Source organism: Legionella tunisiensis, assembly GCF_000308315.1.
Lineage (GTDB): Bacteria > Pseudomonadota > Gammaproteobacteria > Legionellales > Legionellaceae > Tatlockia > Tatlockia tunisiensis.
The window spans coordinates 1-42,229 of record NZ_CALJ01000325.1 but is presented as its reverse complement, the minus strand read 5'-3'; the positions used below and the strand labels follow the sequence as shown (position 1 = coordinate 42,229).

Here is a 42,229-nt window from a genome sequence, read left to right as displayed (position 1 = left end):
CCCATCCATGAGACTATTGTTTAGATAACTACTTGTAAATTTTTTGCATGATTATTTGAATATGATTTTTCAATTAAGTAGAGATACTTATCCAAGTTCATAAAAATTCATTCCCTTATAAATTAAAATCAAAAAAATGACGAATCACACAGTAACATATTCTTATCGATCGTGAGCAGTCAAAATTATTAAAGGTGAATACCGATTATTAAGTAAACGTGAACAAAATTTTTTAACCGGCAAAGATAATTGTCGTTGACCGGCAAAAGTAATTGACGTCAAATAGAATTAATGTTCACTGAAAATCCTACTGGGAGTATCGTGAAACAACTGCATAACTTATCCTCATTGCGGTTGTTGAAAAGATTCTATACGGTTAGCAAGGGCAATTACCTCGGCACGCAATTGCTGACTGTATGTTGTATTGGCACATTCCAACTCGCGGCTGAAAACAGGATCATACCATTCGACTTTATAGACAAAACCTGTTTTCTCGTTACCCCTGACGAGAATGACGGTTGGTTTGTCATGCACATCATAGGTTACCAGTTCTTTGATAAGCTCCACACCCGTTCGAGCCAGTTTTCTATTGTGCTCTGTGAATGCACAGGAGCCGATACCGTTTTTTACAAAAAACTGGACAGCACCGTCCCAGCCATCGGCCTCATCGCCATTTTTTACCTCTTTATAAGCACCATAAGGAGCCACTCCAATGTTGACGTTCATCTCTTCTTTCGGCACACCTGCAAAAGTATACGCTAACTTTAACTCTTCACTGCTTGCTCGCAGGTGAGTACTTTTAAAGGAAAAAACATGTTTATACTTTTTCTTATGGTATAAAGAGGTTTTCTCCATCTCTAACAATTCTTTGGCGCGGGGTTCACTGCTCTTCACAAAACCATTCTTTTGTTGCTCCCTGTTCATTGCCAGATAATCCCTTATCTCCTTTGCTGCATCGTCATTGCTTTGGTTGATTCGTGAGTTATTCTTAAACAGGAACTGATTGGCAGAAACAATCCTTATTTCAGTGGAGTCAGGGACAGATAATCCTGCCTTTGCAAGTAACTCTTTATTAAGCCTGTCAATGTCCTCTCTTGATAATACAGCCTGAGACTCTGCCACTGCATGAGCAGCAAACAGAATAAGCAATGCGGTTGGTAACAATTTTCTCATCTTTATCCTTATCGATTTAAAACAGATCATACTTCGGTTATTAAATCCCTCTATACTAAAAGCCTGAAACTGTTGAATTAGTGATCCCACCACCCATTGTAAATACTGCAATCGCCAACAGTCGTTGTATCAAAGGGGACTTTCCCATGACCATAGCTTTTCAAATAATGGTACCCAGTCACTACCCATCGATGATCACCCAAAGGTGCCTCACCCCAATGAACAGCAGCCTGTCTCCAGGTATAGGCATACCCCGTATCCATCAGGTGGCCGCCGCCGTAAATATTTGTATGCGTGCTGACAACACGCCAATCATAAGGATGGCCAAGCCACCACGTTATGGATTCGTTATTAGAGCAATTGGCGCGGCTATGTACCGTCGTAGACACTAAACCGGCAGTGACTTCTGATGAGCTAATCAGAAGCAAAAAATGGGTAAAATTTTTCTTATCATAAAGGTTCAATTTTCTTTGAAGAGTTAACGACAATAAAGTGATACAGCAAATAAAAACCAATGCCAAAAAAATACACCCCTGCCGCTAAAAGTCCTAAATAGGGATCCATCAGACCACCTAAAAAATCAAGCCCGCAAAACCGGACTGGACTACGACCGCCCAAAAAAGCGCCTTAATTCTGGTGATTACCTTCTGAGAGAGTAACGTTGATTTCTTTGGATTCTCAGTGCCCCTGATTTGCATTTTCATAGCCCATGATGTCCATTAAAATTATTATTGTCGTCTTGATTAAGCAGTAGAATCTTACTGAAAACGTCAATAGAATTCTATCGTTATAGATTTCTTTTAGAAAATATCTCAATAGAACTTACAGCCAGTGCTGTTTCGATTGCCTGCAGGAATGCTTGTTTCCAGACTGACGCACCAGATAACTAGGTTAAATCCGGATCGCAATCCTGCTCCTTCGCGCTAAACAGCCTTTCTGGCATTCGACTGACAGGATTACTCCCTGAAACATCGATGGATTGTTCAACCAGTTTTTCTTTCAGGAAATCAGTGCGGCTTTTTTCCTGAGGAAAGGATTTCGCGTAATCCAGCAATAATTTAGCGGCCTGAATATCCTTATCCTGTCGTTTAGACTCCTCGGTGTTAATGTAATTATCATACAGTTTTTTAGCACTGTCGTAGAATTGACTGCGCACAAACTGATGGCGCTTTAGACGTGAATCGGCACTTAAATCATTCGATGAAAAAGACGATTCAATCTCCGTTTTTACCCGCGCTACAAAGCGTTTGTCTACCTCCGGTAAATGCTGCCTTTTTTGGCGCATCTGTACCAGTTCTGATTTACTTGATTTACCAGAAAGTCCTCGTTCAAATCGACGGCTTGAGGCGAGCATAATGCCATTATCTCGGCATGTTTCGGCAAAGCGCTTTCTCATGGCATGCAGGTATTTTTTTCTGGGGTCAAGCTTTTTTCCCTGAATGGAGCGCATGCACACCACAGCATGGATATGCGGGTGCTCGGTATCATCATGTTCCACAAACAAATAGTCGTGTTCTCCTTCATATTCTTCGCTTAAAAACTCACGGGTAACCGTCTTAAATTGCCCTCGTTCTGTGCCTGGTGGCGCACTGAATACGTAATGAACCGTATCACGGGAATTACTGCGACTGTCAAAGCAGGACGCCTGCCATGAGGCGAGTAATTCCATTGATTCTTCACGGGTTAAAAGAAGCGTTTTATCCTGCGTTTCCAGCGGCAAATCAAACGCCCTGCTGATGTATTCCAGATGGCTAAACACCTTCTCAAATCCTTTGCCATAACTGGTGATTTTAATAACCGCCTGCTGGAAGCCTGAGGCAATTCGAATCTGTTCTGATATGGATAAACGCTGATAGGATAAAGCCTCCCTGTTTCGATTATAGTATTTAAAATCCGCATGAATTCCTGCTGATTTTTTCCTTATTCTTTCTTTGTTTTTCGTTCCTTTTCCTCCTCAGTAAGTGAAGGGGATACAAAACGCCTTGTCTGCCATGAATCATCAAGAAAATCACGCTCGTCATTGTTACTGTTCCCCATGATTTACCACCTCCTGATAGCGGTTGATGGTTTGCGAAACATAACCTTTTAACTGCTCATTGACTTCACGGACAAGAGAAGATAATCGCCTAATATAGTCAGGGGATAACTGCGAAACCTGCTTGTTATCGCTGTTAATTCTTGCGGTAATCTGATTAAGATTTCTGGCCATGCCTGTTAACTGTTTTATCGCTTCACGAAAGGCTGTGATTTCCTTATCTGTTAAATCAGGTCCCATACCAATATAATCGCGTAAAAGTTTACGCATTAAGCGGCTTTTATTGGGTGTTCCAAATAACGCAGTGCTTGCTGAATCAGCGCTATTCCATTCCTCTTCGGTTAAGCGGATTCGCATGGATTTTGTTTTAACCATTTTTTATTCCATTTCTTCTTATTTTTTATTCCGCAGGCCGTCAGGTTGAGGAGGATGGGTGATTTTCAACCAGCGGGGAAGTGGTCATTTTTTATAAAATGTCCCACGCTTCCCCTATCCCGCCAACCTTAACTAACCCCTTCGATTGTGCTACAATCATACCATCTGAGGACTGGTCTTAACAGGCTGATTCTTTTCTAAAATTTTTTCTTGATACAGGGAGGGTTTTTTATGAATTCCAGCGAACATTCCGAGTTTGAACGAATCTATGGAACCTCCCTTATTCCTCGTCAGGGAACAGGCTCTTATCCTGTCGAATCCTCTCCTTTTGGGACGAACTACAAAGCACCTTCTCTGCTTGATAAAGCCTTCTTTCATGTTAAGGAAAAACTGGCCATTGATTCGGTTGTTAAAGAACTTTCCTTTGCCTTTGTAGCCCTTGCAACCTACGTTTTTATGCAGAATACAGGGCGTATTGTCTCCCTTAAAGGCTTTGGTTCGCTCATTGGCATAGTGCTCCTTTGTGCGCTCGCCTATAACCTCTTTAAAGCCTCGTTTAAATCACTTGCCCCAGGTGTTGTTTGTTTGGTTGGCGGATTGGTTTTATTAGCCACGAATCTTCATCAGCAGTTTTTTACCTTTCTGACTAAAGATTCCATCGAATATATCATCGGGGCGGGGGCTTTTTTATTGCGATGGCGTTGTTTGAATCAAACAACTATCGGGGGTAAACAGGGTGTTTTATGCAGAGAATGTCAGGTTGGTTATCCGTGCTGGATTAACTTCTGTTAAGTCCAGTGCTTAGTCCTTGTAAATTCAATTAAATTTTCTTTAAAGCTACTTGGATTGGTGATTTAAATCGGTTCGCATTGCACCTGTCTTTTTATCATGGAGTCGATTATGCCTTTAATTAACAATAAATGTTCACAGAGAAAAGAAAAATTAAAGTTGAGATAAATACCGAAACACTGGCGCAAATCAATGCCTACTGTCAGTGGGCTTCTATCGATGATATCGGCTTTTTTATTGAAGAAGCAGCACATTTTATCTTTGCAAAAGACAAAGACTTTAAATCCCATCAGAAGGCAATGAAAAAGCAGGCCAGAAAAAATGAGACAATTGACGGTTAACGCGATTCATTAACAGGTTTTTTCATGAAAAATCCGTCATTCATGCGACTCATGACCAAGTAAAGTGCTTGGGTATTTGCTGGCCGAAACCCCTACTGGTAATTGCCAATGCCTGCATCAAGCAGGCAACTGGCAAAGTACACAATAAAAATAGCAAATAAATACCTCTTACATTCAAATTAATTCCCAATCCCCGAAGTACCCATCCTTGGTTTTAATTAAATCCTCATAAACGTGCATTTCTAAACCATCCGCAACTTCATCCCATCCCGTCAAATCTTTAGCTATCTTTAAGGCACTATCATTAACAAAGTAGACTCGCGGCACTCCATAAGTCCATATAATCCCATCAACGCCGTTAAGTGTTGCTCCCTCGAAACCCCAATCATCCATTTCTTGCTCTGGGGTATTGCGCCCGTGATATAATCTTAATTTCATCATGTGCCCTCTATTTTCTATTGTTAGCCCATTACTTGCTCTAGGAGTGAAGCAAAGGGATGTCCCTTTGCTTATCAATTCCCAATTACCTCTTTATTTCCATCATTTTTTCAGTCAACGTCCACAAGGCACGATTTAGTTTCACATTTTGATCAATGGCTTTTACTTCCCTCGTTTTTGTTCGAGTGGTATAACCGTATTTATTTAAACGCTGACCGCGAATCCCGCCTTTAATTAAATTTTCTTGCAGAACATTAAACACCGTAAACAGATCATTATCTTTTTGATCCACATATCGTCTTGGCTGCAATAAACTTTTAGGTGCAACAATCATCCCCGCTTCATCATCAGAGAACTTTAGTGAATGGGCAGCTTCGGCAAAAAGCATTTTTTCATCCTCATTTAAATGAATTGAAGCCATCTCGTCTGAGACATCAAGCATTGTGTTCGCGGTTTCAATCACTTTATAAGTGCCTTCAATAACATTGCCAATCACATCGCCTTGATGTTTAATTCTAATTTCGTCATACGATTGCCCCGCAATCATTCCATTACTGCATACGACCCGAAAAAGACCCGCCATTAAGCGATAAGAAGACAAGCCATCATGAGAATTGATAAGGACAAGTTCAGGATAAAGCCCCTGATTATTCTGCGTAGCATCATGGCGTTGAAAACGGAGCATGTGTTTTGCAAATGCTTTTGATTCTTGCCTCAAACTTTTGGTCTGAGTTGCCCAGGTTGGAAAAAACCTTCCGATATTAATTTTTCAATGATTTGCTCTGTAGAGATGGATGAGTACTTAGTGCTTGTTTTATGGGAACTGTCTTGTGTAAATATAGAGGGGGCTAATTTAAATAGTTTTCTTTTGATAAAATCGGTAACATGATGTGTTCTCCTATGTTTTTACTATTGTTCTCAAGGAACAAATACAGTATCGCAAAAAAGAGTACTTTTGTCAACTAATTTGATAAAATCATTTTATAAATTTAGTTTATAATAAACATTGATGTTTTTTGCCGTCCTTGTTATACTGTTCTTGTCTTAGTGACACATAGTAAAAACATAGGAGAACACAATGACTATTCCAGAAATTATCCAGCAGCAATTGCTGCACACCAATAAAGCCATCGTTTGGTCTTGGGGCGTGTCTAAATGGTATAAACTATCCGACAATGCGCTTGCACTAAGAGTTCATGCGCGATACTTAGATGGGTTTGTCTGCATCGAGCTGGATGAGGCGCACGACTTATACGACATTTCTTTTTACCTGAATAAAGACTTTTCAGACATGCTGGTGTGGCCAGTAATACCCTATAAACCGATGAAAGGCGTGTATTGTGATCAACTAGTCGAATTCATTGATAATAGAATAGAAAAAATACCCGATTATAAATATTGATTAGCACCCTACTCCCATTATAGGGAGTAGGCTATCAACAGGAGTAGACCCATGAAAAAATTATCGTTTGCCGTTAAGGCAAACATGAATAAGCCACCTAGAGTTCATGTGCAATCAGCCGATAAAAAACAACCTATGGCTCATTTCAAGCAAATAACTGCGATGAATTTAATGGCTGGGATAAATTAAGCCAGGAAGAAACCATTGAATTAAACCACTACATGAACAATCTCAAAGCGATTGAGCATTATTTCTCAACAAAAGCGCTGTCCGAACAAAAGGATTTTAGAATCCGATTGCCCAGTAGTTTCATGGAGGTTCTTAATCAATTAAGCACGCTATGCTTTGAAGAACACCTCGATTTGAATGTTTATGATGCCATGATACGTGCGGCTATTGGACAGCTTAAAATTAAAACAGCAAGCCTTCCTGATGACAAAAAACAGCAAGCACTGACAATCCTTAATCAAATCGGACTGTCCGAAAATATAAAAACGGATGTCTCCTTGAAAATACAGGCAGTATTCTCTGAGCTATTATCCATTCACAATAAATCTGAAAAGCTTCACCAAAAAGCGATAGCACTTTTTAATAAAGATAAAAGCATTGCGCCAAAAACCATAGAAGAAATTTCAAAGGGCGAGTTATCAACTGCTCGGTGGTTAGTGGCCTGTGCTATAGAACTTTTACTGGAAGAAAAACCAGATATTGTGCAAAAAATATTGTCTGATGACGACATTTTGTTTTTATGGGCTAATCCTTTGCTAAAAAACCATCGGACAATACAGGAGTTACTCGATACATTACAATCATTGAATAATTCAGAAGTATTAACCAGCAAATTACGCGCCATGAATAATTTTGGTTAATTTACTTCAAAACAGCGCACCGGCTATTAGCAAGGAGCCTAGTTTGAATAACGTGATATGACATATATAGAGAGCGCATTTTAATTCATTTAATTATTGGAAATAGGTATTTAATCATGAAAATTAAAACATTTATTAGAAAACTAATTTATATATTTTATAATTTTGAAAATAAGTATTCATCACCATAATGTCTAAAGAAAAGTTCTGACAAACGTTCAATAGGATTTTTTCGGTGGCAAAAAAATATGGCCAAAAAATTGGTTTTAAAATTAGATATCGTTTCAAATCTGGTCTTATGGACAGCAGATTAATGTTTTGATAGTTGACTAGCTGTCTTATATTAAGAAGACTCTTGATACAAAGGCCAAGTGTAATTAATCCACCAGCTAAATAACCAACGATTAAAAGAGTTGCTAAGCTTACATCCATTCTTGATTACCCCCACTACTGCAAAATAAAGATAAAGCCATTAATCGCACTCCGGATGAATTATTCCCTTGGTTAGGATTGAACGAAATCATCAGTTTTATCAGCAAGCCTATAACTAGTGCTCCGACCTCCTCCATGATTCTGGATAAAAATACTTCGTCCTCTCAAATCCTGAATATCCCTTAAAGCGGTATCATTCGAGCACTTGGCAAGCTTCGCATATTTGGATGTATTCATAAATCCTTTAAAGTCATCTTCCAGCATTCGATTGATGATAAGACGCTGACGTTCATTAACAGGCTTCTGATTGATCTTATCCCAAAGCTGTGCTTTAAACAGCACTTTTCCAAGCGTATCTTCTGCACTTGAAATGGCACGACCAAGGCAATCAAGGAACCAGGTTAGCCATCTAGTTATTTCTGGTGAGCTTCTTTGTTGTTTTTCCAAGTGGGAGTAATAATCTTTCCGCTCAGCCTCGATCTGTGTGGATAAGCTATAAAAACGATCCGGTACGCCGTCAGCGCGTGCAAGCGCCATATCGCCAATCGCCCTGGCGATACGCCCGTTTCCATCTTCAAAGGGGTGAATAGTTACAAACCAAAGATGAGCAATTCCCGCCTTGAGCACAGGATCAATAGAATTATTATTGTCAAACCATGTAAGGAATGCTTCCATTTCCTTTTCCAGCCTGTCTGCACTCGGCGCTTCAAAGTGCACTTTCTCACGACCTATAGAACCCGAAACAACCTGCATTGGTCCTGCGCCCATCCCTCGCCAATGACCAACTGTAATAAAGTGCATTCCACTACGCCCAGTTGGAAATAATGCGGAATGCCAATCAAACAATCGTTCTTTTGTGAGTGGCTTTGAAAATTGTTGTGTTGCATCCAGCATCATTTCAACAATGCCTTCTACCACTCGACTGGACGATATCAAACCAGGGCGCTCTATCCCTAAACGACGAGCAATAGATGATCGAACTTCATCTTGATTAAGTTTCTCACCCTCAATAGCTGACGATTTCACCACATCATTAGTCAATGTATTAAGACTGGCTTCTTGTTTTAAGGTAAATCCAAGGCCTTTCATTCGACCGAGCAAATGGCCTTGTCGATGCCTTATCTCAGCTAGCTTGAAAACCAGCGCTTCAGCATTCCATGTGAAATTTGGCCAGTTCCGATATTCATGTATCCACATAGTAATCACCGCAATTTTTAATGTGATTATAAAGTTTATTCACCGCACTCTCAAGATAATTCGCCGCTTAATTAGCGGTAAATAATTAACTACGCACCTGCTTGCATATTAACTTCAAAACCTTTAACGATTTTGATCAAACTCTTAGTTATGATTCTATAAATAACTCACCATGATTTTTAAAAAGTATTTTATGAAAGCCATTTAGTATCACAGGGGTTCACCCTTGTGATAATTTTACCATCTTTCTAAAAAACCTTATTTTTTCTATCAATAGGATTTGAATTTTATTTGTGGTAACTTAATATCACTATATTTAGATTCTAATGATGGTAAAATAAAATGGCTCTTGTTGGTTATGCCCGTGTATCCACGATTGACCAAAATTTGGATATTCAGCTCGATGCTTTGAAAAACGCAGGATGCAAAAAAATCTTTTCCGAGAAAAAAAGTGGTACCTCAAAAAAAGACCGTACTGCATTGGATGAATGTATGGATTACATTCGCGAAGGTGATACTTTAGTGGTTACTCGAATTGACCGCCTTACCCGCAGCATTCTTGATTTACAAAATCTCCTTCACTATTTAAAAGAAAAAGAGATTCATTTAAAAGCACTCGAACAACCCGTCGATACCTCCAACGCATCAGGTAAATTTTTTTGGATATGCTCGGTGTCTTTGCTGAGTTTGAAACCAATCTTCGTCGTGAACGGCAACTGGAAGGTATCCAACGGGCAAAGCAGGAAGGCAAGTACAAAGGACGAAAGCCTACAGCTCGTTCCAAATCTTCTGAGGTGATGGAATTAATCAATCAGGGATTCACTCGAACTGCCATTGCAAAAAAGCTCAACATGGGAATTGCCAGCGTCTACCGCATTATTAAAACCCACCGCCAAAATAATCCCGACCAAACCATCCTTGGCAGCCAAGCCACTAAAAAATAGCGGTCGTTGAAATCTGGTTACGGGTAGAAAACAACAATAAGTTTGTACGGGGAAAGAACGAATCCAGACGACAAATAGAAAATGACTGCTTCTCACCCTTTGATATGGTTAAAAAAGACAAGGATGGCTGGGAGTACATTTTAAAAATCCCTTACACGAATGAAAAAGAGCTGGATGAAACCATTTATGATTTAATGCATGAAGCAGAATCCATCGCCGATTCCCGAAATGGGTTTACTGAGATGAGTGCCATTGAAACTATAACGGGTAAATCCTGGTAATGGCTCCCTGGTTTATCGCCCAACCCTGGCTTCATTGTCTTAATTTTAAATTAACAGAATCTTATCACGCTATCCGTTTTGAAAAGGCAACACGCTATTACGTCATTCGTCTGGAAAAGGATTTATTAGGTGACTGGACACTTTGCGTCACCAATGGGCGCATCAAATCTAAACTGGGACAAAGCCGACTTATTGCTTTTGAATGCTTTTCTGATGCTTATGAGCACTTTTGTCTCATGGCAAAAGAACGAAACCAACGTGATTACCATCTGGTATCCTATCACACCGAGGACGTTCTATTTCAGACAATTCTGCTTTGGGAATGTTCTATAGAAATTCCGGTAGTAATGCAAAAAAGAAAGACCAGAACAGGGCAAAAGAAAGCTGTCTTGCCTCAAAAACCAACGCCAGCAAATCACTTTCAATTACAGAATAGTCAACAAATGTCACTAAATTGGAGCTAGTCTTTTTGCTTATGCTATGATAAATCGAAAGTTTACTAATGAGGATATTTAGCAATGGCAATAATTAATGGTAATCGCAGCACTAAGAAAGAAAAATTAAAGCTGAAATTAGCAGCGAAACCCTTCAAACCATTCAACAGTACTGTGCTTGGGCGAATATTGATGAAATCGGCTTTTTCATCGAGGAGGCTGCTCACTTTATCTTTGCAAAAGATAAAGAATGGAAGCAATACCAAAAAGCGCTAAGGAAATCGACACAAAACGCTTAAATTGGAGGCGCTAACAAAGGCGCCTTTACTATAGTTTATAAATTTTTACAAACGACATGCCTCCATTCCTGTAACAAACTATTTATTTGAGATCTGGGTTAGAAAAAATATTTTTAACAATGTAATAGGTAATAAATAATCTTATCTATCCCAATCTATTAGACCCCCGGCCTGGATCCTGGTAAAAAAGGGTCACGGCCGGGGGTCGTTATGGGTATGGGAAGTATTTATCCCTTAGAGACTATCTCCGCAAACGTGGATTGGATGAAAAGAAATAGAATTGGGTGACCCTGATAAAATTTATGAATTTTGCAACAAAAATAATGTCTTTATTTACATGAGGTTATAGAAAAATTGATGAGCAATGAAAAAATCGATTTATTGGCTTTAGCCTAGACTGGTAAAGGGTTGTAGCGGGTCAGTGGGAAATTTCGTACCTTCCTGCAAGGAACCCCTTATTGCTGGCTCATTTGCAAAATAATTCAAGCACAGCCAAATCTGTTTTCAAGTCCTAACAAATATCGATTAGGATCTTTAGTTCCTACTCGCCCCATTCTGGGAACTAAGCAGCATTAATTGATAAAATTAAAAGCGAAATAACCAAATGGAGAAATGGAAAATGGAGGACAAATATGTTGCTGTAGAATTAGGCATGTCATTCAACTAATCCAAGCTTTTATTGCGCTAAAAAACATGTTATTTTTCAGTGCAATAAAGAAAAAGGAATTTCTATGCGATTAATTTTAGCAATTTTTTCCCTTTCATAGTATTTTTCACAATTAGAAAACCCATTCAAGGATTGGTTTGTTTATTACTACAAGTAACCATGATTGGCTGGATACCGGCAGCGTTATGGGCGGTGTATGCGCTCTCCCAGTACAAGACGGATAAAAAATTAAGGACTTCCAACTTTCAAATGAAACGAAATTCTAGTGGTTAGCGCTAATGCACTCAAAATAATCTGTTATAACGGCAGCTTCGCTGCCCCCAGAAACTTATGAGTTACGTGCCGAAGAGGTATAGTAGGTTCGCGAGTTCCAAAAGGACTTTGTGTAATAAAGAATACAGGCAGGCAAAGTTTAATCGGCAACGCTAATAAAGAGGTAGTCTTATGCCGCCATTGCCTGCGAGTCGCCTTATAGTAAGAGGCGCTATTTAATCAACAGACTAGCCAACGCTTAACCACCCTGCTTTTATTTTACTGCAGCGTTCAACTTTATTTTAATCCGTTGATTGACAGGTCGATTGTCGGTGCTAAGATGGCGCGCATTACAGAAATTTAAGTTTATCTGCCAGGTAAACCATTTATTACAAAAGCAGCCAGGAACAGGGACGTTGAGGGCAAAATAATTTATTTGCTAAGACGGAGTTTGTTCATGCTCGACTTAATCAATAGTCATTGGTTAGCCAATTCCACTCGAACTAAAAGCCCATTTTTAAGGCATCCGTCTGTTATTTATTTCATTTTCACTAACAAAAGGAACAGAGATGCCATTAGTATTTGTAGCGGGACTAGCGGTTGGGGCGAAAGCATTTGGCCTGGGAAGTGCGGCCTACGGAGGTTATCAGGCGACTTCGTATGTTTATAACGGAGTACGTGACTGGATAGACCCAAGTCGTGTAGAGAAACGTAAGAATGATTTATTGATTAATTTAACGAAAGAAAAACAGGAACAGGAGTCAAAGCGGATGCAGCATTTAGATGAAGTAATCACAGGGATTCAGCAGCGAAAAGACGAACTGGATACTGACGTGGTTCAGCAACAGACTGAGATTCAACGCCTTGTTCAGGGCGTCGGTGATGACAGTACAGAGCTTCAAAGGCAGGTTGAAGAAATAACACCGCTCTCGGAAGAGCTTGAAAAAACTGCTCGTGCGCAACAGGAACTCATTACCCGTTTGCAGCACGAATTGAATGAAAAAATGGTCGCCTTGGATGAGGCACAGCGACAATTACTTTTGTCAAATACGCGCCTTGAGGAAACATCAAAGGAATTAGTGGAGACAAAAGTCCGTGTAAGTTCTTCTGAAATCAAACAACAGAAGACCTCTCAAGAAATAGAAGCAATGAAAGAACAAATAGCACTTCTGGTTTCGCAAAATCATCAAAAAACCTTGCAATTGAGTCTCTTGAGCTAAAAATTAAACAACAATCTCAATCTTTTACTACTGAGTTAACCGAATACAACCTTAAAATTGATGAATTAACAAAGGAAGTAGCGTCTGGAAACCAATTAATAGAAACCCTCACCGAGCAACTGGAAGCGGCGCAGGAAAACAAACGCGGCCGTTCCCCCTCACCCTCATTTTTTAAATAAGGAAATTCGCCATGTATAGTAAAGCGCAAGAAGTGAGTATTCCCCTGGTAGAGGAAGTTGTAATTTCTGATGGTACACAATCTGAATTAGACCTGATAAAGAAAAAACGAAGAGTCAGTTGGAGTTATTAAAGAAACAGACTGAGCGTTTAAAACTATTTGACGCGAATATTGATATTGATTTTGCGATAAAGTGGTATGAGATAAAGAGCAGTCAGTTTTCAAAGCTGGCGTATTTTTATGGGCAGAAAGGCTGGTTTGATCGCCAGGTCTTGCATGGTGAAGTAGTCGCTGGCGCCATTGTTTTGGGATTGGCTGTTCATGCCTTAGCCTTTTTCGCGGTCGTTGGCGCTTATTATAAGTTGAGTGAAATACTATCAGACCATTATCAGGTAGAAGAAGCCAATAAGGAATCGATAAGAAAAAGCCTTAATGGTCTTAGGGATGAGTTAAAGCAATCGATAGAAACGTTTAATGAAATGGAACGAAAGCTTGATGAGGCCTTTACTGCGCTGGAAGAGCAAACCGTCAATTTATCCACAACGATAGCACAATTAGGCATTGAAGCGGGTAAGCTGCATAGTCAGGTCATTCGACTTGAGGGGATGTTAAAACAACTTCAGGAACAGCAACAAAAGATGCTGGCAACAACAGGTAACCTGAGCGATGCCGGTGAGCAACTTAACCAGGAGATAGAATCACTTTCTGGAATTCTTATAGAAAAGAAAGCGGCGATGGATTTGGTTTCACAGGCAATTGTTTCTGTTGTACAAAACTCTTTAATAGTAGAAAAAGAAGCTTCGGAGAGCGAGCAAATTGTTACCGAATTATCTACAGTGCTTAAAAAACAAGTTGTGTTATCGACAAGTCAGGTGGGAAAATTTGATTCGTTGGATAGTGAAGTTGAAGCCAGCCTGTTTGAGACCCCACGCTCGGCTTTAAAAGAAAGCATTAGTAAAGCCGACAACATTTTACATGACAGTCGATCTATTAAAGAACGTGCTCTTCGAGCAATTGCTTTAAAACAAAAGGCCAGCCCTAAACAAGAAGAATCTCAAGAAGAGCGACCTTTGACCTTTATTCCTGATTAGATATCCTCACTAAATCACAATGTTATCCACTGAATCTGTGGATAACATTGATTTTAATTACCACATTGTTTAATATTTATCCACCTGCCTTTGATTTCCGAGCTTGTTGCTTTCAAAATAGAAAATGAGCGAAGCGAATTCCTTATGTGTTATCTTAGCAAAAGCGAAGTGTCAAAGAGATAAATCTCTGCCTCGTCATTCGTCGCTTAGTCGCGGTTATAGTGATTAACGGAGTGACGGCGGTTTGCAAGGGGGAAAGCGTAGCGAACCTTGCAAATTGCTGTCACGTAGTTATTTTTCATAGCGACTAAGGGATGAGTGATGAGGTGATGTTATTGTATGGCGCATTGCGTTATCAAAAGGGAGATTGACCGAAGGTCAATTCCTTTTAGAGAAGGTTATCAACAGATACCTTCTGGATATAATAAATAGGACTATTAGTAAGAGAAGACACTTAAGTCCTATTTATAGAGACACTTAAGTCATACTATGATTTCTGTTATCCACAACGACAAGAAACCGACCCTGAAAAAAATCATACGGAAGTCATTTAGTTGACGATTAGGTTTGTTTTTGCACTACAAAATGAATTGCTTAAGTGCGTTGGCTGTTCCACTGCTCCCTATAGGCGACAAGGAACGCTTCGTTACGAGGAATGACAATCATTGAACAAAAAGGCACGCTTAGGTTTCTTCGAAAGGCGCCTCGCCTGCGGCTATCAGGGAATGGAGACGTTTCCTCTCCTGTTCGCGCTGCTCACGCTGTTTGCGCTCTTCCTCTTTAAGATGGGTTAGTAAACTGCCAAGGTGGGCTTTGGCGTTCTTTTTATCGCCGACAATGGCTGCCAATTCAATGACCGGCGCTTTAACGGCCTCCCTTTCAAGCTGCTTCTTCTTTTTGTCAAGACGCTTTCTCGCCAGGCAGCGCTGCGCTGCAAGCGCCTGCAGCTTAATCCCGCAGGCTTTAAAAAAGAAGGCGTTAAACTTTTAACCGCCGCAAGACCAATGTAACGCTTCTCTTCCTCAATACCCCCCTCCTTCGTATCAAAACGCTCTATCAGCTTTAAATACCCTCCGCGCTTTAATACGGCGATGGCTCGCTGCGCACGCTTAAGCCCAATACCGGCTTTTTTGGCAATAAAAGCTATCGTTAATGAACGAAAGCCCTCTGTGGCATGCGGGACACCAACGCGAAGGCTCGCCAACTCCGTATAGTGAAGAAGAACCTGCGCCACACTTGCTACTGCCTCACGCGCTTCGCTGCGCTGGCGACGCTTGGATGGACGGGTTAAACGTAATTCAGGAAAAAAGAAGACGGTTTGGTATAAAATCGTCGCAACGACTCCATTGCCCACGTCAAAATCTTAGGTCTTGGTTTATGAGATTCGGGCTCTTTGAAAAAACGGGGAAGGTCAGGACAGTGACCACACCAGTTGCCCGTGCGATTAAGACCTGAACGTCGTTCCACATAGCTTTTAATCGGCGCAGAAACACCCACGCCCTCCAACAGCATACTTTCTTGCATGCGCAAGCATTCCTTAGCTTTTTTGCCAAAAGTTGACACAGCCACGCTATAGGATTTAATATGATATTGGATTATATATGCGCCTTATAGCGTGTATCGCTTAGATAAGCCCGTACGTCAATACGGGCTTTTTCTTTAAATTCAATTCACTTTTCATACCCTCAAATCAATTACACCCAGACTCTAACATAACAAATTTTGAAAAAAACCATCACATTAGTGTTTTTAAATGACATCAAAACGACATCTAATTAATGTTGTATTGACATCAAAACAACATTAAATAAACGTCATTTAAACATTGCTCTGATATTACATTAACGTTACAAATCATCTTCTAGATCTTTTAACATTTTTCTATTATTAGCTTGAATTGCCATTAAACAAAGAGCATTTAAGCTCAGACCTGTTTGCTGAGATACAAATTTTAATTGCTGCATATCCTTTTTAGGAATCCTAAAACTAAATGTCGTAATGTCTTTTTTACTGAGACATCTCGCCATGTTTTGATCTCACTTGTAGCTGAACCTCTAATTACTTCTTCTTTCAAAGTAAAGGTTGCGGGTCGATCTGCTTTGGATAGAAAATCCTTGGCCAAATCTTCTTTACCTTCTACTTGTCTATCACCAATCTCTGGCTTTTTTTAAATTTCATCCAAATATCTCCTCATAAAGAGAATTTATTTCTAAGGATGCTTTCTGATCATTTGGGGTTATTTCGCTAACCGAACGTCCTTCTGCTGCTGCCTTATGAAAGGCAATACGATCTCTTACGATAGTAGAATATAAATCCATATTACCAAATTCTTTTATATACTCTTTGGCTTCCTCGTGCTCCTTTACAGCAGGATTTGTATTAGCCGCATTTAGTAAAAGTCCAACCTGAAGAAATTCATTAATGATTCTGACCTCAGCTAAAATTTTGCTAAACCTAGACAATGTCCAAAGATCAAACTGAGTCGACCTCATTGGAATTATGGCCTTATCTGCCGCTAACAATGCTGCTCTAAACTCGATACTATCTCTTCCCCCACAATCAACAATAATATTGTTGAATTTATTTTTTAGTTCATTAATTTCCTGCCTTACAGTCTCTCCAAATTTTAAGATACAAGGGATCCGAGGTCGAATCTCCTCTTCTTCCCTGACAAAACACCAAGAGCTAGAGCTTTCTTGTCTGTCAGTATCTATCAATAATACTTCTTTCCCTCTCAAAGCAAGCTCTGCCGCAATATTTGTAGCCAAGGTTGTTTTTCCTGTTCCGCCCTTCTCTCCACCAAATACAATAATCATAAATATCTCCTTCACAATAAATTGTGATATCAATATAACGTCATTTCAATGTCAAATCAATTAACTTTTTAAACAACCCCAACAATGAAAAGCCGCCTGACGAATAACATCTAAACGACGTTAAAATAACATCAATATAATTACATTATGATATCGAAATAACGTCATTACAACATTGAATTAATATCGATCGCGAGTGTTGTGAATCGGTATCTTAATTTCCCCTCCTAATCGCAGGTAAAAAGGAGGGGGGTTCTAACTCCAAGTACAACATCATTTAGATGTCGTATTGATATCTAAATGATGTTATTTTAGGATGGACTAAGAGTGCCGAAAAACATAACCTAAAAGCGATCTACTAAATTGGTACTATAATGTTATACTTGAGGTATAACACTACTAGGGGAATCACATGAACAATGCAACAATAATTAATAATCTTTCATTGCTGTCACCCTTTAATCAAATCGAAGTTGAAAGCCTCACCAAGAAATTAATGGAAAATTGTGGCCTAACAAAAAATAACGAAATAGATCACTGCGTTATTAGAAATAAAATACAAGGTAATCCTTCATTTGCAGATGCTCAAGCTGATATTGAATTTTATCAAAATGGCAAATAATTTTGAAAAATTTAGTAATTACCGGATGTGGAATAAAAGCACTTTCTCAGATTAATAGAGAAAACCAAGTAGCAATAGAGCAGGCAGATATTGTTTTTATTTAGTAAATGAGCCGGTTACGGAACAATGGATAAAATCAAAATCGAAGCGATGTCAATCACTATGCGATCTATACCATTCAACGGATGAAAGGGCTAACGCATACATAAAAATATCCGATCATGTACTTGAATCGTTCAAAATTTTTAATAACGTCTGTGTTGTTGTATATGGTCATCCGCTTTTATTATCAAATTCAATTGATCACTTAATATCGCAAGCATGTACAGCACATATAAGCCTAACGATTACACCAGCAATATCATCCTTTGATTGCTTGCTTGCTGATTTAAAAATAGACCCTTTCTGGGGATGTATATCTATCGAAGCAAATGCTCTTATCAAAGAAGACAAACACATCGATAATACCTATCACCTAATAATATGGCAAATCGGTATAATAAATGACAATAAATCATCAGAAAAAATGACTCTAATTCATTAGGCTTGTTAGCAAATAAGCTCCTAAAAACACACGAAAAAATCATGAATGCATTATTTATGAAGCATCAATATATCCTCATATTCCACCTAAAATCATTAGAACTGTAATAGGCCAACTTGACTCACAAAATGCGTCTAGAATTTCAACCTTGTATATTCCACCTAAATAAAATTAAATAATAATGAGCATTAATATCAAATCAAACAAAGAAAAAATTTATAGTAAAAGCATAATTTTACTCTTGGTAATTTGTGGTATTCAGTCTGTTTGCAGTGGCATTTCATTTCATATCAGCCTATTTCTCAAAGAAAGTATTGGGTTGAACGGAATGCAAATAGGAATACTAATATCTATTATATCAATAGGTAATATCATTGGTGGATATTTAGGCGGCTACATTGCAGATAAACACAACCCATTAATTTTTTAAAATATGGTTTGATGATACAAGGCTTTTCTTTGCTGCTTCTAATCTATACATCTAATTTTTATGCCATGTCATTATTAATGCTGTTAATGGGGTTGGGTAGCTATTTATATATCACATCATCCCATTATATTTTAAACTCAACGTTTAATAGCAGCAGCAGTGATAGAGTTAATATTATTTCAGCGCAAGCAATTATCACAAATGTAGGGATGCTTTTATCCGCAATATTAATGGGATATTGTGCGGATGGCTATTATTTATCGATATTTATTGCCATCGCCGTATTAATGCTCATTGTGTCACTAGCTGCGAGCCGAATAAACCTTAATATCCATGAAATCTCTGAGAGCAGCAAAAATAACAATAGCAAAGTTGAAAAATTTTTATATTGTACTTTAGGACTTCTATCAATAGGAGCTATTGGTATGATGTATTCTTTTCATCGTGTTGGTTATCCAATTTTTCTATCAAATATTTTTGGTAACATTAGCACGGGCTATTTGATGGCAGTAAACCCACTAATTATAATTTTTCTCCAAAAATATGTGGCAGATAAATTTTCAAAGACGAATGAACTCCTGACAATATGCACTGGTCTTTTCTTGTTCAGTCTATCTTTTTTAATATTGAATTTATCATCTACTATATATCAAATTCTTTTATCTTGCTGCATTTTAACAATCGGAGAAATACTCTCCACTACATATGCACAATCTATAGTTTTCGGATACTCGCCCATTAAAATGCGAGGCAGGATATTAGGAGTATATAAAGCAACCTATTCCGTTACAAAATTAATAGGATCATACCTCGCTGGTTCCATCCTATATTATTCTGAATATCATATGTTATGGTTGCTAAGCGGGGTTATAGGATTTATTATTTTTTTATAGTTCTTTCATTTTATTTCAAAGATAGAAATCAAGTTTTTTCAAGTTTGTGAGAAACGCGAATACATCCCCTGAAAAATTTGGAATCATCGGCGAAATTATTGCTTAAATAAGTATTAATAGGGGAGGATAAGAACCTTTTGTCATGTAAAACAATTTCTTTGGTATTTGAAATTAAACCATCTATATCTATAGAATTATGAAAAAAGAAAAGTCAATAAAATTAGCAATATGCTGTACTATTGTATTAGAAAACAAATAATTTTTTCTTTTATTGCCTTAATAATGTCGATTGTTAACTCTTTAATCTCTCTCAAAGAGACCATAGTACTTACTTGCTTTGACTTAGGTGAAAAGCTCATTGTTGTTGGAATCTGTAATGAATAGTAGACCGGAGAGGAGCAAGGCTCCTGATGGGATAAATAGTCTGGTGCCATAACTGCTGGCACAATGTCTTTTAGCCCATATTTACTAATAAAAATTTCATGCAATACAGATAGCGGAACAAAACTGTCTGATACTTGAGGAGAAAAACCAGGAACTTCACCACAAGCGATATCAATCAAGTGCTTAAATGTATCCAAAAGATATGGGTTTGGCTTAAGGTTATATTCCTCTAGAATAATTGAATACCCCATTTGATAATATGGAAGATTTTTTAGATAAATCGCTTTTTTAAAAAAGCATTGTAAAAATAATTTTTCACATTAACCCATTCAGGGTCATTTTTTATCCTATCAACCCAACTTTCTGAAAAGTAGACGATTGCCGAGCGCCATTTATTATTTTGAGTTAACTCCCAATTATCTATTAGCTTTTTAAACAAACCAAAATGCCCATACAAGTTATCTGGTGCTTTAGTTTTTATTTTTAATTGCCTGCACATTTTAGAAAATTTATTTTTACAGCCAATACTTGGCAATAAAAAAGTACTTCTTGCCCCTGACATGGCCAAAAGAACGCCCATTGGCGAGTAATTAAACTTACTATTAATACCAATCAAGCGGGAATAGCTAAAGAAATCCCCTGGTTTTTGCACCATTATCGGAAGTGAGTCCCTTTTACCAGGTAAATCAACATACCATTCAAAGTTTTTCTTAGAACCATCCCCATAGGCGAGCCCATTTTCCCATATCCAAGATGGCGCTCTATATCTTTAGGTAAGATCGACTCATTAATCCTGATGAGTTGATTATTTATTGGCAAAAATTGACTTCGATCATCACCTATTAAAACACCATAAGGAAAAGTAGCAACAAACAGTGGATAAGTATCCGGAGGATTAATTTTATTAATCAAGGAATAAAACTCTGGATTGGCTTCCTTTATTTCATGTTTTATATCCGTCCAGCCTACCTTCATAGTTTCCATAATTTCAATCACCATATGAGCAAATATTGCCCTTATAAATTAAGGGGATATTTTATCAGTCGATATTAACATACAAATAATCATGTTTTAACTCAATCGCAGGGGTGATTAAATTCACATCACAAAGAATTTTGTCTGAGGTTATGAATGATATCCGTAGCAGTTGAAGCAAGGAACTTTATCGAGCGCACACTAAAAATTTCAAATCACAGCATTCGCAGTCTTTCCTCTATTTTAGAAATACCTCCAAAAAGACTGTTGAATATAAATCTTCTTAGAGAAAAAGATATCGATATAATTATCAAGCTCAAGAGGGCAATTGAAAAATCTTAAAAAATAATTTTCCATTACTGTTGTGGACTCCAAGAATAGTAAATAAATCGATGCTTTCAGCAAGTATATTGTCATAGTTCTTATTTAAAGGGGTAATTTTATAAATCGGGTTCTCAATGTTGTTATGATCAATAATGTACTTTCTAAATAAAATTTGCCCAGTTTTGTTTATCTTGAGCAATACGAGGGAGCCATCATAGGCTTCCTTCTGTTCACTAAATAAAACTATATCACCCTTGGAAAACTCGCTACCCATACTATCATCAACTAGCTTTACAGCGAATAAAGTATCTTTTCCTAAGTCATAAGGCATAGCCACGCTCATAGACCACAGAGAAGTTCTTTTATCGACGTCTGTAATTTTATAAACTGGGAAAGTATAAATAACTACATTACTCTGATCTTTATTGCTAATTTCGGAATCTATAACATCGTCGATACAAAGCAGATACGCAGCAGGAACACTCAAAAATCTTTCAAGAACTAAAACACTCTCTAAATTGGGGAGCCGCCTTCCTTGCTCCCAATGAGATATTCTTGCACACGAAAATCCAGTTAACTTAGATAGCTGGACAGCACTTAACCCTTTTTCCTTCCTAGCAGCAGCTATTCTAATACCAATTTCTTTATTAATAGCCATAATAGTTGACTCTAATTATACATTAGGTATAATTTATACTTTAAGTATATAAATATACGGAATAATACATTTAGTATATTTGTATTTTATTTTATTTTAAAGGCGTTTCTTTATGGAGCAACTAACCTTTTTCAACAAAGCATTACACCAGCTTGATGAACACCTCTTCGAGCTGCCTCATTTCTGCCGGCTTTTGATGCATAGCCTGTTTAAGCACTGCGATTTTAAGACAGGGCGCATAACCAACATCACCATGGAGCAGATGCAGCGTGATCTCTATGTGGCACCCGCTCCAGGAAGAAAGCGGCAGAAGATTACGTCAGATACCATCCGTTGTGCATTTCGCACGATCGAGAAGTTTAAGCCGGATGAGTTTATTTTTCGGTTGAGAAGCAGCGTATTGTCATTGAGCTTCCTTTTATTCGTCAGCTCTTTGCTGATTTTGACGCCCAGAATAAAGAAGCCACGGTCGAAGCAGGGGAGGGGAATCTTAACAAAACGCAGTCAGGCCCTTGCGAGAAGAGCGAAATAAGCACGCCGTCAGCAGCGGGTAAGTTCGGCGATCTGACCTCACCACAGGGAATTCAACCCCCTGTAAAGAATAATAATAAAATAACAACTAACAACAACCACAACCAGTTTCAGGCTCGCTTAAAGCCAATTGCTGCTGACTTTGTTCCCGCCCCTGAAACCATTGCCAAAGCGTTAGCCCTTGGATACAGCGATGTCGGCGACCTTGAGGACATTCAGGCCTTCATCCGCTACAACCAGAGTATTGGCAGCCATTTTGCCGATTACAACCCCGTCTACCTTCGCTGGCTGTCAAGGACTGCCATTAAGGCTGATTTCAGGCCATCTGCTGAGGCCATTGCGTGTGCACTGGCGCAGGGTTACAGCACTGCCTCAGATGTGGAGGAAATTGAAGCCTTTATCGCCTACAACCAGGCGATTGGGAGCCGGTACAAAGATTACAACGCCGTTTACCTAAGCTGGCTTGCCAAAGGTCAGCAACAGACACAACAAAAACAACAAATGATTTCATCACAGGGCTATTCAGGGAGTCGTGCTCATGCAGTTACCAAACACCGAAGTTATGACGAGGCCGTGGCAGCAGTGGCAGCCGCCTTCCCCAACCCCCGTTCGCCCTCAGAACGGCTTGCAGCCGAAAGGCAGGCCTTCCTCGTCGTTAACGGCTGAGGACATTGCCTGGGTCTGGCAGGAATTAACCCTGATTTACGGGTTGCTGTTTACCTCTAAAAACGGCAGCCATGACAAACATGGGGTCTGGTTTACAGCGCTTAAGGGGTTAACTCCTAAAGCATTGGAGAGCGGTATGGAACGTTTAAGGGATTTAAGCGCAGGCGACAAGTTTTGTGAGTTTCCACCGAACTGCCTGCAGTTTAAAGCCCTGTGCCTTGCTTACTACGAGGAGCTTAATCTGCCAAAGGTACATGATGCGTACCGTGAAATTAAGAATTTCTGGGAATCAAACGCAGGCTACTACAGCCACGCGGTAGTCAGTTTCATTGCCCGCCGGCTGCCGGAGAATTTTCTGGCAATAGAGCAGGAGCAGGTGGCTTACGCGCTGTTTAAGCGGGTGTATGAGCAGGTTACCGACCTTGTACGGCAGGGGCATGCCATTCCTGAGGTTAAGGACAGAGTTAAACGCCCCAGACCATCGCCTAATAAGGCAGTAGCCCAAACCCACCTTGCGCAGTTAAAGCAGTTGTTAAAGAAATAGGTTTTTAATCAGGTAATAAGGAAGACACAGGATGTTCACAACGCACAAAAAAGAGGGACGGGGACTGATTGACCCGATGATGGTAACGATTTTATGCCTGCATAGTTTTTTTGCAGGATTGGGATTGATGGTTTTAGCGGTTGTTCATCATTAAAGAGGGAAGGAGCAGGGCATGTTAATTATGACAAGAAAGCCAGGGGAGGTGATTCGTTTATCAGCTCACCTTGCGATTGAGATTCGAGCGATTGAGGGTAATGAAGTCGTGATTGCCGTTCATGCGGACAGGCAGGCGCTTTTCAGCAGCACGCCACCGCACCGGCTTTATGGCAGCAAAGAAGGGCGTCTTTTTCACGCCGCCAATGCGCCCAAACTTTAATTTTTAAAAGGGAATTGAGTCATGAAATTAATTCACACACAAAAACGCGTACTGACCGGTGGCCTTCTTATCACCAGTCTTTTAACGGCAGGGGCGGTCGCAGCCTTTCCCGAACGCCCTGCTATTGAAGCGGCCTGCCTTCATGTGGCGGATAGATTAACTGCGCTGCAACAGCAGCATCCTGACGTTCCCTGTCAGGGGGATATTGCGATTGCAGCGACTTATTTAAAAACGGCGGCGATGAAAATTCATTATCAGCGCTTTGCTATTGCCTTGACCGATTTAGGCTACGGCAAGAGTGAATTGCAGGCCATTAGCACAAGCCGCCCTTGGTGTCGCAGCCTTGCCGCCGAAGCCACGCCGTTTATTGAAGAGGTGCGTGATTTAAAAGCGCAGGTGGCGATTTTAGCGCGCGTGCAGGAATAACCTTATCACTTTTTTCACTACAAGGAGTCACCATGGCTAAACCCACTGCAACCCACATGAAGCATCGCCTAAAAAATTATCGCTTAACCGCACTGTTAAGCCTGCCGCTTCTCTTGCTCTCTCACGAGGCCTTTGCCGAGGAATTATCGGCCTTAAGTGGGGCGACTAACTGGGTCACCAAAACCTTAATCAGTATTGCTCTCACGGTCTTAGGCCTGCAAATCATCTACAGCTTATGGCAGGTCAACCAGGGGCAGAAGGAATGGCGGGAGGTGGCAAAGCCTATCATTATTACCGCCTTAATTGTCGCAGTCCCTGCGATTATCTCAGCCCTTCGAACAGCGATGGGAAGTTTTTAGGATGGGACTGGCAAGCCGCTTTCTGCAAAAAGACTTACTCGCCAGAGCGATGACGCGAAGCACGCAAATTGGCGGGGTACCCTTTCAGTTTGCCCTGTATAACATCGCGCTTTTTGTGCTGCTGGGGATTGTCTTTTATCTCATCAGCGCAAAGGGACTAAGCCTTGTGATTGCGCTGGGGTGCATGGGTCTTTCACATCTTGTCATGATGATAATCTCTCTGCAGGAAGAAAAAGCCTTAGCCCTTCTCTTAGCCAATGCAGGGCTTTGCAAAGCCACCCCGTTTACTGGTACTCATTCCTACAGCCCCTTAACCGCTGCGCTAGTGCGAAGAAAGGCAGAAGAAAATCCGGTCAGCCACCACCTGCCCTGGACGCATCTTCACGATGAGCACACGGTAATGACGAAACGTGGTGATTTGATTCAGGTGCTGACTTTGGAGGGCATGGGCGCTGATACGCTTGATGAATCGGTGATTGATGAAGCCAAAGCACTTCGCAATCGCTTTTTATACCAGATGGCTAAAGCGGACCTTGCGGTGAGTTTTTATCTCATTAAGCGCCCTGCTGAGGTACTGACCCACGGGAACTACCCCGAAGGCTATTCCCGTGCATTTAATGCCCGATATCAGGCAGCACTCGCGCATCAGGCCCGTTTTCAAAACCGACTCTATGTGGTGCTGATGCTTAAAGCGCCTCCCTTTCGTAAAAAAATCCCGCAGCCGCCGGTATGCTGGCTCGTCTTCATACCCTAAACGAGGCCAGTGCACGCTTTATCAGTCTTTATAAAGAATGCCACTGCCGCCGCCTGGGACAGGTGAGTACGAGTTCCGCCAATTCAGAACTCCTTTCCTTTTTATCGGAACTGGTGAATCTTGAGCAAAGGCCGGTGCGAAAGCCCTTAGGCGCCTTAAATGAGGCACTTCCACGCACCACGGCGCATTTTGCCCGCCGCCGAGGACTCATTCAGGTGCAGGGCGCTGATGGGGAGGCACGTTTTGCCGCCATGCTCTCCTTAAAAGAGTATCCTGAAGAAACCCATGCCTGCCTGCTCGATACCCTGCTAAAAGCACCCTGTGAACTGATTGTCTGCCAGAGTTTTTTATTCAAAGCCAAACCGCAGGCCATTCGCGAACTGACTAAGCAGCAGCGCAAAATGGCACAGACTGATGATTCAGTTCGCTTAGCCGATGCACTCCTGCTCGCCGTGGAAGAAGTGAAAGCAGGGCAGGCCGCTTATGGCGAGCACCACTTAAGCCTTTGTGTTGTGGCAGACGACATGAAAAGCCTTCATGAAGCTATCCATGATTTGGAAAGTCGCTTAAATCAGGAGGCAGGCTTAATCACGGTGCGTGAAGAAGCGAATGTGGAACTTGCCTTCTGGGCGCAACTGCCAGGCAATCAGGCCTATCGGATTCGTCAATCACTCATCAGCAGTTTAAATGTGGCAGGCTTTGCAAGCCTGCATGGCATGCCTGAGGGAAAGGCTTCGGGCAATCATTGGGGCGAGGCCTTCACCGTATTGGAAACGGCTGCCGGCACCCCGTACTACTTTAGCCTCCATGTCGGGGAAGTGGGCAATGCGATTTTTATCGGTCCGATGGGAGGTGGCAAAACCTTAATGCTGTCTGCCCTTTTGGCGTTTAGCATGAAATTTGGCGGCTGGCGCTTTGTCTTTGACAAAGACCGCAGCATGGAAGTGCTGGTGCGCGCCTTAGAGGGGAGCTACCACGTCATTAAGCCAGGCGAGCCCTCCGGCATGGCGCCCCTTAGCCTGCCCGACACCCCTGAAAACCGGGTGTTTAACCAGTTACTCTTAAAGCAGCTGTTAAGTGTGAATGGGGTCTTATCCTCACAGGAGAGCAAATGCATTGAGGAAGCCGTGACTGGTATTTATGACCTGGAACCCGCACTTCGCCAATACCGCCATCTCGCCCCTTTTTTTGGAGTGAGTGAGCCAGGGAGTCTTCGAGAGCGTTTTAACCGCTTTCACTCGGATGGCCAATATGCCTGGGTGTTTGACAACGCCCACGATGCCTTTACCGTCTCCACCCAGTTGACGGGACACGACATCGGTAAGCTCTTGCGTCCCGCCTTTGCCGAGGTCAGTACAGCCGTCTTGATGTATCTTTTTCACCGCTTAGGCGAGTGCCTGGATTCCTCACCCACGCTGGTGCTTATCCCTGAGGGCTGGAAAGCGTTAAAAGACCCTTTCTTTCAGGAGCAGCTGGAAGACTGGAGCCGCACACCGCGTAAAAACAACATGGCGCTGGTGATGGATACGCAAAACCCCGAAGAGCTGGCCAAAAGTGCCGCGGGAAGTGCCATTGCGCGGGAAGCACGTACCCAGGTTTACTTTGCCCATAGTGAGGCACGCTGGGCGGATTACCGCCAGTTTAATTTAAGTGAGCGCGAATTTGAGATTATCAAAGAGGTGCTGCCTTCGATGGGCGGCTACTTTTTCCTGTTAAAGCAGGGAGGAAAAAGCGTCATTGCCCGCCTTAATCTAAGCGGCATGGATGCTGACCTTCGTATTTTATCTTCAAACCTTGCCCGCGCTTACCTTTTAGATGCGATTCGCAAACAAACAGGGGATAAGCCTTCGGACTGGCTGCCTGCTTATGAGCGCTTAAGCCTGATACTTTCTCGCGATTACGGCAATGATTTTTCCCGCTTAAAACCCGATTTTGAACGCCTTTGGGAGCAATACCGATGACTAACCCCCGCGCCGGAATGATGGGCCTGCTACTCGCAAGTCTGCCCGTTCACGCTGATTTACTCAACGTGCAGGACATTGAAATGCTGAAAATCGCGAAAGACCAGCTCAGCAACATTAAAAAAGTGGAGGATAAATTACGAGGTCAACTTCAAGCACTGGACAATCAAAAACGCATCCTTGAAGAGAGCCAAAAACTCATGCAGGGGCATTATGGCTATGGGTCGCTGCATGAGAACCAATCCCTTGGCAGCTGGCAGCACAGCGGTAAGGATTTCGCCTCATTACTGCAAAGTACCGAGGGTGGCGGGCAGGATGCATTAAGCCGCCTGGCTCAGGAATTAAGCAAGGATTTTCCTTTAAAGCCCGCCTCAGAACTTTATGCCAACCCCAATTCCGAGCAGGCCAAACTCTACACCCTGCTCGCTAAAACGACGTTAGCGTCGCGTGCCGGCAGCACCTTAACCTACAACCGCATTGATGAGGAATTAACGATGCTTGAGTCCTTGCAAAAGGAGATTGAAAAAAGCCCGAATCAAAAGGCCACCCTTGATTTAATTGCCCGCATTCAGATTGAGGAAGCAAAGCTTGTCGCCTACCAGCTTAAAGCGGGTGCCGTCAGCCAGCAGATGGACAGCCTTAGAAGCCAGCAGGAGGTGTCTGATGCCGCCTGGGTAAATCAGTTTTTTAAATGGCCTTAACCAACAACACAAAGGAGACTCCATGAAAAAACCATCGAAAACCGCGGTACTGACCGTGCTTGTCATTGCCTTAAGTGGTCTTGCGCTAACCCTTGCAGCCTACCCCCTCTTAAAGGCGCATGAGGAAAAGGTGCAGCAGGCCAAAGAAGACGAGCAGTTACGCGAATTTTTTACCTGGAGAGATTAACGATGAAAAAAGCCTGCACTTTCTCCTGCTTATTCATTGCTTGCTTGTCGGCTGTGCAAGTCATAGGCCTGAGCTTAAAGCGCCCTGCGACCCTGAAGCCTGCATAAACCGCACGCCGGTCAACAGCTGGAATAAGGGGTAGGGCGTGGACTTTCATCTGGCACCGGCGACTTTTATCAGCGATATTCTTCGTATCGTCGATAACTTAACGGCAAATTTCATTCAGTCAGGGTTTAACGCCATTGCTCATAATCTTGCTACGAGTGGGCTTTTAACCTCGATTCTGACGCTTTATGTGCTGCATCTTTTTTATCAGATGCAGCATCAGCAGTTGCCGGTGACAGAGACTGTCAGTCACTTAATCAAAGTCTGCCTCGTGTTTTTAATCAGCACCAACTGGGCGGTGTTTTACAAGCTCATTTTCAATGTCGCCACCAATGAACCACTGCATATTTTACAGTTACTCTTAGCGGGCAAGGAAGGGGCTGGCGATGGCGGCTTAAACGACATCTTCACCAGCGGTCTTTCGCAGGCTTTTGGTCTGTTGAAAGGCATGCCCTTTTCCCTTCGAGGCGCACTCTGCACCATTTTAGCGGCAGCGCTGTTAGTGATTGCTACCTTTTTATTTACGATGCTAGCCCTCTCCCTGCTGGTCATTTCCAAATTTTATCTCGCGGTGATGTTAGCCCTTGCCCCTTATTTTCTGCTGATGATGCTCTTCAATGGCACGAAGGGACTGTCAGAAAGCTGGGTAAAAACCTGCCTTAACCATGCGCTGGTTCCTGTTTTTGTGGGCTCGGTTCTTTTGCTGACCTCAACGCTTGCCAAGGGCTGTCTTAATACAGGCTTTAATGGCGCATCAGCGAAAACGCCTGATTTCGCAGGGGTTCTGACCTACCTTTTTACAGGCCTTTTAAGTGCCTTTCTCTTTAAAACCATTCCCGAGAAGGCCGCCTCACTAACCGCCTCCCTAGCCATTGCCAGTGCGGGACGTATAACAGGTCATGCCAGACAGTTAGGCAGCAACGTCGGCGGTGGTCTTGCCAAAGGCGTGGGTGCTGCCAAAGAAAGTTTTGCCAAACGACAACAGGCCCTTTATCAGGGTATTCAGGAACGTGCTCAGGCGCGTGCCGAGACAATGGATGCGGCGCGCGCTAGACGTGCCCGTTCAGGCTACTAAGGACTCTAACCATGACTACTGATGTTTCACCGGATAACAACCCAACCTTCTACCACGAAACCGCGAGCAGCTGGCGTGAGGACTGGGTGGAGCGCCTTACCAAAGAGCGAAGCCTCTATCGCACTTTAAGCCTTGGGCTTTTCACACTCTTAAGCCTAAGCCTTTTAGGCTTAACCGTCCTTGTCACGCGTGAGCGCGTCCAGCCTTTTTTAGCGCTGATGGATAAGCGAACCGGCGAGGTCACCACCCCGATACGCTTTAATGAAGAGACCAAGGTCGCCAACTGGGCGATGGTGCGCCATTTTGTGACCCGCTACATCAGCGACCGTGAGGCTTATCATTTCTCAAACCTAAACGACCCCTACCAGACCGTTCTTGCCATGAGCGCGCAAGCGGTCAAGGCACAGGTCAATCAAGCGATTCGTCCCGAACTAAACCCGCAAAGCCCGATTAAGACCTTAGGCCAGCAGCGTTATCGCACGGTGACCATTCACTCCATTGCAAAGCTTGCCAAAGACAACCTGCTCGATGTGCGCTTCTCAACCCACACCATCAACAGCGAAACCAATCATGAGGAAGAAACCCGCGCCTGGCGGGTGACACTTAAGTGGGAACTGAGCCATCGTCAACGCCCTTTAAGCGAATGGGACATGAATCCCTTAGGGTTTACGGTCACCTTTTACGATAAACAACCGGTCATTGCCTGATATTTTTTGGAGTTTTTATGAATAGCCCTGTTATCCTGCTCTTGGCTTTTTTAAGCTTAAGCACCTCAACGGCCTTGCTGGCAAGCCAGACACCGAAAGGCTTATTTACCGACAACCGCATTAAAATCGTCGCCTACGACGAGGACAATGTGGTGCACATTAACACCACCTTTGGCTATGCCACCACCGTGGAGCTTGAGAAAGGGGAATATATCACCGACAACCCAGGCATTGGCAAAGGGGCGGGCTGGGAAATTGCCTCACCGCAGTATGCTAACTTTCTGGTGATAAAGCCTAAGGTCGATAACAACACCACCAACCTTAATTTCACCACCAACCGCGGGCGAAACTATACCTTTTTGCTCACCGCCTCCACCAACACCACCCGCCCCACCTTTCGGGTGCGCTTTCAGTATACGGCTTTGACTATCAAGGGGCAGCTGAATGAGCGCCTAAGTCACTTTGGCAACCCCGATGAAGTCAATGCCAATTACAGCTTCTGGGGCGATAAATTCATAGCACCCATCCTTGCCAAAGACAATGGCCGCTTTACCCTGCTGCGCTTTAAAAAAGGAGCCCCCATTCCTGCCATTTTAGCGGTGGATTTAAAAACAAAACGCGAATCCATCGTTAATTATCGCCTGCAGGGCGGCTATGTGGTGGTGGAAGGGGTTTATCCGCAATACACCCTTCGCTTAGGCTCGCACGCCACCTGCCTTTTTAACGAAGAGGCGATTAAAGCCTGGCATCGAGGACGCTAAGCATGAGCCATGATGAAAAACCCCTGCCGGAAATAATGAGTGATGAGCCGGTTTTGCAAGACAGCACGCCACCATCAAAGCTCCCCTGGCTTATTGCCGCAGGGGTGATTGTACTGGTAGTCACGCTGGCACAATGGGGTGTTGGCCGCCTCTTCTCACCACTCACAAAGACAGGCAATACGGAAACCGCAGCCCCTGCTAAAGACAGCGAGGAAAACCGCCTGCCCATGCCGCGCCCCGCTGCTAAAGCGGCAGCGAAGACCGCCCCGCGCCCCGAGGAGGATGTCACCGCCTACTTGAAATCCAAAGAAGTGAATCCCTCCGATGAACTGGCAAGGCTTAAGCTTCTGGCACGGGTTGAGGCGCAGAAAGAAGTGCTTAAAAATGAGGAGCGGATGCGCTTAAGTCCGGCACTGCTGCCCATTGGGGTGAGCGCTGCGCATACCAAAGCAAAAGAGGGCAGTAAAGGGCCTGGTTATCCTGAAAACCCCAATACCGCTTATCTGGAAAGCGTGAGCGCTAAACCCATTGAGGAAGTGGAAGCGAGCCGCTTTGGTGACCTTCGCTACCGCATCAGGCGCGGTAAAATCCTGCGCGGGGTAACCGAATCGGCCATTGACTCGGATTTGCCAGGGCTTATTCGCGGCCACCTCACCGAAGATGTCTATGGCGATGCGGGGGATTTAGTACTCCTTCCCAACGGGGCGGGGCTGGTTGGCGAATACCGCTCCGGCGGCATGACGCAGGGGCAGATAAGCCTTTATGTGGTGTGGACGCGCGTACAGTTGCCTAATGGCATTGTGGTAAGCCTTGACTCGGCAGGCAGCGACCCCTTAGGCCGTGCCGGCATGAGTGGGCCTGTTGACCACCATTACCTGCAGCGCTTTGGCTCATCCCTCTTAAGTTCGTTTTTCAGCGTCTCGGTGGCCACCTTAGGTGTGAATGGGCAAGACCGCTACAACTCGGCTGCTGCCTACCGCTCAGGTCTTTCCAATGCCTTTGGCCAGACGGCAAGTCAGGAATTTCAGCAGCAGGCCGCCATTCAAAACACCATTCGCCCGCCGCAGGGGACAGAAATCAGCATCATGGTCAACAAAGACCTCTCCTTTGAGCAGGTGCTGACCACCGCGGAGGCGTTTTAATGAGCCTTGCCTTAAACGCTTACCTGGAACCCCTGGCAACCCTCCTTGACGACGCACAGGTCTCCGAGCTTTGCATTAACCGGCCTGGGGAAGTCTGGCTGGAGGCGCAAGGGCAGTTCAGATGCCTTGCGCTGCCCTCCCTTACTGAAAAACGCCTGCTGATGCTGGCACGCCTTCTTGCCGAAGCCAATGGCAAGGCGCTGTCGGAAAAAAGGCCGCTGCTCTCAGCCACCCTGCCCGACGGGGCGCGCTGCCAGATGGTCTTGCCGCCGGCCTGTGCCAGAGGGCAGGTTATCTGTGCCATTCGAAAGCCGACGGTGGCCTCCTTAAGCCTTGATGACTGGGAGGCCAGGGGTGCCTTTAGACGTTTAGGCGAAAACCGCGCAAGGCAGCTGCAGGAGGTCGGCGTTACGTTAAACGCGCTGCACCGGAAAGGACAGTTTAAAGACCTGATTCGCACAGCCGTGAAATCAAAGCTGACGATTCTTATCAGCGGTGGAACCTCGACAGCCAAAACCACCTTTTTAAATTCCTGCCTTAGGGAAATCCCTCCATCAGAGCGCCTCATTACCATTGAGGGCGTGCGGGAAGTTCAGCCTGAGAACCCCAACTGCGTACACCTGCTTGCCAATGAAGACGAAGATTTGGCATCCAGCGTGTCCATGCTTGATTTATTAAAGGTCAGCCTAAGACTTCGCCCCGACCGGCTGTTTGTCTCAGAGCTTCGCGCCGCCGAAGCCTACCCCTTTCTGCGCGCCTGCCTCTCAGGCCACCCTGGGAGTTTAACCACACTGCACGCCGATTCCATTGATTCGGCAAAAACCCAGCTTGCCTTCATGCTGGCCGAATCGCGTGCCTTAGAAGGGGCAACGCCTGAGCGGCTTCATGCCCTGATTACAGCCTCCGTACAGGTGATTGTGCAGATGGCGCGCCGTGCCGATGGTGCGCGGGTGATTGAGGATATCCACCTGCAGGGGGTTTCATGAACGTATTGCTTCACACGCTGGCCTTCCTTGCGGCAGGCTTTTGTCTCTACAAGGGGCTTCCTCCTGCAGCCAGAACCAAAACCTTAAAAGCCTGCCGGCAGATTACCTTCTTTCTTCTGCTGGCAGTCCTTGCCTTAACCCTCTGGTCGCTTCTTTTTTACGCCCTGATGGACTTCCCTCTGACATCCGTAAGACCCTGGTCTGCCCTCTCCTTTGCCCTTTACAGCAGCGAACTGGATTTACTCACCAACCTTTGCCTCTGGGCATTGCCGCTGCTGGCCGGCGGGTTTGCGATACTAACGCTTCTTAGCCCCGTCTTTGAATCCCCGCACCGCCACCTTTATGGCAATGCCCATTTTGCAACGCGTCGGGAAATTAAAAAATGGGCTTTTTAAACGAGCGCGGGAATGTGCTGGTTGGGCGCGCGGGGGCTAACCTTCTTCGCTATACCCTGACCAACCACCTGCTGGTCTTCGCACCCTCTCGCTCCGGTAAAGGGGTGTCGCTGGTCATTCCCAATGCGCTTCACTGGCAGGGCTCGCTGTTAGCGCTCGACAACAAGGGTGAGATTTTTGATGCCAGCAGCGGGTATCGCGCAACCCGCGGCAATCGCGTCTTTCGTTTTTCACCGGCCAGTCCCGATTTTAAAACCCACTGCATCAATCCGCTGGATTATGTCTCGCGCGATAATCCCTCTCAGCGCATTGGCGATTTGCATTTGATTCTGGATATCTTAATCAGCGGCAGTGGGGATGAAAACAAAATGTGGGCAGAAGAGGCACGCTCCCTTGCCTTAGGGCTTCTCCTGTGGCTCTTGCAGAGTAATCGCCGCTTTGCCTTAAGCGAACTAGCCTCCCTGGTAAAAAGCGGCGACCTGGAGGTGTTTTTAACGGAAGCGATTGAAACACACACTCTGGCCGATAACCTCATTACCTTAGACCATGCCGCCTATCTTGCCATCCAGAATTTTCTGCAGAAAGCCCCTAAAGAGCAATCGGGCGTGCGCTCAACCCTTGCCTCCATGCTTCGCCTCTGGGAAGACCCCTTCATTTGTGCGGCCACCAATCATTCGGACTTAGACTTCAGGGATTTTCGCAAAACCCCGACCACGCTTTATTTTGCCTTTGGCACCAATCAGATTCTGCGTTTAGCGCCCCTGATTAATCTCTTAATCCAGCTTTTTTAAACACCATGCTCGCCCACCTGCCCAAGGCCGATGAGCCGGTTAAAGTCCTTTGCCTGCTTGATGAAATCAACCGCTTTGGCCGCATGGATAAACTCAAAGACGGCTTTGGCGATTTGGCAGGTTATGGCGTGCATTTAATGCCGATTATCCAGAATTTAGGCCAGTTTTATTCGCTTTATGGCGGACGTGACGGCAGCGACATTTTTTTCAAAACTCCGACTTAAAAATCGGCTTTCGCCAGAATACGCCAACGGACAAAGAATTTTTATCGCGCGAGTGTGGTTTTCGCACCCTGCGCATTAAAAACCGCAGCTACGCCACGGCACGTGAAGGCAGCCAGTACAGCGAAAGCCTCATTGAGCGGCCACTCTTAAGCCCTGCAGACGTCGGAAGCCTGCCTAAGAACCAGCAGGTGCTTATGACCGGCGATGGCCTGATTCGCTGTAAAAAATAACCTATTACCGTGACAAAGGCTTTAAGGAAAAACTCCTGCCAGCCCTGCCAGTGCCAACGATAGCACCGCAGTTTCCCGTCATTGACGTTAAAAAAGAAAACCCGCCTGTTAAGGAGGATAAACCCCTGCCTCCTAAGGCCGTGAGTCCAGGCACTGAGATTGGCCAGACTATCGCTGCGGCCTTAAGCCCTTTGATTGAGCGCCTTGGCCGCCAGGAAAGGACAGCGCGTTCCGAGGATAAAACCGCTGGGTTAATCCATGACCTTGCCCGTGAATTTGAGAAGAAAGGAGATAATGCATGAGCCTGTCCCGTAAAACCCGTCTTGCCCGACTCGTGGGGCTTAAGACCCGTGAATACCGCCATTTTGAGCGGCTTAACATGAGACGAGGGTACGCCGGAAAACGGCGTGACGCGTTTTTAACGACGCCGCGGGAAGCCGCCGAAGCGGCCTACCCTGAACTTAAAGCGGTCTTTACCGTTGAGGACGACGCCCTTGGGTTTTACACCGACCTGATGGCCGCCCTTCCCCATCCTGTCAGTACCCACAGCCGCAATGCCCTGCGTGCCAAAGCGACTGCCATCGATGCCTTGCGCGCCCTTGACCGTGGCAGCCCCGTTGCCCCTTTTAAGCGCGAAGGCCGGCAGGAGGAAGCCCATCGCATCCTCGGTGAAGAATGTCAGACGATACGCCAGGGGCTTGCAACGGATTTTAAGGCCGCAGCCCGCGCCAACCCTGACCTTTCCCGCGAGGTGAATGCACGATTTCTCACCTTAAGCCTTGCATTTTTTAACGATGAGAAAAAAGCACTTGCCCAACATCCTGAACTGACGCCACTGCTGACCCTTAAAAAACAGGCCAGACGCGCCTTTGGCCAGTGGGTGCTTCCAGACCTTGTGGACAAGGCCGTTAAGGACTGCCTTTCCCGTGCCATCCGTGATGTAGCGGCCGACATGCCGCTTGCCAATGCCGAAGAATTAAGCCTTGAAGCCAGACGGCTACGAACGTCCTTTATCGGCGTGCAGCAGGCTTTTCCCAGTGCCTTAAAAAAGAGAAAAAGCCCTACCCGTATAAGGGCGTTAATTTCATGCGCGAACTCCTGGGCAAAAACGGGGTTAAGCAGGGCTTTTGGCCGTATGCGCCGGATTTGCTGAAAGAGGCCGCTCGCATTGAGTCCATTGACAGCCACCTTCAAAATGAACAGCGCGAAGCGGCCTTTAACGCCCTGCCGAAAGACGAGGCACTGGCTCTTTTTCCGGAATTAAACCCCCTCTATGAGAAATTTGAATCGGCCTGCCGTTTTTATGGCGAGAAAGTACCGAGTGAGGTGGCAAAAAAGGCCGCCCGCCTGCTGGTGGCACCCGATTTTAACCGTTTGAGTGCAGGAATCCCCTTAGAGGCGGTCAGTGAGGTGGCGAAGCCCGTGCACGACGCCCTGCTGGCAAAAGCACGCCAAACGCCCGTTGCCGTGAAAGCAGCCGAAACCTCCCTTAACGAGGGGCTCGCGGATTTTAAGCGCCTGCAGGCCGCCATTGTTTCCACCGAATTAAGTGAATCCGCCAACGAAGAAGGGCTTCATGGCCTTGCCAGTGCCAATGAGGGATGGCCTTCCCCTGAGGCTCCACCTGTTAAGAATCTCGCAGCCAATGAGGTTGAGGTCGGCAGCGAGGACTTAAGCGCCGTATCCGAGGAAGAACGAACAGCCGTGCCTGAGTCAGCAGTTCTGGCCTTTGAGGATGAGCCTGCTCTGACCGTCACTGAGACAAAGCAATCGCCCTTGATTGCACTGGAAAGCCTTCGTGCCACAGCCCCTGCCTTAGACCTTGAGGCACTGCTTAAGAGCAGCGTGAGAACGCCGGTAAAAACCCTTGAGACAGAGGGCAGCCGCTGGGATATCAGCGCGTTGACGGCAGGTCTTAATGCCCAGTGTGAAACGCTCCTCACCACCCTTTTAGGGGAGCCTCTGGCACGGGACAAAAACCAGCTTCGTTTTGGCAGCAACAAGGGGTCGCTGATTGTCACTGTAGCGGGGGACAAACAGGGGCTCTGGTATGACCACCAGACCGGCAGGGGCGGAAACCTGCTGCAGTTGATTCAGCAGGAGAAAGATTTACATTTTAAGGACGCCCTTGATTTTGCCGGTGATTTTTTAAGCCTTAAACCCGAACCCGCTACTAAAACCGTGGTGGATTTAAGCGACATGCCCCTCCTGGATGAGAGCCGGCAGAAAAGCCTGCGCTATGCCCGTGAACTGGCCAATGCCTCCCTGCCACTGAAAGGCAGCTTAGGCGAAGTTTATCTGGCTAAAACCCGCGGCATTGATACGAGCCTCTGCTCCGATTCCATTCGATTTCTGCCGGCCTTAAGGGAGCCTGATTCAGGCACACTGCATCCAGCCCTTTTGCTCGTCGGTAAGAATTTAAACGGGACGGTGCAGGGTGTGCAGGCGATTTTTTAGACAACGAGGGTAACAAATTAAACTGCCCCAATCCCAAACGCTCCTATGGCCTGATTAAAGGGGCGGCGGTGGTGTTAACGGTCGGCAGCAGCGGGCTTTACGGGCTTGCCGAAGGGGCTGAAACAGGGCTTTCAGTAGCATCTGCCTTTAAAGACCTCACCGTCTTTGCAGCCCTTGGCAGCATGACCAATGTCAGTGCCATGCCCTTTAATGCCTCCCGCAACACCCTGATTGTCTTTGCCGACCATGACAAGGGCAATGAAGAGTCCGACAAAAAGACAAACCATGCGGCAGAGGAGCTCCACCGCAAAGGCTTTAATGTGCTGCTCACAAAACCGGCCACGGCAGGGCAGGATTTTAATCAGCTGCTTTGTGAGCAGGGACTTGACGCGGTGAAGGCTCAAGCCGGCGCGTTAACCCTTTTTACGCCGGAGGCATCCCTTAAACCCCTAAGCCCTGCAAAAGGACTCTTACGCCAACGCGTAAAAAAGAAACACCTCGAACAGGAGCTTGATTTTTAAATGAAGGAGTTTGCTATGAAGAAAGCCATTGGCTTAAGTCTGCTGGCAGCAGGGGCGGGGTTTAGTTCTCAAGGCATGGCAGCCCAGGCCTCTACCGAGTTTGTCCGAAGCGAGGTGGCAGCACTTCGCAATGAGTTCTCGGCACGTCTTACCACCCTTGCCAGTGCACAGGCCGGCCTTAAAGCCCAGTTAACCGCGTTAAACCAGGGCTATCAGGAGGCGTCTCTGTCAGGCAGGGTAAGCCCTGGTGCGCTTTATCAGGGCGGCCTTGTTTTTTATGTCGATGAAACAGGCCGGCATGGTCTGGTGGTGTCGCTTCATGACCTGCCGCAAAGCCCCCTGGAATGGCGCAATGGCGACAGCGGCGAGCGCATTACCAATGCTCATGCCGATGGCCTTAATGCAGGAGACACCAACACCCGCCTAATCATTGCAGCCCAGACCCCTGACAATCAGGAGGGTGAGTTTGCAGCCCTTGCTGCTGCCACCTGGCGCATTGCTGCCGATGGGGTGAGCCCCTGTTCAATCGAAGCCCCCTGTTACGGCCACTGGCTTTTGCCTTCCGCTTACGAGTTATCACTGATTTACCAGTTATACCGGAGTACCTCCTTAGGCGATTTCAGCGAAGAGCCTTACTGGTCATCGACCGAAGCCTCGACGACCGAAGCCTTTCTAATTGATTTTGCCAGTGGCGAGCGTCGTAGAGCCGACAAGGCAACCCCTGCACGCCTTCGTGCCGTGCATGCATTTTAACAAGGAGAACAACCGTGAAACGTTTAAAACATCAACTTGGGACTGGTTTGTTCTTGGTGGCAGTCGCGGGTTGTGCAAAAGCGATGGATATCTCGACGCGAATGGAGTTTGTCGAAATTCGTTCGACCCAGAATGCAAACAGAATCATTGCCCTTGAAAGCAATCTGAACCTCCTTCGCAATGCCAGTGCGTCAAAGGCTGCAGCACTTGAAAGCGCGCTCGAAGCCCTTAAGGCGCAACTCGCATTACTTCCGGTGAAACATCAGGTCGGCGAACGCTACCACGGCGGCCTTGTTTTTCAGGTCGATGAATCAGGCCAGCACGGCTTGATTGCCGCCTTAAAGGATGCCTCTGATGAAGGGCTCACCTGGCGTAATGGCGCTGCGGGCAATAAAACCACCAATGCGCGGGCTGACGGCATTGATGCCGGCGAAACCAATACCCGTCTAATCGTCGCCTCTCAAACCATCGATAACCAGAAAGGTCAGTTTGCAGCGTTAGCCGCCATGACCTTTAAGGTGGCCGGCGATGGCCTAAGCCCCTGTGCTGAGAAAGGAGAAGACTGCTACGGCAACTGGTATTTGCCCTCTGCCCTTGAATTAAGGCTCCTGCATCAAACCCTCGTTACAACAGGGGCGCTGTCCATGACAGGCGAGACCTACTGGTCATCGACCGAACTGTCGGTGGCCAGTGCCTACCAGCTTGATATGGCCACAGGAGCCCTTCGTATTGGGCTTAAGGCAGACAGTACTGCCCATGTACGCCCCATCAGCCGTTTTTAACCTTAACCAGAGTATTTATCATGATTAAAAAATCCCTCCTTCTTTTTTTGCCTTCCTGAGCGTCTCGTTGAAGGCGCTGGCCTTTGATGAGGTTGACTGTTGCCGCCCCTGGGTGATTGATGGGGCAATCGGCATGGCCTCTTACAGTGGTGCCATTGACAAGGCACGTCAGGTCGCCACAGGGCGTATCAGTTTAGGTTATGTCTTAACGACAAAGACCTACTGGCAGGCCGCACTGGAAGCAGGGCTTCAATCCGGCAATACCCTCTCCCTTGCCTTTGCCAGAGAGGATATCGACGCCCTGGGCGGGGTAGAGGTTGAAGCAACCCTTAAACCCATGCTCGATGTGCTCTTAAGTCTTCGAAGCGAAACCCTGATTGATTTTCCGCTGTTCTCCTGGGTGAAAGGCGGGGTGGCTTATCGCCAGATGAGCGTGGATAAGGCCGCCATCAACAGCCTTAAGGGCTTTGCACCGGAACTGATGGCAGGGTTTGGTTTTCAGATTAACGAGCAGACAACAGCCCATTTAGGCTATCAGATTCTCTTCGGCCAAAACCCAACCCTTACCGTCGATGAAGCCCATGAGACTGCCATCATTCGCCACATGCCGACCCAGCAGGCCGTGCTCTTAGGCTTTTCCTACGTTTTTAATTACCTTAAGGAGTTAACCCCATGAAAAATTATCCCCTTTAGACCAGAATCGCGTAAAGGAAATCATCCTGCATTACGTGCAGGGTGACGCCCTTGAGGTCACAGCAGCTCGTCTTAAGCACCTGGTGCAGCGCTTAAACACTCAAGGTGTTGCACTGATGAAGGCCGTTCCCCTTAAAAAAGGCGACCCCTTTATCGGTGCCATCCTTGCAAGCCTGGCACTGGATAAGGAAGCACAGGCAGGCTTTCTTAAGCAAAGCGCCAGCCTGCACGAACTGCTTATCGCGCTTTTCTGCGATGGCCATCATGAACTGGACTGGCTTTTAACCTGCATCCAGACAACAAACCCGCCAGCCGGTACTCTTACATTTGCCGCAGCGGGTGTACTGAGTGTTGGGGCAGGTGCGGCAGCCTGGCAGCAGGGTATGTTAAGCACGCTGCCGGCTACCATAAAAGGGTTTGGCTTAAGCGCTCAGGCAGGGCTTGTGAGAGTTTTCTCGCAGCTTAAAAACATCCCACTGGCAGGAGTGGCCGTTCAGGGTGCCGCGTTTCTTTTTACCCTTCGCTCAACGCTAAGGACTGAGAAAAAAGCCCGTCACAGAAAATCGCCTCCCTGCTGCTGACAACCCTGGCCTCAGGGTGTGCGATGGCAGGTCTAACGCTCTCTTATCTCGCGGGCGGTGTTATCACCCCAGTCGCTGCAGGGCTTATTCTTGCAGGCAGCTTTGCAGGACTGGGTAAGCATCTTGGCTCACTCGCATTCGGCCAACGGCTGCGAAAAGCCCGCGTAAACCCTGGCACTGAAACCTGGCAGGGTATTGCCGAGAAACACCGCCTTGCCAACTGGCAGGGGCGCACACTGGCAAGGGTTCTGGTTAAACTGGCTGGAGTCTGCCTGGAGGTCGCCACGCTGGCATTCTGCTGCCTTTACCCGCCAACCCTTCTTTTTACCGCAGGAGGCTTAAGTCTTCTGGCGCTAAGCAGCGCTTTACAGTATTTGGTCTTTAAACGCCTTGACAGGCATTATGCCTTAAAGCTTCAGGAAAATTTAAGCGCCATTGACCTGGTGCCTGAGGCAGCCCTTTGTCCGTCTGCACACCCCACCGCCATCAAACTCAACCGGATTCAGGAAGGGCTTGATAAACGTCAGTTGCATCTTGAGCAACGGGAAGAGGTATTGGACGTACGGGAGCAGGCCATCTGCGACACCCTGATGGCGGTTGAAAAAGGAGTCAGCAGCCCCACCAAAGCACTCCGTGGTCTTGGCGGCTCCATAAAAAGCATGCCCACGGATTCAGCCAATGAAGAACTGGTCTTTGATGACCTGCAACGGCAAAAATCCCTGTCAGCACCGCTTATCCTCATTGAGAATAAGGAGAAGATTGATAACATTTATCAGGAGGAGGATAGCCTGCAGAGTTATCAGTACTAGACAAAAATCCAGAGGTTATTGGGCGAAAGGAATTGCCCAACCCTGCCACCCCTTTTATTGTCAGTTCAAAATTAAAACATCCATTTAATCAAATTATCCCTCAGCTATTTCCAAATTTGAAAAACCAGGCACAGGACAGACAATACGGCTGGTAGTTGTATCAATAGGAATATTATTTTGTTTTGATAAAATATGTTCAACATAATTTAAGACCCCACTAAGCTTAAGATCATTAAAAATATATTCGGGAGTATAGGAAAATCCCATTTCCTCCATTTCGGAAATGGTAGCAATTATGGCTCCTTTTTGTTCTCCAAAATTTTCTATGATCATATTTCTAAGCCAACTGGTTGCTTTTTCTGAATATGTTGTTCTGAATAAAGATATTTCAGCTATAGCATCATTGAATATAACCCAACAATGACCGCTCCAATTTTCAACGTAATTTTTATATTCGACTATAGGATCATATTGAAACAGACTCTTCCCTTTAAAGGTTAATGAACCAGCGACCAAGTAAGAACCAATTCCGGCTTGTCTTGTCCATTCAACCAAAGCCGCACTTAACGAAACGCATTCAAATGGCTGGGGTGGAAGCATTTGCAATACTTCTCGGCACGATTTTTTCAGTACAGCGGTAATCCCCCCA

At 44.9% G+C, this 42,229-nt stretch carries 57 protein-coding genes and 2 pseudogenes; 44 read left to right on the top strand and 15 right to left on the bottom strand.

The genetic code is table 11. The features are described 5' to 3' along the window. Nucleotides 1-345: 345 nt before the first annotated feature. The 5 genes from BN58_RS20075 to mobC all read right to left on the bottom strand — a co-directional run bounded on the left by BN58_RS20075 (nucleotide 346) and on the right by mobC (nucleotide 3,583). The gene (locus tag BN58_RS20075) at nucleotides 346-1,173 is read right to left on the bottom strand and encodes a hypothetical protein (protein WP_019218377.1); all 828 of its coding nucleotides are present in this window, start codon (nucleotides 1,171-1,173) and stop codon (nucleotides 346-348) included. Between the two features lie 77 nt (nucleotides 1,174-1,250). Further along, complete coding sequence (locus tag BN58_RS20070) at nucleotides 1,251-1,637, bottom strand: hypothetical protein (protein ID WP_019218376.1); 387 nt, start codon at nucleotides 1,635-1,637, stop codon at nucleotides 1,251-1,253. Next, nucleotides 1,624-1,791 carry a hypothetical protein gene (locus BN58_RS32100; RefSeq protein WP_019218375.1) on the bottom strand — a complete coding sequence of 56 codons (168 nt, stop codon included), beginning with the start codon at nucleotides 1,789-1,791 and terminating at the stop codon, nucleotides 1,624-1,626. The genes BN58_RS20070 and BN58_RS32100 overlap by 14 nt, the downstream gene beginning before the upstream one ends. A gap of 268 nt (nucleotides 1,792-2,059) precedes the next feature. Then, nucleotides 2,060-2,893, bottom strand: coding sequence for a relaxase/mobilization nuclease domain-containing protein (locus BN58_RS20060; RefSeq protein ID WP_156812663.1), 834 nt, complete (start codon nucleotides 2,891-2,893; stop codon nucleotides 2,060-2,062). Nucleotides 2,894-3,196: 303 nt separating this feature from the next. Further along, complete coding sequence (gene mobC, locus BN58_RS20050) at nucleotides 3,197-3,583, bottom strand: plasmid mobilization relaxosome protein MobC (protein WP_019218372.1); 387 nt, start codon at nucleotides 3,581-3,583, stop codon at nucleotides 3,197-3,199. 231 nt (nucleotides 3,584-3,814) lie between these two features. Between mobC and BN58_RS20045 the strand changes: the two genes are divergently transcribed. Next, on the top strand, nucleotides 3,815-4,375 hold the full coding sequence (locus BN58_RS20045) for a hypothetical protein (protein ID WP_019218371.1): 561 nt from the start codon (nucleotides 3,815-3,817) through the stop codon (nucleotides 4,373-4,375). Between the two features lie 128 nt (nucleotides 4,376-4,503). Continuing rightward, a complete protein-coding gene (locus BN58_RS20040; protein ID WP_019218370.1) occupies nucleotides 4,504-4,713 on the top strand; it encodes a hypothetical protein in 210 nt (69 codons plus the stop codon). A 174-nt stretch (nucleotides 4,714-4,887) separates the two neighbouring features. Here the strand turns inward: BN58_RS20040 and BN58_RS20035 are convergent, their stop codons facing one another. Continuing rightward, nucleotides 4,888-5,154 (bottom strand): hypothetical protein, encoded by a 267-nt coding sequence (locus BN58_RS20035; RefSeq protein WP_019218369.1) that lies wholly within the window; start codon nucleotides 5,152-5,154, stop codon nucleotides 4,888-4,890. Between the two features lie 82 nt (nucleotides 5,155-5,236). Further along, a complete protein-coding gene (locus BN58_RS27650; protein ID WP_019218368.1) occupies nucleotides 5,237-5,869 on the bottom strand; it encodes a DUF932 domain-containing protein in 633 nt (210 codons plus the stop codon). A 360-nt stretch (nucleotides 5,870-6,229) separates the two neighbouring features. Here BN58_RS27650 and BN58_RS20025 point away from each other — a divergent pair, with 360 nt between their 5' ends. From BN58_RS20025 to BN58_RS27645, 3 genes are read left to right on the top strand one after another with little or no spacing between them, the layout of a single operon-like run. Then, nucleotides 6,230-6,553, top strand: coding sequence for a hypothetical protein (locus BN58_RS20025; RefSeq protein ID WP_019218367.1), 324 nt, complete (start codon nucleotides 6,230-6,232; stop codon nucleotides 6,551-6,553). 51 nt (nucleotides 6,554-6,604) lie between these two features. Continuing rightward, nucleotides 6,605-6,742 (top strand): hypothetical protein, encoded by a 138-nt coding sequence (locus BN58_RS35560; RefSeq protein WP_019218366.1) that lies wholly within the window; start codon nucleotides 6,605-6,607, stop codon nucleotides 6,740-6,742. Between the two features lie 32 nt (nucleotides 6,743-6,774). Further along, the gene (locus BN58_RS27645; protein WP_019218365.1) at nucleotides 6,775-7,422 is read left to right on the top strand and encodes a hypothetical protein; all 648 of its coding nucleotides are present in this window, start codon (nucleotides 6,775-6,777) and stop codon (nucleotides 7,420-7,422) included. Nucleotides 7,423-7,926: 504 nt separating this feature from the next. On the opposite strand, the gene BN58_RS20010 is transcribed toward BN58_RS27645, so the two are convergent. Continuing rightward, nucleotides 7,927-9,051 (bottom strand): Fic family protein, encoded by a 1,125-nt coding sequence (locus BN58_RS20010; protein WP_019218363.1) that lies wholly within the window; start codon nucleotides 9,049-9,051, stop codon nucleotides 7,927-7,929. A 342-nt stretch (nucleotides 9,052-9,393) separates the two neighbouring features. Between BN58_RS20010 and BN58_RS37320 the strand changes: the two are divergent. From BN58_RS37320 to BN58_RS19975, 7 genes and pseudogenes are all read left to right on the top strand, one after another. Beyond that, nucleotides 9,394-9,746: pseudogene (locus BN58_RS37320) on the top strand (recombinase family protein); the annotation flags it as partial. A gap of 102 nt (nucleotides 9,747-9,848) precedes the next feature. Next, a complete protein-coding gene (locus BN58_RS35550; protein WP_019218362.1) occupies nucleotides 9,849-9,995 on the top strand; it encodes a helix-turn-helix domain-containing protein in 147 nt (48 codons plus the stop codon). Between the two features lie 104 nt (nucleotides 9,996-10,099). Continuing rightward, a complete protein-coding gene (locus BN58_RS35545; RefSeq protein ID WP_019218361.1) occupies nucleotides 10,100-10,276 on the top strand; it encodes a hypothetical protein in 177 nt (58 codons plus the stop codon). Further along, nucleotides 10,276-10,740, top strand: coding sequence for a WGR domain-containing protein (locus BN58_RS19995; RefSeq protein WP_019218360.1), 465 nt, complete (start codon nucleotides 10,276-10,278; stop codon nucleotides 10,738-10,740). The genes BN58_RS35545 and BN58_RS19995 overlap by 1 nt, the downstream gene beginning before the upstream one ends. A gap of 1,005 nt (nucleotides 10,741-11,745) precedes the next feature. Further along, on the top strand, nucleotides 11,746-11,949 hold the full coding sequence (locus tag BN58_RS37315; protein ID WP_456297463.1) for a YqaE/Pmp3 family membrane protein: 204 nt from the start codon (nucleotides 11,746-11,748) through the stop codon (nucleotides 11,947-11,949). A gap of 548 nt (nucleotides 11,950-12,497) precedes the next feature. Then, nucleotides 12,498-13,148, top strand: coding sequence for a hypothetical protein (locus BN58_RS19985; RefSeq protein ID WP_019218358.1), 651 nt, complete (start codon nucleotides 12,498-12,500; stop codon nucleotides 13,146-13,148). A gap of 297 nt (nucleotides 13,149-13,445) precedes the next feature. Continuing rightward, entirely contained in the window at nucleotides 13,446-14,417 is a 972-nt protein-coding gene (locus BN58_RS19975; RefSeq protein WP_019218356.1) for a hypothetical protein, read from the top strand. Nucleotides 14,418-15,207: 790 nt separating this feature from the next. Here BN58_RS19975 and BN58_RS19965 read toward each other — a convergent pair. Then, the gene (locus tag BN58_RS19965) at nucleotides 15,208-15,771 is read right to left on the bottom strand and encodes a hypothetical protein (RefSeq protein WP_026069636.1); all 564 of its coding nucleotides are present in this window, start codon (nucleotides 15,769-15,771) and stop codon (nucleotides 15,208-15,210) included. Between the two features lie 820 nt (nucleotides 15,772-16,591). Beyond that, nucleotides 16,592-17,233, bottom strand: a complete 642-nt coding sequence (locus BN58_RS19955; protein ID WP_019218353.1) for an AAA family ATPase — start codon at nucleotides 17,231-17,233, stop codon at nucleotides 16,592-16,594. Nucleotides 17,234-17,645: 412 nt separating this feature from the next. On the opposite strand from BN58_RS19955, the gene BN58_RS19950 reads away from it, so the two are divergent. From BN58_RS19950 to BN58_RS19940, 4 genes are all read left to right on the top strand, one after another. Continuing rightward, the gene (locus BN58_RS19950) at nucleotides 17,646-17,855 is read left to right on the top strand and encodes a hypothetical protein (RefSeq protein ID WP_019218352.1); all 210 of its coding nucleotides are present in this window, start codon (nucleotides 17,646-17,648) and stop codon (nucleotides 17,853-17,855) included. A gap of 130 nt (nucleotides 17,856-17,985) precedes the next feature. Further along, nucleotides 17,986-18,399: an SAM-dependent methyltransferase gene (locus BN58_RS38170; protein WP_083852289.1), complete on the top strand. Its 414-nt coding sequence runs from the start codon at nucleotides 17,986-17,988 to the stop codon at nucleotides 18,397-18,399. A 181-nt stretch (nucleotides 18,400-18,580) separates the two neighbouring features. Beyond that, nucleotides 18,581-18,829 carry an MFS transporter gene (locus tag BN58_RS38165; protein ID WP_156812662.1) on the top strand — a complete coding sequence of 83 codons (249 nt, stop codon included), beginning with the start codon at nucleotides 18,581-18,583 and terminating at the stop codon, nucleotides 18,827-18,829. An 11-nt stretch (nucleotides 18,830-18,840) separates the two neighbouring features. Further along, the gene (locus BN58_RS19940) at nucleotides 18,841-19,722 is read left to right on the top strand and encodes an MFS transporter (protein ID WP_232220883.1); all 882 of its coding nucleotides are present in this window, start codon (nucleotides 18,841-18,843) and stop codon (nucleotides 19,720-19,722) included. Between the two features lie 236 nt (nucleotides 19,723-19,958). Here BN58_RS19940 and BN58_RS19935 read toward each other — a convergent pair whose 3' ends face one another. From BN58_RS19935 to BN58_RS19920, 4 genes are all read right to left on the bottom strand, one after another. Then, nucleotides 19,959-20,357, bottom strand: a complete 399-nt coding sequence (locus tag BN58_RS19935; RefSeq protein ID WP_156812661.1) for a hypothetical protein — start codon at nucleotides 20,355-20,357, stop codon at nucleotides 19,959-19,961. A 20-nt stretch (nucleotides 20,358-20,377) separates the two neighbouring features. Then, nucleotides 20,378-20,761 (bottom strand): hypothetical protein, encoded by a 384-nt coding sequence (locus tag BN58_RS19930; RefSeq protein ID WP_026069634.1) that lies wholly within the window; start codon nucleotides 20,759-20,761, stop codon nucleotides 20,378-20,380. Beyond that, nucleotides 20,761-21,090, bottom strand: coding sequence for a hypothetical protein (locus tag BN58_RS19925; RefSeq protein ID WP_040916823.1), 330 nt, complete (start codon nucleotides 21,088-21,090; stop codon nucleotides 20,761-20,763). Before BN58_RS19925 ends, BN58_RS19930 begins: the two co-directional genes overlap by 1 nt. 307 nt (nucleotides 21,091-21,397) lie before the next feature. Next, the gene (locus BN58_RS19920; protein WP_019218348.1) at nucleotides 21,398-22,063 is read right to left on the bottom strand and encodes a helix-turn-helix domain-containing protein; all 666 of its coding nucleotides are present in this window, start codon (nucleotides 22,061-22,063) and stop codon (nucleotides 21,398-21,400) included. 112 nt (nucleotides 22,064-22,175) lie between these two features. Between BN58_RS19920 and BN58_RS19915 the strand changes: the two genes are divergently transcribed. The 28 genes and pseudogenes from BN58_RS19915 to BN58_RS19775 all read left to right on the top strand — a co-directional run bounded on the left by BN58_RS19915 (nucleotide 22,176) and on the right by BN58_RS19775 (nucleotide 41,580). Then, a complete protein-coding gene (locus BN58_RS19915; protein ID WP_019218347.1) occupies nucleotides 22,176-22,595 on the top strand; it encodes a hypothetical protein in 420 nt (139 codons plus the stop codon). A gap of 377 nt (nucleotides 22,596-22,972) precedes the next feature. Further along, complete coding sequence (locus BN58_RS32095; protein WP_019218346.1) at nucleotides 22,973-23,260, top strand: hypothetical protein; 288 nt, start codon at nucleotides 22,973-22,975, stop codon at nucleotides 23,258-23,260. Continuing rightward, on the top strand, nucleotides 23,220-23,804 hold the full coding sequence (locus BN58_RS19905; RefSeq protein ID WP_232220874.1) for a hypothetical protein: 585 nt from the start codon (nucleotides 23,220-23,222) through the stop codon (nucleotides 23,802-23,804). The genes BN58_RS32095 and BN58_RS19905 overlap by 41 nt, the downstream gene beginning before the upstream one ends. A 31-nt stretch (nucleotides 23,805-23,835) precedes the next feature. After that, on the top strand, nucleotides 23,836-23,958 hold the full coding sequence (locus tag BN58_RS36665) for a hypothetical protein (protein ID WP_019218344.1): 123 nt from the start codon (nucleotides 23,836-23,838) through the stop codon (nucleotides 23,956-23,958). 18 nt (nucleotides 23,959-23,976) lie between these two features. Beyond that, nucleotides 23,977-24,180: a carbon storage regulator gene (locus BN58_RS19895; RefSeq protein ID WP_019218343.1), complete on the top strand. Its 204-nt coding sequence runs from the start codon at nucleotides 23,977-23,979 to the stop codon at nucleotides 24,178-24,180. Nucleotides 24,181-24,201: 21 nt separating this feature from the next. Next, on the top strand, nucleotides 24,202-24,606 hold the full coding sequence (locus tag BN58_RS19890) for a hypothetical protein (RefSeq protein ID WP_019218342.1): 405 nt from the start codon (nucleotides 24,202-24,204) through the stop codon (nucleotides 24,604-24,606). Nucleotides 24,607-24,638: 32 nt separating this feature from the next. Then, nucleotides 24,639-24,965: a hypothetical protein gene (locus BN58_RS19885; RefSeq protein ID WP_019218341.1), complete on the top strand. Its 327-nt coding sequence runs from the start codon at nucleotides 24,639-24,641 to the stop codon at nucleotides 24,963-24,965. A gap of 1 nt (nucleotide 24,966) precedes the next feature. Continuing rightward, a complete protein-coding gene (locus BN58_RS19880) occupies nucleotides 24,967-25,719 on the top strand; it encodes a VirB3 family type IV secretion system protein (protein WP_026069632.1) in 753 nt (250 codons plus the stop codon). After that, complete coding sequence (locus BN58_RS27630; RefSeq protein WP_019218340.1) at nucleotides 25,695-27,680, top strand: VirB4 family type IV secretion/conjugal transfer ATPase; 1,986 nt, start codon at nucleotides 25,695-25,697, stop codon at nucleotides 27,678-27,680. The genes BN58_RS19880 and BN58_RS27630 overlap by 25 nt, the downstream gene beginning before the upstream one ends. Then, nucleotides 27,677-28,381 carry a type IV secretion system protein gene (locus BN58_RS19870; protein WP_019218339.1) on the top strand — a complete coding sequence of 235 codons (705 nt, stop codon included), beginning with the start codon at nucleotides 27,677-27,679 and terminating at the stop codon, nucleotides 28,379-28,381. The genes BN58_RS27630 and BN58_RS19870 overlap by 4 nt, the downstream gene beginning before the upstream one ends. A 22-nt stretch (nucleotides 28,382-28,403) precedes the next feature. Then, nucleotides 28,404-28,568, top strand: coding sequence for a hypothetical protein (locus BN58_RS31340; protein WP_019218338.1), 165 nt, complete (start codon nucleotides 28,404-28,406; stop codon nucleotides 28,566-28,568). A gap of 145 nt (nucleotides 28,569-28,713) precedes the next feature. Next, complete coding sequence (locus tag BN58_RS19855; protein ID WP_019218336.1) at nucleotides 28,714-29,748, top strand: type IV secretion system protein; 1,035 nt, start codon at nucleotides 28,714-28,716, stop codon at nucleotides 29,746-29,748. Nucleotides 29,749-29,759: 11 nt separating this feature from the next. After that, nucleotides 29,760-30,455, top strand: coding sequence for a type IV secretion system protein (locus BN58_RS19850; RefSeq protein WP_019218335.1), 696 nt, complete (start codon nucleotides 29,760-29,762; stop codon nucleotides 30,453-30,455). A 17-nt stretch (nucleotides 30,456-30,472) separates the two neighbouring features. Continuing rightward, nucleotides 30,473-31,216 (top strand): TrbG/VirB9 family P-type conjugative transfer protein, encoded by a 744-nt coding sequence (locus tag BN58_RS19845; RefSeq protein ID WP_019218334.1) that lies wholly within the window; start codon nucleotides 30,473-30,475, stop codon nucleotides 31,214-31,216. Nucleotides 31,217-31,218: 2 nt separating this feature from the next. Continuing rightward, a complete protein-coding gene (locus BN58_RS29340) occupies nucleotides 31,219-32,358 on the top strand; it encodes a TrbI/VirB10 family protein (RefSeq protein WP_019218333.1) in 1,140 nt (379 codons plus the stop codon). Then, on the top strand, nucleotides 32,358-33,344 hold the full coding sequence (gene virB11 / locus BN58_RS19835; protein WP_019218332.1) for a P-type DNA transfer ATPase VirB11: 987 nt from the start codon (nucleotides 32,358-32,360) through the stop codon (nucleotides 33,342-33,344). Before BN58_RS29340 ends, virB11 begins: the two co-directional genes overlap by 1 nt. Then, entirely contained in the window at nucleotides 33,341-33,739 is a 399-nt protein-coding gene (locus BN58_RS19830; RefSeq protein WP_019218331.1) for a hypothetical protein, read from the top strand. Before virB11 ends, BN58_RS19830 begins: the two co-directional genes overlap by 4 nt. Beyond that, the gene (locus tag BN58_RS19825) at nucleotides 33,727-34,530 is read left to right on the top strand and encodes a type IV secretory system conjugative DNA transfer family protein (RefSeq protein WP_019218330.1); all 804 of its coding nucleotides are present in this window, start codon (nucleotides 33,727-33,729) and stop codon (nucleotides 34,528-34,530) included. The genes BN58_RS19830 and BN58_RS19825 overlap by 13 nt, the downstream gene beginning before the upstream one ends. 5 nt (nucleotides 34,531-34,535) lie before the next feature. Then, nucleotides 34,536-34,949: pseudogene (locus BN58_RS38160) on the top strand (type IV secretory system conjugative DNA transfer family protein); the annotation flags it as partial. Between the two features lie 85 nt (nucleotides 34,950-35,034). Then, a complete protein-coding gene (locus BN58_RS19815) occupies nucleotides 35,035-35,286 on the top strand; it encodes a hypothetical protein (RefSeq protein WP_019218328.1) in 252 nt (83 codons plus the stop codon). Beyond that, nucleotides 35,283-36,137 carry a hypothetical protein gene (locus BN58_RS19810; RefSeq protein ID WP_019218327.1) on the top strand — a complete coding sequence of 285 codons (855 nt, stop codon included), beginning with the start codon at nucleotides 35,283-35,285 and terminating at the stop codon, nucleotides 36,135-36,137. The genes BN58_RS19815 and BN58_RS19810 overlap by 4 nt, the downstream gene beginning before the upstream one ends. Beyond that, on the top strand, nucleotides 36,071-37,441 hold the full coding sequence (locus BN58_RS19805) for a DUF7146 domain-containing protein (RefSeq protein WP_156812659.1): 1,371 nt from the start codon (nucleotides 36,071-36,073) through the stop codon (nucleotides 37,439-37,441). Before BN58_RS19810 ends, BN58_RS19805 begins: the two co-directional genes overlap by 67 nt. A 68-nt stretch (nucleotides 37,442-37,509) precedes the next feature. Then, on the top strand, nucleotides 37,510-37,962 hold the full coding sequence (locus BN58_RS19800; protein WP_019218325.1) for a toprim domain-containing protein: 453 nt from the start codon (nucleotides 37,510-37,512) through the stop codon (nucleotides 37,960-37,962). A 15-nt stretch (nucleotides 37,963-37,977) separates the two neighbouring features. Then, nucleotides 37,978-38,715, top strand: a complete 738-nt coding sequence (locus BN58_RS19795; RefSeq protein WP_026069631.1) for a DUF1566 domain-containing protein — start codon at nucleotides 37,978-37,980, stop codon at nucleotides 38,713-38,715. Between the two features lie 14 nt (nucleotides 38,716-38,729). Continuing rightward, nucleotides 38,730-39,497, top strand: a complete 768-nt coding sequence (locus BN58_RS19790) for a DUF1566 domain-containing protein (RefSeq protein ID WP_019218323.1) — start codon at nucleotides 38,730-38,732, stop codon at nucleotides 39,495-39,497. A 67-nt stretch (nucleotides 39,498-39,564) separates the two neighbouring features. Continuing rightward, the gene (locus BN58_RS19785) at nucleotides 39,565-40,173 is read left to right on the top strand and encodes a hypothetical protein (RefSeq protein WP_019218322.1); all 609 of its coding nucleotides are present in this window, start codon (nucleotides 39,565-39,567) and stop codon (nucleotides 40,171-40,173) included. A 133-nt stretch (nucleotides 40,174-40,306) separates the two neighbouring features. Then, nucleotides 40,307-40,771 carry a hypothetical protein gene (locus BN58_RS19780; RefSeq protein ID WP_156812658.1) on the top strand — a complete coding sequence of 155 codons (465 nt, stop codon included), beginning with the start codon at nucleotides 40,307-40,309 and terminating at the stop codon, nucleotides 40,769-40,771. Between the two features lie 23 nt (nucleotides 40,772-40,794). Beyond that, nucleotides 40,795-41,580, top strand: a complete 786-nt coding sequence (locus tag BN58_RS19775) for a hypothetical protein (protein WP_019218320.1) — start codon at nucleotides 40,795-40,797, stop codon at nucleotides 41,578-41,580. Nucleotides 41,581-41,673: 93 nt separating this feature from the next. Here BN58_RS19775 and BN58_RS19770 read toward each other — a convergent pair. Then, the coding region (locus BN58_RS19770) for a hypothetical protein (protein ID WP_019218319.1) at nucleotides 41,674-42,229 on the bottom strand (556 nt) is incomplete at its 5' end.

Bases quoted from the DNA above. Each gene is read 5' to 3' on its own strand.
- BN58_RS20075 (WP_019218377.1), bottom strand. From the start codon at position 1,173: ATGAGAAAATTGTTACCAACCGCATTGCTTATTCTGTTTGCTGCTCAT.
- mobC (WP_019218372.1), bottom strand. From the start codon at position 3,583: ATGGTTAAAACAAAATCCATGCGAATCCGCTTAACCGAAGAGGAATGG.
- BN58_RS20045 (WP_019218371.1), top strand. From the start codon at position 3,815: ATGAATTCCAGCGAACATTCCGAGTTTGAACGAATCTATGGAACCTCC.
- BN58_RS20040 (WP_019218370.1), top strand. From the start codon at position 4,504: ATGTTCACAGAGAAAAGAAAAATTAAAGTTGAGATAAATACCGAAACA.
- BN58_RS20035 (WP_019218369.1), bottom strand. From the start codon at position 5,154: ATGATGAAATTAAGATTATATCACGGGCGCAATACCCCAGAGCAAGAA.
- BN58_RS20025 (WP_019218367.1), top strand. From the start codon at position 6,230: ATGACTATTCCAGAAATTATCCAGCAGCAATTGCTGCACACCAATAAA.
- BN58_RS35560 (WP_019218366.1), top strand. From the start codon at position 6,605: ATGAAAAAATTATCGTTTGCCGTTAAGGCAAACATGAATAAGCCACCT.
- BN58_RS27645 (WP_019218365.1), top strand. From the start codon at position 6,775: ATGAACAATCTCAAAGCGATTGAGCATTATTTCTCAACAAAAGCGCTG.
- BN58_RS20010 (WP_019218363.1), bottom strand. From the start codon at position 9,051: ATGTGGATACATGAATATCGGAACTGGCCAAATTTCACATGGAATGCT.
- BN58_RS35550 (WP_019218362.1), top strand. From the start codon at position 9,849: ATGGAATTAATCAATCAGGGATTCACTCGAACTGCCATTGCAAAAAAG.
- BN58_RS35545 (WP_019218361.1), top strand. From the start codon at position 10,100: ATGGTTAAAAAAGACAAGGATGGCTGGGAGTACATTTTAAAAATCCCT.
- BN58_RS19995 (WP_019218360.1), top strand. From the start codon at position 10,276: ATGGCTCCCTGGTTTATCGCCCAACCCTGGCTTCATTGTCTTAATTTT.
- BN58_RS19985 (WP_019218358.1), top strand. From the start codon at position 12,498: ATGCCATTAGTATTTGTAGCGGGACTAGCGGTTGGGGCGAAAGCATTT.
- BN58_RS19955 (WP_019218353.1), bottom strand. From the start codon at position 17,233: ATGATTATTGTATTTGGTGGAGAGAAGGGCGGAACAGGAAAAACAACC.
- BN58_RS19950 (WP_019218352.1), top strand. From the start codon at position 17,646: ATGAACAATGCAACAATAATTAATAATCTTTCATTGCTGTCACCCTTT.
- BN58_RS38165 (WP_156812662.1), top strand. From the start codon at position 18,581: ATGAGCATTAATATCAAATCAAACAAAGAAAAAATTTATAGTAAAAGC.
- BN58_RS19940 (WP_232220883.1), top strand. From the start codon at position 18,841: ATGATACAAGGCTTTTCTTTGCTGCTTCTAATCTATACATCTAATTTT.
- BN58_RS19935 (WP_156812661.1), bottom strand. From the start codon at position 20,357: ATGGGGTATTCAATTATTCTAGAGGAATATAACCTTAAGCCAAACCCA.
- BN58_RS19930 (WP_026069634.1), bottom strand. From the start codon at position 20,761: ATGGTGCAAAAACCAGGGGATTTCTTTAGCTATTCCCGCTTGATTGGT.
- BN58_RS19925 (WP_040916823.1), bottom strand. From the start codon at position 21,090: ATGGAAACTATGAAGGTAGGCTGGACGGATATAAAACATGAAATAAAG.
- BN58_RS19920 (WP_019218348.1), bottom strand. From the start codon at position 22,063: ATGGCTATTAATAAAGAAATTGGTATTAGAATAGCTGCTGCTAGGAAG.
- BN58_RS19915 (WP_019218347.1), top strand. From the start codon at position 22,176: ATGGAGCAACTAACCTTTTTCAACAAAGCATTACACCAGCTTGATGAA.
- BN58_RS36665 (WP_019218344.1), top strand. From the start codon at position 23,836: ATGTTCACAACGCACAAAAAAGAGGGACGGGGACTGATTGACCCGATG.
- BN58_RS19895 (WP_019218343.1), top strand. From the start codon at position 23,977: ATGTTAATTATGACAAGAAAGCCAGGGGAGGTGATTCGTTTATCAGCT.
- BN58_RS19890 (WP_019218342.1), top strand. From the start codon at position 24,202: ATGAAATTAATTCACACACAAAAACGCGTACTGACCGGTGGCCTTCTT.
- BN58_RS19885 (WP_019218341.1), top strand. From the start codon at position 24,639: ATGGCTAAACCCACTGCAACCCACATGAAGCATCGCCTAAAAAATTAT.
- BN58_RS19880 (WP_026069632.1), top strand. From the start codon at position 24,967: ATGGGACTGGCAAGCCGCTTTCTGCAAAAAGACTTACTCGCCAGAGCG.
- BN58_RS27630 (WP_019218340.1), top strand. From the start codon at position 25,695: ATGCTGGCTCGTCTTCATACCCTAAACGAGGCCAGTGCACGCTTTATC.
- BN58_RS19870 (WP_019218339.1), top strand. From the start codon at position 27,677: ATGACTAACCCCCGCGCCGGAATGATGGGCCTGCTACTCGCAAGTCTG.
- BN58_RS31340 (WP_019218338.1), top strand. From the start codon at position 28,404: ATGAAAAAACCATCGAAAACCGCGGTACTGACCGTGCTTGTCATTGCC.
- BN58_RS19850 (WP_019218335.1), top strand. From the start codon at position 29,760: ATGACTACTGATGTTTCACCGGATAACAACCCAACCTTCTACCACGAA.
- BN58_RS19845 (WP_019218334.1), top strand. From the start codon at position 30,473: ATGAATAGCCCTGTTATCCTGCTCTTGGCTTTTTTAAGCTTAAGCACC.
- BN58_RS29340 (WP_019218333.1), top strand. From the start codon at position 31,219: ATGAGCCATGATGAAAAACCCCTGCCGGAAATAATGAGTGATGAGCCG.
- virB11 (WP_019218332.1), top strand. From the start codon at position 32,358: ATGAGCCTTGCCTTAAACGCTTACCTGGAACCCCTGGCAACCCTCCTT.
- BN58_RS19830 (WP_019218331.1), top strand. From the start codon at position 33,341: ATGAACGTATTGCTTCACACGCTGGCCTTCCTTGCGGCAGGCTTTTGT.
- BN58_RS19825 (WP_019218330.1), top strand. From the start codon at position 33,727: ATGGGCTTTTTAAACGAGCGCGGGAATGTGCTGGTTGGGCGCGCGGGG.
- BN58_RS19810 (WP_019218327.1), top strand. From the start codon at position 35,283: ATGAGCCTGTCCCGTAAAACCCGTCTTGCCCGACTCGTGGGGCTTAAG.
- BN58_RS19805 (WP_156812659.1), top strand. From the start codon at position 36,071: ATGCGCGAACTCCTGGGCAAAAACGGGGTTAAGCAGGGCTTTTGGCCG.
- BN58_RS19795 (WP_026069631.1), top strand. From the start codon at position 37,978: ATGAAGAAAGCCATTGGCTTAAGTCTGCTGGCAGCAGGGGCGGGGTTT.
- BN58_RS19780 (WP_156812658.1), top strand. From the start codon at position 40,307: ATGAAGGCCGTTCCCCTTAAAAAAGGCGACCCCTTTATCGGTGCCATC.
- BN58_RS19775 (WP_019218320.1), top strand. From the start codon at position 40,795: ATGGCAGGTCTAACGCTCTCTTATCTCGCGGGCGGTGTTATCACCCCA.